Origin of the sequence: Hydrogenophaga borbori, assembly GCF_003417535.1 — a bacterium.
GTDB lineage: Bacteria > Pseudomonadota > Gammaproteobacteria > Burkholderiales > Burkholderiaceae_C > Hydrogenophaga > Hydrogenophaga borbori.
Map to the genome: position 1 here is coordinate 1 of NZ_QVLS01000008.1, position 56191 is coordinate 56191.

Annotated in this window: 48 protein-coding genes and 1 pseudogene (1 of these 49 cut by a window edge); 18 read left to right on the plus strand and 31 right to left on the minus strand. The window is 70.0% G+C overall.

What is annotated here, in order from left to right; genetic code table 11:
* Positions 1 to 268: 268 nt before the first annotated feature.
* Together DY262_RS13775 and DY262_RS13780 are read right to left on the minus strand one after the other, a co-directional pair.
* On the minus strand, positions 269 to 2041 hold the full coding sequence (locus DY262_RS13775; RefSeq protein WP_116959632.1) for a hypothetical protein: 1773 nt from the start codon (positions 2039 to 2041) through the stop codon (positions 269 to 271).
* 9 nt (positions 2042 to 2050) lie between these two features.
* A complete protein-coding gene (locus tag DY262_RS13780) occupies positions 2051 to 2968 on the minus strand; it encodes a DMT family transporter (protein ID WP_181936502.1) in 918 nt (305 codons plus the stop codon).
* 109 nt (positions 2969 to 3077) lie between these two features.
* Here DY262_RS13780 and DY262_RS21630 point away from each other — a divergent pair, with 109 nt between their 5' ends.
* The gene (locus DY262_RS21630; protein WP_147326237.1) at positions 3078 to 3323 is read left to right on the plus strand and encodes a hypothetical protein; all 246 of its coding nucleotides are present in this window, start codon (positions 3078 to 3080) and stop codon (positions 3321 to 3323) included.
* Positions 3324 to 3345: 22 nt separating this feature from the next.
* Entirely contained in the window at positions 3346 to 4131 is a 786-nt protein-coding gene (locus tag DY262_RS13785; RefSeq protein WP_116959634.1) for a hypothetical protein, read from the plus strand.
* A 13-nt stretch (positions 4132 to 4144) separates the two neighbouring features.
* Here the strand turns inward: DY262_RS13785 and DY262_RS13790 are convergent, their stop codons facing one another.
* From DY262_RS13790 to DY262_RS13800, 3 genes are read right to left on the minus strand one after another with little or no spacing between them, the layout of a single operon-like run.
* The gene (locus tag DY262_RS13790) at positions 4145 to 5038 is read right to left on the minus strand and encodes an NAD(P)-dependent oxidoreductase (protein WP_181936503.1); all 894 of its coding nucleotides are present in this window, start codon (positions 5036 to 5038) and stop codon (positions 4145 to 4147) included.
* A 55-nt stretch (positions 5039 to 5093) separates the two neighbouring features.
* Positions 5094 to 6230: a PilT/PilU family type 4a pilus ATPase gene (locus DY262_RS13795; RefSeq protein ID WP_116959636.1), complete on the minus strand. Its 1137-nt coding sequence runs from the start codon at positions 6228 to 6230 to the stop codon at positions 5094 to 5096.
* A 25-nt stretch (positions 6231 to 6255) separates the two neighbouring features.
* Complete coding sequence (locus tag DY262_RS13800) at positions 6256 to 7299, minus strand: type IV pilus twitching motility protein PilT (RefSeq protein ID WP_116959637.1); 1044 nt, start codon at positions 7297 to 7299, stop codon at positions 6256 to 6258.
* 41 nt (positions 7300 to 7340) lie between these two features.
* On the opposite strand from DY262_RS13800, the gene DY262_RS13805 reads away from it, so the two are divergent.
* Positions 7341 to 8063, plus strand: coding sequence for a YggS family pyridoxal phosphate-dependent enzyme (locus DY262_RS13805; RefSeq protein ID WP_116959638.1), 723 nt, complete (start codon positions 7341 to 7343; stop codon positions 8061 to 8063).
* A gap of 122 nt (positions 8064 to 8185) precedes the next feature.
* On the opposite strand, the gene DY262_RS13810 is transcribed toward DY262_RS13805, so the two are convergent.
* Positions 8186 to 8656: an Lrp/AsnC ligand binding domain-containing protein gene (locus DY262_RS13810; RefSeq protein ID WP_116959639.1), complete on the minus strand. Its 471-nt coding sequence runs from the start codon at positions 8654 to 8656 to the stop codon at positions 8186 to 8188.
* 98 nt (positions 8657 to 8754) lie between these two features.
* Between DY262_RS13810 and DY262_RS13815 the strand changes: the two genes are divergently transcribed.
* The 3 genes from DY262_RS13815 to DY262_RS13825 are packed head-to-tail and all read left to right on the plus strand — an operon-like array spanning position 8755 to position 14226.
* The gene (locus tag DY262_RS13815; RefSeq protein ID WP_245981016.1) at positions 8755 to 11751 is read left to right on the plus strand and encodes an L-glutamate gamma-semialdehyde dehydrogenase; all 2997 of its coding nucleotides are present in this window, start codon (positions 8755 to 8757) and stop codon (positions 11749 to 11751) included.
* A 47-nt stretch (positions 11752 to 11798) separates the two neighbouring features.
* A complete protein-coding gene (locus tag DY262_RS13820) occupies positions 11799 to 12857 on the plus strand; it encodes a cupin-like domain-containing protein (protein WP_116959640.1) in 1059 nt (352 codons plus the stop codon).
* Between the two features lie 28 nt (positions 12858 to 12885).
* Positions 12886 to 14226, plus strand: coding sequence for a glutamine synthetase family protein (locus DY262_RS13825; protein WP_116959641.1), 1341 nt, complete (start codon positions 12886 to 12888; stop codon positions 14224 to 14226).
* A 15-nt stretch (positions 14227 to 14241) separates the two neighbouring features.
* Here the strand turns inward: DY262_RS13825 and DY262_RS13830 are convergent, their stop codons facing one another.
* On the minus strand, positions 14242 to 17178 hold the full coding sequence (locus DY262_RS13830; RefSeq protein ID WP_116959642.1) for a sensor domain-containing protein: 2937 nt from the start codon (positions 17176 to 17178) through the stop codon (positions 14242 to 14244).
* A 245-nt stretch (positions 17179 to 17423) separates the two neighbouring features.
* Between DY262_RS13830 and DY262_RS13835 the strand changes: the two genes are divergently transcribed.
* Positions 17424 to 17729, plus strand: a complete 306-nt coding sequence (locus DY262_RS13835) for an RNA recognition motif domain-containing protein (protein WP_239478184.1) — start codon at positions 17424 to 17426, stop codon at positions 17727 to 17729.
* A gap of 41 nt (positions 17730 to 17770) precedes the next feature.
* Positions 17771 to 19585, plus strand: a pseudogene (locus tag DY262_RS13840) (carboxyl transferase domain-containing protein); the annotation flags it as partial.
* A 7-nt stretch (positions 19586 to 19592) separates the two neighbouring features.
* On the opposite strand, the gene DY262_RS13845 reads toward DY262_RS13840, so the two are convergent.
* Genes DY262_RS13845 through DY262_RS13855 form a run of 3 tightly spaced genes read right to left on the minus strand, consistent with a single transcriptional unit; the run spans position 19593 to position 25496 of the window.
* A complete protein-coding gene (locus tag DY262_RS13845; RefSeq protein WP_070399425.1) occupies positions 19593 to 20078 on the minus strand; it encodes a response regulator in 486 nt (161 codons plus the stop codon).
* Complete coding sequence (locus DY262_RS13850) at positions 20075 to 23944, minus strand: PAS domain-containing sensor histidine kinase (RefSeq protein WP_116959644.1); 3870 nt, start codon at positions 23942 to 23944, stop codon at positions 20075 to 20077. The genes DY262_RS13845 and DY262_RS13850 overlap by 4 nt, the downstream gene beginning before the upstream one ends.
* A gap of 49 nt (positions 23945 to 23993) precedes the next feature.
* Entirely contained in the window at positions 23994 to 25496 is a 1503-nt protein-coding gene (locus DY262_RS13855) for an FAD-linked oxidase C-terminal domain-containing protein (RefSeq protein WP_116959645.1), read from the minus strand.
* 185 nt (positions 25497 to 25681) lie between these two features.
* On the opposite strand from DY262_RS13855, the gene DY262_RS13860 reads away from it, so the two are divergent.
* Positions 25682 to 26104, plus strand: coding sequence for an Hsp20/alpha crystallin family protein (locus tag DY262_RS13860; protein ID WP_070399428.1), 423 nt, complete (start codon positions 25682 to 25684; stop codon positions 26102 to 26104).
* A 31-nt stretch (positions 26105 to 26135) separates the two neighbouring features.
* Here the strand turns inward: DY262_RS13860 and DY262_RS13865 are convergent, their stop codons facing one another.
* The 6 genes from DY262_RS13865 to purU all read right to left on the minus strand — a co-directional run bounded on the left by DY262_RS13865 (position 26136) and on the right by purU (position 31089).
* A complete protein-coding gene (locus DY262_RS13865; RefSeq protein ID WP_425459297.1) occupies positions 26136 to 26882 on the minus strand; it encodes a hypothetical protein in 747 nt (248 codons plus the stop codon).
* Positions 26768 to 27331 carry a S1 family peptidase gene (locus tag DY262_RS22215; protein ID WP_425459298.1) on the minus strand — a complete coding sequence of 188 codons (564 nt, stop codon included), beginning with the start codon at positions 27329 to 27331 and terminating at the stop codon, positions 26768 to 26770. Before DY262_RS22215 ends, DY262_RS13865 begins: the two co-directional genes overlap by 115 nt.
* A 17-nt stretch (positions 27332 to 27348) precedes the next feature.
* On the minus strand, positions 27349 to 28587 hold the full coding sequence (locus DY262_RS13870) for a S1C family serine protease (protein WP_116959646.1): 1239 nt from the start codon (positions 28585 to 28587) through the stop codon (positions 27349 to 27351).
* A gap of 11 nt (positions 28588 to 28598) precedes the next feature.
* The gene (locus tag DY262_RS13875) at positions 28599 to 29171 is read right to left on the minus strand and encodes a hypothetical protein (protein WP_220377566.1); all 573 of its coding nucleotides are present in this window, start codon (positions 29169 to 29171) and stop codon (positions 28599 to 28601) included.
* A 93-nt stretch (positions 29172 to 29264) separates the two neighbouring features.
* Entirely contained in the window at positions 29265 to 30134 is an 870-nt protein-coding gene (locus DY262_RS13880; protein WP_116959647.1) for a LysR substrate-binding domain-containing protein, read from the minus strand.
* A gap of 106 nt (positions 30135 to 30240) precedes the next feature.
* Positions 30241 to 31089: a formyltetrahydrofolate deformylase gene (purU, locus tag DY262_RS13885; protein WP_116959648.1), complete on the minus strand. Its 849-nt coding sequence runs from the start codon at positions 31087 to 31089 to the stop codon at positions 30241 to 30243.
* Between the two features lie 119 nt (positions 31090 to 31208).
* Here purU and aptA point away from each other — a divergent pair, with 119 nt between their 5' ends.
* Positions 31209 to 32552 carry an omega-aminotransferase AptA gene (aptA, locus tag DY262_RS13890; protein ID WP_116959649.1) on the plus strand — a complete coding sequence of 448 codons (1344 nt, stop codon included), beginning with the start codon at positions 31209 to 31211 and terminating at the stop codon, positions 32550 to 32552.
* On the opposite strand, the gene DY262_RS13895 is transcribed toward aptA, so the two are convergent.
* The gene (locus tag DY262_RS13895; RefSeq protein WP_116959650.1) at positions 32553 to 33350 is read right to left on the minus strand and encodes a ChaN family lipoprotein; all 798 of its coding nucleotides are present in this window, start codon (positions 33348 to 33350) and stop codon (positions 32553 to 32555) included. It lies immediately after the preceding gene.
* 21 nt (positions 33351 to 33371) lie between these two features.
* On the opposite strand from DY262_RS13895, the gene DY262_RS13900 reads away from it, so the two are divergent.
* Positions 33372 to 34499 (plus strand): AbrB family transcriptional regulator, encoded by a 1128-nt coding sequence (locus DY262_RS13900; protein WP_416186974.1) that lies wholly within the window; start codon positions 33372 to 33374, stop codon positions 34497 to 34499.
* A 32-nt stretch (positions 34500 to 34531) separates the two neighbouring features.
* On the opposite strand, the gene DY262_RS13905 is transcribed toward DY262_RS13900, so the two are convergent.
* The 3 genes from DY262_RS13905 to DY262_RS13915 form a co-directional block, all read right to left on the minus strand.
* Positions 34532 to 34816, minus strand: a complete 285-nt coding sequence (locus DY262_RS13905) for a BTH_I0359 family protein (RefSeq protein ID WP_116959652.1) — start codon at positions 34814 to 34816, stop codon at positions 34532 to 34534.
* 162 nt (positions 34817 to 34978) lie between these two features.
* Positions 34979 to 35746, minus strand: coding sequence for a DUF3108 domain-containing protein (locus DY262_RS13910; RefSeq protein WP_181936504.1), 768 nt, complete (start codon positions 35744 to 35746; stop codon positions 34979 to 34981).
* A gap of 17 nt (positions 35747 to 35763) precedes the next feature.
* Positions 35764 to 36648, minus strand: coding sequence for an IclR family transcriptional regulator (locus DY262_RS13915; protein WP_116959654.1), 885 nt, complete (start codon positions 36646 to 36648; stop codon positions 35764 to 35766).
* An 83-nt stretch (positions 36649 to 36731) separates the two neighbouring features.
* On the opposite strand from DY262_RS13915, the gene DY262_RS13920 reads away from it, so the two are divergent.
* Entirely contained in the window at positions 36732 to 37745 is a 1014-nt protein-coding gene (locus DY262_RS13920; RefSeq protein WP_116959655.1) for a fumarylacetoacetate hydrolase family protein, read from the plus strand.
* 29 nt (positions 37746 to 37774) lie between these two features.
* Here DY262_RS13920 and DY262_RS13925 read toward each other — a convergent pair whose 3' ends face one another.
* Positions 37775 to 38134, minus strand: coding sequence for a TraR/DksA family transcriptional regulator (locus DY262_RS13925; RefSeq protein ID WP_116959656.1), 360 nt, complete (start codon positions 38132 to 38134; stop codon positions 37775 to 37777).
* Positions 38135 to 38243: 109 nt separating this feature from the next.
* Between DY262_RS13925 and DY262_RS13930 the strand changes: the two genes are divergently transcribed.
* From DY262_RS13930 to DY262_RS13940, 3 genes are read left to right on the plus strand one after another with little or no spacing between them, the layout of a single operon-like run.
* Positions 38244 to 39086: an enoyl-CoA hydratase/isomerase family protein gene (locus DY262_RS13930; protein ID WP_175442845.1), complete on the plus strand. Its 843-nt coding sequence runs from the start codon at positions 38244 to 38246 to the stop codon at positions 39084 to 39086.
* A 29-nt stretch (positions 39087 to 39115) separates the two neighbouring features.
* The gene (locus DY262_RS13935) at positions 39116 to 39943 is read left to right on the plus strand and encodes a PhaM family polyhydroxyalkanoate granule multifunctional regulatory protein (protein WP_116959657.1); all 828 of its coding nucleotides are present in this window, start codon (positions 39116 to 39118) and stop codon (positions 39941 to 39943) included.
* A gap of 31 nt (positions 39944 to 39974) precedes the next feature.
* Positions 39975 to 41267: an FIST signal transduction protein gene (locus DY262_RS13940; RefSeq protein ID WP_116959658.1), complete on the plus strand. Its 1293-nt coding sequence runs from the start codon at positions 39975 to 39977 to the stop codon at positions 41265 to 41267.
* A 4-nt stretch (positions 41268 to 41271) separates the two neighbouring features.
* Here the strand turns inward: DY262_RS13940 and DY262_RS13945 are convergent, their stop codons facing one another.
* Positions 41272 to 41922, minus strand: coding sequence for a ProQ/FINO family protein (locus DY262_RS13945; protein ID WP_116959659.1), 651 nt, complete (start codon positions 41920 to 41922; stop codon positions 41272 to 41274).
* A gap of 53 nt (positions 41923 to 41975) precedes the next feature.
* Positions 41976 to 42707 carry a helix-turn-helix domain-containing protein gene (locus DY262_RS13950; protein WP_116959660.1) on the minus strand — a complete coding sequence of 244 codons (732 nt, stop codon included), beginning with the start codon at positions 42705 to 42707 and terminating at the stop codon, positions 41976 to 41978.
* 135 nt (positions 42708 to 42842) lie between these two features.
* Between DY262_RS13950 and DY262_RS13955 the strand changes: the two genes are divergently transcribed.
* Positions 42843 to 44792 carry an MFS transporter gene (locus DY262_RS13955; protein ID WP_116959661.1) on the plus strand — a complete coding sequence of 650 codons (1950 nt, stop codon included), beginning with the start codon at positions 42843 to 42845 and terminating at the stop codon, positions 44790 to 44792.
* A 3-nt stretch (positions 44793 to 44795) separates the two neighbouring features.
* Here DY262_RS13955 and DY262_RS13960 read toward each other — a convergent pair whose 3' ends face one another.
* Positions 44796 to 47114, minus strand: coding sequence for a PAS domain-containing hybrid sensor histidine kinase/response regulator (locus tag DY262_RS13960; RefSeq protein ID WP_116959662.1), 2319 nt, complete (start codon positions 47112 to 47114; stop codon positions 44796 to 44798).
* Between the two features lie 116 nt (positions 47115 to 47230).
* On the opposite strand from DY262_RS13960, the gene DY262_RS13965 reads away from it, so the two are divergent.
* Positions 47231 to 48010: a hypothetical protein gene (locus DY262_RS13965; protein WP_147326238.1), complete on the plus strand. Its 780-nt coding sequence runs from the start codon at positions 47231 to 47233 to the stop codon at positions 48008 to 48010.
* Positions 48011 to 48090: 80 nt separating this feature from the next.
* Here DY262_RS13965 and DY262_RS13970 read toward each other — a convergent pair whose 3' ends face one another.
* The 3 genes from DY262_RS13970 to ssb all read right to left on the minus strand — a co-directional run bounded on the left by DY262_RS13970 (position 48091) and on the right by ssb (position 50043).
* Positions 48091 to 48510, minus strand: a complete 420-nt coding sequence (locus tag DY262_RS13970) for a hypothetical protein (RefSeq protein WP_147326239.1) — start codon at positions 48508 to 48510, stop codon at positions 48091 to 48093.
* Positions 48511 to 48718: 208 nt separating this feature from the next.
* Positions 48719 to 49378, minus strand: a complete 660-nt coding sequence (locus DY262_RS13975; protein WP_070399446.1) for a response regulator — start codon at positions 49376 to 49378, stop codon at positions 48719 to 48721.
* A 167-nt stretch (positions 49379 to 49545) separates the two neighbouring features.
* Entirely contained in the window at positions 49546 to 50043 is a 498-nt protein-coding gene (ssb, locus tag DY262_RS13980; protein ID WP_116959665.1) for a single-stranded DNA-binding protein, read from the minus strand.
* Between the two features lie 116 nt (positions 50044 to 50159).
* On the opposite strand from ssb, the gene DY262_RS13985 reads away from it, so the two are divergent.
* The gene (locus tag DY262_RS13985; RefSeq protein WP_116959666.1) at positions 50160 to 51629 is read left to right on the plus strand and encodes a chloride channel protein; all 1470 of its coding nucleotides are present in this window, start codon (positions 50160 to 50162) and stop codon (positions 51627 to 51629) included.
* Here DY262_RS13985 and DY262_RS13990 read toward each other — a convergent pair whose 3' ends face one another.
* The 4 genes from DY262_RS13990 to DY262_RS14005 all read right to left on the minus strand — a co-directional run.
* On the minus strand, positions 51630 to 52799 hold the full coding sequence (locus DY262_RS13990) for an MFS transporter (RefSeq protein ID WP_116959667.1): 1170 nt from the start codon (positions 52797 to 52799) through the stop codon (positions 51630 to 51632).
* Between the two features lie 155 nt (positions 52800 to 52954).
* A complete protein-coding gene (locus DY262_RS13995) occupies positions 52955 to 54322 on the minus strand; it encodes a CoA-binding protein (RefSeq protein ID WP_116959668.1) in 1368 nt (455 codons plus the stop codon).
* The gene (locus DY262_RS14000; protein WP_245980994.1) at positions 54303 to 55391 is read right to left on the minus strand and encodes an NAD(P)H-dependent flavin oxidoreductase; all 1089 of its coding nucleotides are present in this window, start codon (positions 55389 to 55391) and stop codon (positions 54303 to 54305) included. The genes DY262_RS13995 and DY262_RS14000 overlap by 20 nt, the downstream gene beginning before the upstream one ends.
* Positions 55391 to 56191, minus strand: the 3' portion of a protein-coding gene (locus DY262_RS14005; RefSeq protein WP_116959670.1) for a tripartite tricarboxylate transporter substrate binding protein. Its footprint extends 180 nt past the window's final position; only the last 801 of its 981 coding nucleotides appear in the window; the start codon falls outside the window, past its right edge; it ends in the stop codon at positions 55391 to 55393. The genes DY262_RS14000 and DY262_RS14005 overlap by 1 nt, the downstream gene beginning before the upstream one ends.

Genomic DNA, 56191 nt, shown 5'->3' on the forward strand with positions numbered 1-56191 from the left:
CGCGGCCGATCGCATCGAGAACCGCAGCGCGCGCATCGAAGCCCTGGGGGAGCTGGACGTCAAGGCCCGCGTGCTCATCAACGCCAACGAGCAATGCTTCTCCGCCCGCTGCGCTCCGACTGAGCTTGGCAATGTTGATCGCCAGTAGCGGGCGCTCTACCAATCCATGGTGTGAAATGGGGGTGTCGGCAGTTTGCAAGTTGGGGTCGGCGACGCGAACGGCCTGCAAAGAGAGGGCGTGGTCAATGGGGCTCAGGTGCTCAAGTACTCAGGTCTCGGGAAGGCCCAGTTGCCGCATGGCATTGGCGATGCGCTGGCGCATGGGGCTTTCTGCGCTGCCTATGGCGAGATACGAGGACACAGTCAGTTCCGGTGCCTCGGCTCGCAACTGGTTCAGGATGGCCTTGCCTTCGTCGAACTGCCCCAGTTCCGCATGAGCCGTCAGCAGCAAACGCAGCGTGGGAACGTGGTGCTTGTGGGCCCGCAATGACAGGCGTCCGCAGGCGACTGCTTGATCCAACTGGCGGTCAGCCAGCAAGGCATTGCCCGTGAGCAGGTCAAAGAAGTATCGCAAGGGGTCGACGGGCGAAAGGGACCGCGCGACGTACGCCTCGGTCACCGACAGGGAACTGGAGCCCCAGCCAGCGGAATACAGGCTTTTGAATAGCCACGCCATGGGCTCGCTGGGGTTGGCTTCAACGGCCGACGCCAGATAGCGGTTCGCCTGCTGAGGATCGCTCAGCAACTGGCATTGGATATAGCCTTCCACCGCGAGGGCCATCGCATTCTTGGGTTCGACGTCCAGCGCATGCTGCGTCTGCTCGCGGGCCTGCCTGATATCGCGGGCCACGTTGCCACTTGTTCCCTTGACCACATTCAAGGCGTGCCACATGGCCAACCACGCACGGGGCAGTGCGTGTTCGGGGTGCCGCATGGTCAACTCGTTCAAGGTTGCGCGCCCACGATCGAAGGCCTTGCTGGAATGGCTGTGCACCATCGAAATTCCGGCCAGCATCAGAAAGCTGCTGTCCAGGCTCGGCAGCGGACGCGTCAAAGCCTGGCTCACCTGCGCCTTGTCCAGCGCCTGCGCCACCGTGCGCGCCAACTCGTGCAGCAGTTCGCTTTGTTCCTGCAGCAGATCGCGCAGCGCGTGCTGCAATTGACCGGTCCACAGAAGGGTGTGGCTGCGCGCTTCGGCCAGTTCGGCCGTCACCACGAGCTTGTCGTTGCGTATGCTGTAACTGCCCGACAGGATGAAGGTCGCGCCCAGATGTCGTTCGATCTCGGCGAGTTCGCCACTGCCGCGCAGGGCAGACGTGGATTGCCGCGCGATCACCCGCAGGCCGATGCTGTGGGACAAGCGCGCGATCACCCCATCGGCGATCAACTCGCCGAGCACCCAGTGCTTGACTTCTGGTGCGTTGGCCTGAAAGGGAATAACGGCCAAGGCCGGGCGGAGGTCCTGATCCTCTGCGGTAAGGCGGTCCGAAATGGCCCCGTGGGTTGGATGGGCCCGGAATAGGCGCACGGGTTGGACGAACGACTCCACCCAATGGCCCAGGTCTTCGAAGTCGGCGTCGAGACCGTTGGCCAGCCGATCGCGCAGTTCGGCGGTGACCAGGACTTCGCCGGGCGCGGCCAATGCCGTCAACTCCGAGGTCAGTTGCACGTCGCGATCGACGGGCTCAAGCTGGCCGTGGCCATAGCTGGCCAGATGCGCACCCGCGCGCAACTGCAAATGCTTCGAGGCATCTGTCCGCCCATTCAAGGCATCCGCCAGCTGATTCAGCGCAAAGGCCGCCTGCACACAGTGGCGAGCGTCGGCAAATTCCATCATCAGGCCGTGGTTCGTTTGCCTGACGATGTGCCCCTTGTGGTGCGACAGCAACTGCCAATACGCATCGCCCGCCCACTGCTGAAGTCGGTCCATGAGCGGATCGGTTCCGCCCCAGGTACCTGTCGTGTTGTCGGCGATGTCCATCGCCATCAGTGGGCGTTCTTCGATCCGGGAACTGGGGAAGGTGGTGTCGGCGGCACTCATGGCGTGATCTCAGGACTGAATGCGGTTGTTCCTTGAAAAGGGAGCGGATTTCGCAGGGTCGATGCCGGCGAGCACACTGGCGATGAGGATGCCCGAACTGACCAGCACTACCGCCATGGCCTCATGGGGATGGATGCCGTCGCCGACGATAGCCCGGCCAAGGAACATGGACAACACGGGGATGGCAGCGAAGAAGACGGCAACGCGTTGGCTGCCGAGTTGGCGCGTGGCGTAGCTGGCCAACAGAACAGCGCAGGCCCCCATGCCGAGGCCCTGGAAGATTGCCTGAGCCAGCACCTCCGAAGCGGGCGCCGTCCAGAGTGCGGACGACGCAGGCGATGCCAGCAGCAACAGTCCCCCAACGATGCCCGAATACACCGCCACCAATGCCGCGGCCTGCATGGGGTCCACCTCATGTTGTTGGACATACACGAGGTAGGCCGCCGCCAGTGCCGACGACAGCAGAAAGAACAGGTCGCCAATCCATATCCGGTTTTCGAAGGACGTCCACGACGAGTAGCCCAGCAGCATTAGCGCGCCCATGGCGATCAAGGCAAGACCCAGGGTTTGTCGCCAATCTGGCGCTGCCCCGTACCCCAGCCGGCGCCACAGCATGACCCAGACCGGGAGAAAGCCCGGCCCCAAGGCGGACGCATGACTGGCGGGGGAGAACTGAAGGCCGGCGATCGCTGTCAGGTGCATTCCCCAGCCGTGCAGAAAGGCGAGCGCCAAGCCGGTCACCGCCAGTTTCCTCGGCAACTGCCGCCAATGGATCAGCAGGAATGGCAGAAACACCAGCCCGCCGATGCCGCAGCGCAGCAGGACCAGGTCCAGAGGGCCCAGATGGTGCGTGAGGGACAGTCGCGTGACCGCTGGCGCGCTGGACGCCAGAAGCACCACAGCCACTGTGGCTCCGTAGGCGTTCAAGCGACGGTTGGATGGCGCGAATTGCACGGTACTCCCCCTGGTGGTCTGATCGACCCGGCTCGCGAGCGGGCCAGTCTAGTCCTTTCTTTGAAACTTTCAGGAGATTCTGATGAACATCACTCAAAGCTCATCTTCGAACCGTGCCACCGAGAAAAAGGCCGTCATTGGTGGGGGGTGGATCACCGCGCCAGCCGTGGCGGCGCATGTGCGCCGGCATCTGGCCGATGCGGAATATCGGGTACCGCAACAGCCTGCGGGCGGTGATAGAAAGGCGCTCATCGGTGGCGGCTGGATCACAGCGCCTGTTGTCGCTGCGCATTTGCGGCAGAAAATGCGGACCACGCCCCAGCGCTGATCCTTTCAGAGAGCCCCGCACCATGCCCCAGCAGCCGGATAGGCAACCGCAACCCACCATCAAGTTCCACCGCATCTATCCGGCTGCCATCTCGCCCATGCGGGCCGACAAATCCGCGCTGGGCCTGATGCCCACGATGGCTTACCGCCATTGCGAGGCCATGCGAGTGGCCTCTTCTTTCGGTTGGTATGCCTTTCCGGCGGAGGAGGTCCACCTCCGCTGGAACGGCGCCGACGTTTTCGTCAGGGAAGGTGGCGGCCAGTGGCAGCCACTGGTGCGGTCCGAGTTGCCAGGGTTCGCGGACCACTGGAACGAACACGCGCCCGCCGACCTGGTGGACCTGGCCCCGCCCTTTCTGACACGCCTGCCCATGCCCGGCCTGGTGCAGGTCTGGACCGGCCTGCTCTGCAGCACCGCCCCCGGCTGGAGCGTGCTGGTGCGCCCGCCGAGCAATATGCGCGGCAGTTTTCTCTATTCCGCGTTCGAAGGAATCATCGAGACCGACCGCTACCGGCCGTGTCCCCTGTTCATGAACATCCAGCTCCTGGCCACCGACGTGGACATCATGTTGCCCAAGACGGTGCCGCTGCTGCAGGTGCAACCGCTCTTGCGCGAGACCTACGACGAGCGCGCGCATGCGTCGCAGGAAGTGGATGGCCTGGGCGCGCAGGACGACGGCGCGCCGGCCCTGAGTCCGCAGGAGTGGCAGGCCTACCGGCGCACCATCCGCGTCGAAACCGAGGGCCTGCCGCCCGAGTCAGGTCACTACGCCGCCGACACGAGAAAGCGGGACAAGTCCGGCGACTGAGGCCGGACGCCGCTCACTTCAGCCGCTTGATCAGGCTGGACGTGTCGTAGCGCTGGCCGCCCATGGCCTGCACGTCGGCGTAGAACTGGTCCACCAGCGCCGTGACGGGCAGGCGCGCGCCGTTGCGCTTGGCCTCGTCGAGCACCAGGCCCAGGTCCTTGCGCATCCAGTCCACCGCGAAGCCAAAGTTGAACTCGCCGGCCACCATGGTCTTGCCGCGGTTGTCCATCTGCCAGCTTTGGGCCGCGCCTTTGCCGATGACCTCGAGCACGAGGTTCATGTCCAGCCCTGCCTTCTGGCCGAAGGCGATGGCCTCCGACAGGCCCTGCACCAGGCCGGCGATGCAGATCTGGTTGACCATCTTGGTGAGCTGGCCCGCGCCCGGCGCGCCCATGAGCGTGAAGGCGCGCGAGAAGGCCATGGCCACCGGCTTGACCGCATCGAAGGCCGGTTGATCGCCGCCACACATGACGGTGAGCAAGCCGTTCTCAGCGCCCGCCTGGCCGCCGGAGACGGGCGCGTCCACGAAGGCGATGCCCAGGGCCTTGGCGGCGGCGTACAGCTCGCGTGCCACGTTGGCCGAGGCGGTGGTGTGGTCCACGAGGATGGCGCCGGGCGCCATGCCGGCGAGGGCGCCGTCGGCGCCCAGGGTCACCGAGCGAAGGTCATCGTCGTTGCCCACGCAGCAGAAGACGATGTCGGCGCCCGCCGCGGCTTCGCGCGGCGTGGCCTTGAAGGCACCGCCGTGCTGCCGGGCCCAGGCCTCGGCCTTGGCGGTGGTGCGGTTGTAGACGGTGACCTGGTGGCCGGCCGCTTTCAGGTGGCCTGCCATGGGACTGCCCATGACCCCCAGTCCGAGGAAGGCGACGCGGCGCGAGGGAGTGGCTTCGTAGGTCTTGGGGTTCAAGGCGGGTCTCCTGGGTTGGCTGTGGTGCAACCCGCAATGGTACCCAGACCCCAGGTCAGACGATGGTCAGGTGCTCGGTGCCGGCCGCCAGGTCCAGGGTCTTGGCGCGTTGGCTGTTGAGCTTGATCTGCAGGCGCAGGTCGTTGAGCGAGTCGGCGTTGCGCAGCGCGTCCTCGTAGGTGATGAGGTTGGACTCGAAGGCGTCGAACAGGGCCTGGTCGAAGGTCTGCATGCCCATCTGGGTGCTCTTCTTCATCACTTCCTTGATCTCGGCCACTTCGCCCTTGAAGATCAGGTCGGAGATGAGGGGCGAGTTGAGCAGGATCTCGACCGCGGCGTAGCGGCCCTTGTTGTCCTGCCGCGGCACCAGCCGCTGCGAGATCAGCGAGCGCAGGTTGAGCGACAGGTCCATCAGCAGTTGGGCGCGGCGCTCTTCGGGGAAGAAGTTGATGATGCGGTCCAGCGCCTGGTTGGCGCTGTTGGCGTGCAGCGTGGCCAGGCACAGGTGGCCGGTCTCGGCGAACTGGATCGCGTGCTCCATGGTCTCGCGGTCGCGGATTTCTCCCATGAGGATCACGTCGGGCGCCTGGCGCAGGGTGTTCTTGAGCGCCGCCGCCCAGCTTTCGGTGTCCAGTCCGACCTCGCGCTGCGTCACCACGCAGTTCTTGTGCGGGTGCACGAACTCGATCGGGTCTTCCACCGTCACGATATGGCCGTAGGAATGCTCGTTGCGCCAGTCGACCATGGCCGCGAGCGAGGTGGACTTGCCCGAGCCGGTGGCTCCCACCAGGATGCACAGGCCACGCTTGGACATGGCCACGTCTTTGAGCACCTGTGGCAGGCCCAGCTTGTCGATCGTGGGCAGCACGGCGGGAATGGTCCGCAGCACCAGGCCGACCTTGCCCTGCTGGATGAAGGCATTGCAGCGAAAGCGCCCGATGGCGGGCGGCGAGATCGCGAAGTTGCACTCCTTGGTGCGCTCGAACTCGGCGGCCTGCTTGTCGTTCATGATGGCGCGCGCCAGCGCCAGCGTGTGGCCCGCCGTCAGCGGCTGAGGCGAGACCTTGGTGACCGCGCCATCGACCTTGATCGCGGGCGGGAAGTCGGCCGTGATGAACAGGTCGCTGCCGCCGCGGCTGAGCATGAGCCGCAGCAGGTCGTTGATGAATTTGGATGCCTGATCGCGTTCCATCTGGTGCCCCTTGCCCCGTGTGGGATCAGCCCGGGAAGTTCTCGGGAATCTTGGCCTTGCTGCGCGCCTCGGCCGGGCTGATGATGTTGCGGCGCACCAGATCGGTGAGGTTCTGGTCCAGCGTCTGCATGCCCGCGCTGTTGCCGGTCTGGATGGCCGAGTACATCTGCGCCACCTTGGCCTCGCGGATGAGGTTGCGAATGGCGCTGGTGCCCAGCATGATTTCGTGCGCGGCCACGCGGCCGCTGCCGTCCTTGAGCTTGCACAGCGTCTGCGAGATGACGGCCACCAGCGACTCGGACAGCATGGCGCGCACCATCTCTTTTTCCTCGGCGGGGAAGACGTCGATGATGCGGTCGATGGTCTTGGCGGCGCTGGAGGTGTGCAGGGTGCCGAACACCAGGTGGCCTGTTTCGGCCGCCGTCATGGCCAGGCGGATGGTCTCCAGGTCGCGCATCTCGCCCACAAGGATGGCGTCCGGGTCTTCGCGCAGGGCCGAGCGCAGGGCGTTGGAGAAGCTCAGGGTGTGCGGGCCCACCTCGCGCTGGTTGACCAGGCACTTCTTGGATTCGTGCACGAACTCCACCGGGTCTTCCACTGTGAGGATGTGGCCGTACTCGGTCTCATTGAGGTGGTTGATCATGCCGGCCAGGGTGGTCGACTTGCCCGAGCCCGTGGGCCCGGTCACCAGCACCAGGCCGCGCGGACGCAGCGCCAGGTCGGCGAAGATCTTGGGCGCGTTGAGCTGCTCCAGCGTGAGGATCTTGCTCGGGATGGTTCGGAACACGGCGCCGGCGCCGCGGTTCTGGTTGAAGGCGTTGACGCGAAAGCGCGCCAGGCCCTCGATCTCGAACGAGAAGTCGCATTCCATGAACTCCTCGTACTGCTTGCGCTGGCTGTCGTTCATGATGTCGTACACCATCGAATGAACGGCCTTGTGGTCCAGCGCGTCGACGTTGATGCGTCGCACATCGCCATGCACCCGTATCATGGGCGGCAACCCGGCGGACAAATGAAGATCGGAAGCTTTGTTCTTGACGCTGAAAGCCAGCAGTTGGGTGATGTCCATCCCGGGTTTTTCCGTGTGATGAGGGGCAGTTGCAAACGATTATGACGACGATCGCAGGCAATCTCCAGCAAGTGAAGGAGCGCCTGTGGCGCGCTTGCGATGGGGCTTCGCGAGGCAGCGCAGAGGTTACGCTGCTCGCGGTTTCAAAGACCTTCGGGCCGGATGCCGTCCGTCAGGCCCATGCCGCCGGCCAGACGGCTTTCGGCGAAAACTATGTGCAGGAAGGCGTCGAGAAGATCGCGCTGGTGGCCGAGTCGCTGCCGCGCGCGGCCATCGAATGGCACTGCATCGGACCGGTGCAGAGCAACAAGACGCGGCTCGTTGCCGCGCAATTCGATTGGGTGCAATCGGTCGATCGCCTGAAGATCGCGCAGCGCCTGAGCGAGCAGCGCCCGCCCGAGTTGCCGCCGCTCAACGTGTGCCTGCAGGTCAACGTGGACGGCGGACCGAACAAGGCCGGCGTGCCGCCGGCCGAGTTGCCCGCGCTGGCCGAGGCGGTGGCCGCGCTGCCGCGCCTGCGCCTGCGCGGCCTGATGTGCATTCCCGAACCAGCGCCCGACTTCGAGTCGCAGCGCGCGCTGTTCGCGCTGGCGCGCGCGGCCTACGACGACCTGCGCGCGCGGGGCCACACGCTGGACACCTTGTCGATGGGCATGAGCGAGGACCTGGAGGCCGCGGTGGCGGCGGGCGCCACGATGGTGCGCGTGGGCCGGGCGGTGTTCGGCGCCCGGGCGCCGAAGCCGGTGGCTTCGCCCGCGGCCTGATCGCGCCGCAGGCGCTGGCGATCCCCCGGCCCTGGCCGCGGGCCGCGGGCCGCTGGCGAGGTCATGCCCTGCCCGGCGCAGCCTCTGCAAGCGCCGTGTTCATGCGCGCATGCGCTGCGGCATCACAGCGGCAGGCGCGTGCTGGTCTTCACTTCCTCCATCACGGCGTAGGTGCGCGTCTCGCGCACGCCGGGCATCTGCCACAGCACCTGGCCGGCAAAGGCTCGGTAGGCCGCCATGTCGGCCATGCGGGTCTTGAGCAGGTAGTCGAAGCCGCCGGCCACCATGTGGCATTCCAGGATGTCGTCGTGCACCTGCACGGCGGCGCGGAACTGGTCGAAGACATTGGGCGTGGTGCGGTCAAGCAGCACCTCCACGAAAACCAGCAGGCCGCGCCCGAGCTTGTGCGGGTCCAGTCGCGCCTCGTAACCCTGGATGACGCCTTCGCGCTGCAGGCGCTGGGTGCGCGCCAGCACGGCCGTGGCCGACAGGCCCACGGCCTCGGCGAGCTTGAGGTTGGGCAGGCGGCCATCGGCCTGCAGCAGGCGCAGGATCTTGAGATCGATGCGGTCGAGGTCGGGAGGGGGATGCATGCCGAATTATTCACTTTCATTGGTCAAAAATCAGAGAAAAATTCAGCCAAATGGCGATCACGATGCGGGAATTCACCATCCTGCAGACCCCAGCCGCCATGCTCCATCCCATCCCCCAGGCCCCGCTCCCGCGCACCGACCGCCTGCCCGACCCCTACCGCGCCGAGGCCGGCGTGCTCGCCGACCGCCTGGCCGCGCTGGATGGCGCGCTCGACTGGGCGGCGGTGAAGGCCCAGGCCGGGCCCTGGGTGCGCGCGGTGCGCGAGAACCCGCCTGCCTTCTGGGCCCTGGAGCGCCTGCTCACCGAATACCCCATCAGCAGCGACGAAGGCCTGGCCCTGATGCGCCTGGCCGAGGCCCTGCTGCGCGTGCCCGATGCCGAGACCGCCATCGCGCTCACCGCCGACCAGCTGGGCCGGGCGGATTTCGACGGGGCGTCCGACGCGGCGATGGCGCGGCTGTCCTCGGCCGCCATCGCGCTGAGCAAGCGGTGGTTGCCCGCCGAGGGTGAGGCCCCCGGCCTGGTGGCACGCGTGGGCGCGCGCTCGGTGGTCGCGGCCACGCTGCGCGCGGTGCAACTGCTGGGGCGCCAGTTCGTGCTGGGCGAGGGCATCGAGGACGCGCTGCGCCGCGCCGAGGCCGGGCGGCGTGCGCAGCCCAGGCTGCGCCACAGCTTCGACATGCTGGGCGAGGGCGCGCGCACCGAGGCCGACGCCGAGCGTTACCTGGACAGCTACCGCCACGCGCTGGAGGCCATCGCGCGCCGCGCCGACCCCGCGCGCCATCCCTCGCTCAACGACGGCCTATCGATCAAGCTCAGTGCCTTGCACCCGCGCTACGAACCGGCCCAGCACGAGCGCGTGATGCGCGAGCTGGTGCCGCGCGTGTGGACCCTGTGCGAACGCGCCGCGCAGGCCTCGCTCAACCTCACCATCGACGCGGAAGAGGTGGAGCGGCTGGAGCTGTCGCTCGATGTCTTCGAGGCCCTGGTCGCTCGCGTGGGGCGCGAATGCCCGCGCTGGGAGGGCCTGGGTCTGGCGCTGCAGTCCTACCAGACGCGAGCGGTCGAGCTCGTTGCCGAGGTGGCCGCGATCGCTCGCCGCCACGGGGTGCGGCTGATGTGCCGGCTGGTGAAGGGCGCTTACTGGGACAGCGAGATCAAGCGCGCGCAGGAGCTGGGGCTGGCCGGCTACCCGGTGTTCACGCGCAAGCACCGCAGCGACGTGAGCTACCTGGCCTGCGCAAGCGCCCTGTTCGACGCCGACGATGCGGTCTTTGCGCAGTTCGCCACGCACAACGCCGGCACCATCGCCGCCGTGCAGCAGATGGCGCGTCGGCGCGGCACGGCGCGTTTCGAGCTGCAGCGCTTGCACGGCATGGGCGAAGGCGTGTACCGCGAGGTGCTGCGCGAGGGGTCGGTGGGCTGTCGCGTGTACGCCCCCGTCGGCGCGCACCGCGACCTGCTGGCCTACCTGGTGCGCCGCCTGCTGGAGAACGGTGCCAACTCGTCCTTCGTGCACCAGCTCGCCGACGAATCGGTGGCGCTGGACACGCTGCTCGAATCGCCTTTGGCGCGTTGCGCCGGCGAGGGTGGCGGGCCTGCCTTCGCCCCGCCCCCGCGCCTGTACGGCGTGGCGCGCCCCAACAGCGAAGGCCTGGACCCGGCGGTGGCCGCGCACCGCGAGGCACTGGCCGCCGCCTGGCGCCAGACGACCGTGCCCCCGGTGCCGGAGGCACGGCCCGACGAGATCGCGCCGGCCGTGCGGCGCGCCGTCGAGGCCTTCGAGGCCTGGAACCAGCGCCCCGTGGCCGAGCGCGCCGCCGCGCTGCGCCGCGCCGCCGACGCGATGCAGGCGCAGCTGCCGCCGCTGTGCGCCCTGCTGGTGGCCGAGGCGCGCAAGACCTGGCCCGACGCCATCGCCGAGGTGCGCGAGGCGATCGACTTCCTGCGCTACTACGCGGCCGAGGCCGAGCGCCTGCTGGCACCGCAGGAGCTGCCCGGCCCGACCGGCGAGCGCAACACCCTGCGCCTGCACGGGCGTGGCGCCTGGGTTTGCATCAGTCCCTGGAACTTCCCGCTGGCCATCTTCACCGGCCAGGTGGCGGCCGCGCTGGTCACGGGCAACACCGTGCTGGCCAAGCCGGCGGAGCAGACGCCCGCGATCGCCCGCGAGGCCGTGCGCCTGCTGCACGCGGCGGGCGTGCCGGCCGCGGCGCTGCAGCTGCTGCACGGGCCGGGTGACACCGTGGGCGCCGCCCTGGTGGCCGATGCCGCCGTGGCCGGCGTGGCCTTCACCGGCTCCACGCCGGTGGCCAAGGCCATCCAGCGCGCGCTCGCGGCCCAGGACGGACCCATCGTGCCCCTGATCGCCGAGACCGGGGGCGTGAACGCCATGCTGGTGGACAGCAGCGCCCTGCCCGAGCAGGTGACCGACGCCGTGGTGCAGAGCGCCTTTCGCAGCGCGGGGCAGCGCTGCTCGGCGCTGCGCCTGCTGTGCGTGCACGAATCCATTGCCGACGGCGTGATCGAGATGGTGCGGGGCGCGGCCCGCGCGCTGGTGGTGGGCGACCCTTCTGATCTGGCCACCGACGTCGGCCCGCTGATCGACGCCGAGGCCTTCGCCGGCGTGGCGCGGCACCTGGCGCGCCTGCGCGCCACGGCGGTGGCGCTGCTGCCCGAGGGGGAGGACGCGGCCACGCACACCGTGGCGCCGCAGCTGTTCGAAATCCGCGAGGTCGCCGAGGCCTCGCAGGAAATCTTCGGCCCGGTGCTGCAGGTGCTGCGCTGGCGCGGTGACCCGAAAGCCGTGATCGCCCAGGTCAATGCCCTGGGCTATGGCCTCACGCTGGGCCTGCAGACCCGCATCGACAGCCGTGCGCTGGCGCTGGCCGCGCAGGCGCGCGCGGGCAATGTCTACGTCAACCGCAACACCATCGGGGCGGTGGTGGGGGTGCAGCCCTTCGGCGGCGAAGGCCTGTCGGGCACCGGTCCCAAGGCCGGCGGGCCGCACTACCTGCCGCGCTTCTGCGCCGAGCAGACGCTCACCATCAACACCACGGCCGCGGGCGGCAACGTGGCGCTGTTCGTGGCCTGAAAAGCGGCCCTGTCGGCGGCGAAGGCGGTGCCATACTGACGCCCCGCATGAGTACCCCGCCCGTCGCCTCTCCCGCACCGCGCCCGCGCGAGGCCGGCTTCCGCGCATTGGACGCCGGCTGGCGCCAGTGGATCGCCGAAAACCGGCTGCGCCGCTGCACCCCGGAGTCCATGCTGGCGACCATGGTGCAGGCGGGGCTCGATCCGGCCGAATGTGAGCCGGCGATCCGCGCCATGGACAGCGACCCGGTCTTTCTGGCCGCGCGCCAGTTCCAGCAACTGCAGGACAAGCTGGCCTCGGTGATGGCCAACCAGCAGCGCCTGCTCGAGCTCGACCCGCTGTACGGCCACGTGGAGAAGCGCAGCCAGGTGTCGCCTGGCGAATTCCTGGACAAGTACATCGTGGGCAGCCGCCCCGTGGTGCTGACCGACGTGGCGCGCGACTGGCCCGCCATGGGCCGCTGGTCGCCGCAGGACCTGCGCGAGCGCTTCGGCCACCTGGACGTGCAGGTCCAGGCCGAGCGCAGCGCCGACCCGAACTACGAGCGCAACAAGCTCGACCACCAGCGCCACACCCGCCTGGCCGACTTCGTGGACCGTGTGCTGGCCGGCGGCGCCACCAACGACTACTACCTCACCGCCAACAACGAGCTGCTGAGTCAGCCAGGCTTCGCGCCCCTGCTGGACGACATCGGCAGCCTGCCGGTGTTCTGCGACCGTTCCGAGCTGGCGCGCCGCGCCTCGTTCTGGTTCGGGCCGGCCGGCACGGTCACGCCCCTGCACCACGACACCCTCATGCTCTGCCACACGCAGATCGTGGGGCGCAAGCGCTGGCGCTTCATCTCGCCGCTGCAGACACCGCTGCTCTACAACCACTTCGAGGTCTACAGCCCGGTGGACCTGGACCGGCCCGACCTGGCGCGCTACCCGCTCTTTGCCCAGGCCAAGGTGCTGGAGGTGGTGGTCGAGCCCGGCGAGACCGTGTTCCTGCCGCTGGGCTGGTGGCACCAGGTCACGTCGCTGGACGTGAGCCTGTCCTTCTCCTACTCCAACATCGCGGTGCCCAACGAGTACCGGTTCGACAACCCCCGCATCACCAACTGGTAGCCCCGGCATTCCCGGGGGAGACGATCGCATGACAGACGCCCAGCGCATCCAGCAGTGGCTCGACGAGCACCGCATCACCGAGGTCGAGTGCCTGATCCCCGACATGGCGGGCCAGGCGCGCGGCAAGATCGTGCCGCGCCACAAGTACGACCCGGCCGTGGGCCTGCGCCTGCCCGAGGCCGTGCTCACCATGACCGTGACCGGCGACTACCCCGAGAAGGACTACACCTCGGTCGCCGACCCCGACATGCAGCTGCGCCCCGACCCGGCCACGCTGCGCCCCGTGCCCTGGGCCAAGGAGCCGACGGCTCAGATCATCCACGACTGCTTCTCCTTCGATGGCAAGGCGGTGGACCTGTCGCCGCGCAACGTGTTGCGCCGCGTGCTCAAGCTGTACGAGAACGAGGGCTGGAAGCCCATCGTGGCGCCCGAGATGGAGTTCTACCTGGTGCAGGTCGAGCCCGACGAGGACATCCCGCTCAAGGCCCCGGTGGGGCGCACGCGCCGCAGCGAGGCGGGCATGCAGAGCTTCTCGATGGACGCCATCAACGAGTACGACGACATCTTCGACGTCATGTACGACTGGTGCGAGGCCGAGGGCATCCAGCTCGACACCCTCATCCACGAGATGGGCACGGCGCAGATGGAGATCAACCTGGACCACGGCGACCCGCTGCCGCTGGCCGATCAGGTCTTTCTGTTCAAGCGCACCATCCGCGAGGTGGCGATCCGCCACCAGATGTACGCCACCTTCATGGCCAAGCCCATGCAGGGCCAGCCGGGCAGCGCCATGCACATCCACCAGAGCGTGGTGGGGCTGGCCGATGGCCAGAACATCTTCAGCCGCGCCGACGGCGAGGCCTCCGAGCGCTTCTTCCATTTCATCGGCGGCCTGCAGACCTACCTGCCGGCGGCCATCGCCTTCTTCGCGCCCTATGTGAACTCGTACCGGCGCCTGTCGCGCTACACCTCGGCGCCGATCAACCTGAGCTGGGGCTACGACAACCGCACCTGCGGGCTGCGCGTGCCGCATTCGGCGCCGCAGGCGCGGCGGGTGGAAAACCGGCTGGCGGGGGTGGATGTGAACCCTTACCTGGCGCTGGCGGCCAGCCTGGCCTGCGGCTACCTGGGCATGAAGCAGGGCATCAAGCCCACCGAGCCCCTGTCGGGCAGCGCCTACGAGCAGCCGCACCAGCTGCCGCGCCACCTGGACGACGCGGTCGAGAACCTCATGCGCTGCGCGCCGCTGGTGGAGCTGTTCGGCGAGCACTTCATCCAGACCTACGCGGCGATCAAAGACACGGAGTACCGCGAGTACTTCGACGTGGTCAGTCCCTGGGAGCGGCGCTTCCTGCTGCTCAACGTCTGAGGCGGGCGGGCGCGCTCAGCCCACCACCACCATGCCCGACACGGGGTTGGACAGCAGCGCGTCCAGCGCCTCGACGGGCAGGGGCTTGGCGAACAGGTGGCCCTGGAACTGGTCGCAGCCCTGGTAAGCCAGGAAGTCGCGCTGCTCGATCGTCTCCACGCCCTCGGCCACCACCTGCAGGCTCAGCGACTGCGCCAGCGCGATGATGGCGCGCGAGATCGCCGCGTCGTTCGGGTCGGTCAGCACGTCGGCCACGAAGGCGCGGTCGATCTTCAGCTGGTCCAGGGGCAGCCGCTTGAGCAGCGACAGCGAGGAGTAGCCCATGCCGAAGTCGTCCAGCGAAAGCGTCACGCCGAGCGACTTCAGCATGCCCATCTTCTCGATGGTGATCTCCATGCGGTCGGCCAGCAGGCTCTCGGTGAGCTCGAGCTTCAGCCGCTGCGGCCGGATGCCACTGGCGCGGATGCAGGCCATCACCGAGTCCACGAAGTCCGGGTGGCGGAACTGGCGCACGCTCACGTTGACGGCGATGCTGAGGTTGGCCGTCTCCGGCCGCTTGGACCAGGCCGCCAACTGACCGCAGGCCGTCTCCAGCGCCCACAGGCCCAGCGGCAGGATCAGGCCGGTGTCCTCGGCCACGGGAATGAACGCCGCCGGCGAGAGCAGGCCGCGCTCCGGGTGGTTCCAGCGCAGCAGGGCCTCTACGCCGATGATCATGCCGGCCTTGTCCACCTGCGGCTGGTAGTGCACCACGAACTCGCGCCGGCGCAGGCCGTCGCGCAGGTCGGACGCGGTGCGCGCGTTGTCGCTCATCTCGGCCTGCATCGCCGGGTCGAAGAAGGACAGCGTGTTGCGGCCCATGGACTTGGCCTGGTACATCGCCAGGTCGGCCTGCTTGAGCAGATCGCCCACGTCGGCCTGCGTGCCGTGGAAGATGGTGACGCCGATGCTGGGCGTGGCGAAGTGCTGGTGGCCAGTGAGCGCGAAGGGCTCGCGCAGGGTCTGCAGCACCTTGTTGGCCAGCACGCGCGCCTTGTGCGCCGCCGCCACCGGGCTGGGACTGAGGTCGTCGGCCATCACCACGAACTCGTCGCCGCCCAGGCGCGCCACCAGGTCGGTCTTGCGCACGCTGGAGGTCAGGCGCTGCGCGACCTTCTTGAGCAGCTGGTCCCCCATCTGGTGGCCCAGGGTGTCGTTGAGGATCTTGAAGTTGTCCAGGTCGATGAACAGCAGCGCGCCGTGCTGGCCGCTGCGCGCGCTGCTGGCCAGGGCCTGCTGCAGCCGGTCGAGCAGCAGCTGGCGGTTGGGCAGGTCGGTCAGCGGGTCGTAGAAGGCCAGGTGGCGGATCATGTCCTCGGCCGTCTTGCGCTGCGTGATGTCGCGTCCCACCGCCACCCAGTGCGTCACCTCGTCCGCGCTGGGCTGCACCGACACCACCTCCAGCTCGACCCAGAACAGCGCGCCGTTCTTGCGCCGCACCATCAGCTCGGTGCGGGCCTTCTGCGTGTCGCGCAGGCCGCGCGAGATCTCGCGCAGCTTGGACACCGCCGGGTCCAGGTCGAGCAGCATGCCGGGCGACTGGCCCAGCACCTCGGCGCGCGAGTAGCCCGTGTGCAGCTCGAAGGCGTCGTTGACGAAGACGATCTTGGGCTCGTTGCGCAGCTCCTGCGCGCCGGTTTCGGCGATCAGCACGATGTCGTTGAGCCGCGCGACGCTGGTCTCCAGCAGCATCAGCTGCTCCTGCGAGCGGCGGCGTTCGGTCACGTCGCGGAAGTACACGGCCAGGCCTTCGGCGAAGGGATAGGCCCGCACCTCCAGCCATTTGCCCAGGGTGGCGAACCAGTCCTCCAGTTCCACGCGCCGGTTGGTCTGCAATGCGCGGCCCAGGTGTTCCTTCAGGCGCTGCGCGACGCTGGGCGCGAAGCCGTGCCAGACCTCCACGCCCAGCAGGTCGGCCGTGGTTTTTTGCAGCAGGCGTTCGCTTTCCTGGTTGAGGTAGGTGAAGCAGCACTGGCGGTCCAGCGTGACGAAGGCCTCGGTGATGCTGGCCAGCGTGGTCGTCAGGCGCATGGCCAGGCGCAGGGTTTCCTGCTGGGCCTGCTTGGTGGCCGAGATGTCGTGCACGGTCACCTGCACGCGCATGGGGTTGCCGTTGTCGTCCAGCACCGCCGCGCCCACGACGCGCACCCACTTGGGCCCGCTCGTCTCGATCAGCACCTGCACCTCTTCGTCGAAGGGGTCGGCGCTGGCGGCGCAGCGCTCCAGCCGCTGGCGCAGGCCCTGGCGCCACTCGGGCGCATGGTGTTCCAGCAGGTCCTCCAGGGTGCGCGGCTGCGCCTCGGGGCCGATGCCCAGCAGGCTCAGCAGGCCGGCCGAGCAGTCCACGCGCTCGCCCGAGGTCTCCACCGACCAGCTGCCCAGGCCCGCGGTGCGCTCCACCAGCTCGATCTGGCCCTGGTGGCGGCGCTGCATCGCCACCTGCGTGGCCAGCAGCTCGCGCTGGTGGCGCTGGGTCAGCACCAGGTCGGCCGCGGTTTCGCTCATCAGGCCGATGCCGATTTCGTTGCGGCGCTCTTCCCGCGGGTGGTGGTCGAGCAGCAGCAGGAAAGCGCCCGGCGCGCGGGCCAGCGGCAACCAGTGCAGGTGATGGACCGCGCGTCGGCCACGGCCCAGGTCGAGCGGCACCCAGCGCGATTCGCGGTGGGTGTCGCCCACCCAGGTTTCCTGCGTTCCCAGGGTCCGGGCGATGTCCAGCGCCAGCTCTTCCATCGGCGCGTCCAGCCCGAAGCGGCCGAGCACGCGAACACCTGTATCCGAGCGTTCGAGCAGCAGGGCGGCCGCGGCGCGGCCTTCGCGCGCGGCCAGATGGGCGGCGCGGTCGAAGGCCTCGCGCGGCTCGGGGAACCGAGTGGCGTCGGACGTCGGCACATTTGAGGGACGGGCGGTGCGCATGGTGGCCTTAGGATAGCGAGGCTGGCGCGGTCCGCGCCGGGGGAACGGTCCGGGTACGCGTCCACCGTTCGTGAACTACCGCACGTCGCGCCGCGTCGCGACGGATTTTTGTAACAGACTTGTGACTTTTTGTAGCCTCTGCCCTAGCATCCGACCCATTGTCATTGGTGCACCGCGATTCAAGGACACACTCCATGCAAGCCATGTCCACCACTGACATCCGAACCGATGGGGGAGCCCGCAAGGTGAGCGCACTCGCAGAACTCCGGCAGCACAACGATGTGTCGAGCCTGAAATCGGCCCTGCACCAGCTGTGCAGCGAATTCGGCCGCATTTCGCGTCTGGACATCCTCACGGCCATGCACGAAGGCACCAAGCAGGCCATCTGCTTCCTGCGCATGGAACGCCCCGAGCAGGAGCAGCAGCTCATGAAGACCCTGGGCGTGGGCCGTTTCGGCGGCGAGGTGGTGTTCGTGCTCAACCTCAACGTGCCGAGCAAGCAGAACGATTTCGGCCCCTCGTCGCAGTGGTGCGACTCCGACATCTACTGAGCGGCCCCGGGGCGCGCTCCCACCTCCCCTAGACCTTGCGCTCGCCGCTCCAGGCCCAGGTCGTTCAATGGCTGGTGCAGCCGGGCGATCCGGTTCGCCTGGGCCAGCCGCTGCTGGTGGTCGAGGCCATGAAGATGGAGCATGAACTCCCGGCCGAGCGCGACGGCCGCCTGGCCGACCACCTGGTGGCCCCGGGCGAGACCGTGAACGCGGGCGATCCGCTCTGGCGCATCGAGCCGCTCGAGCCGCTGGGGGGGCCGGCACCGCCCCCCGCCGCCCAGCCTCCATCGCCCGCCGCTCCCGCCGCCGACAGCGAAGCGCTGCAGCGGCTGCGCGCCCGGCTGGCCTTCGTGGAGGACGCCGCGCGCCCCGAAGCCGTGGCGCGGCGCCATGCGCTGGGCCTGCGGACCGCGCGCGAGAACGTCGCCGACCTGTGCGACCCGGACAGCTTCATCGAATACGGCGCGCTCGCCGTGGCCGCCCAGGCCGCGCGCCGCGGCGAGGCCGAACTGATCGCGCAGACGCCGGCCGACGGCCTGGTCACCGGCATCGGCGCGGTCAATGGCGCGCTGTTCGGCGCCGAGCGCTCGCGCACGGCCGTGCTGGCCTACGACGCCACGGTGCTTGCCGGCACGCAGGGCATGCGCAACCACCAGAAGACCGACCGCCTGCTGGGCATCGCGCTGGACCAGCGCCTGCCCGTGGTGCTGTTCGCCGAAGGCGGTGGGGGCCGGCCGGGCGACACCGACATGCCCATCGTGGCGGGCCTGCACGTGGGCACCTTCGCGGCCATGGCGCGCCTGTCGGGGCGGGTGCCGACCATCGGCGTCGCGGCCGGCCGCTGCTTTGCGGGCAACGCGGCCCTGCTGGGCTGCTGCGACCTGGTCATCGCCACGCGCGGCAGCAACATCGGCATGGGCGGCCCGGCCATGGTCGAGGGCGGTGGCCTGGGCCGCTTCCCGCCCGAGGCGATCGGCCCGGCGCAGGTGCAGCACGCCAATGGCGTGATCGACCTGCTGGTGGACGACGAGGCGCAGGCCGTGGCCGCGGCGCGCCGCGCCCTGGCCTTCTTTCAAGGGCGTGTGGCGCCGCTGCCCTCGCCGCCGCCCGAGCGGCTGCGCGAGGCCTTGCCCGCCAGCCGCTCGCGCAGCTACGACAGCCGCGCGGTGTTGCATGGCCTGGCCGACGGCGGCAGCGCGCTCTGGCTGCGCGAAGGCTTCGGCCTGGGCATCCACACCGCGCTGGCGCGCTTCGACGGCCGCGCGGTGGGCGTGCTGGTGAACAACCCGCGGCACCTGGGTGGCGCCATCGATCCCGACGCCGCCGACAAGGCCGCGCGGTTCATGCGCTGGTGCGATGCCCATGGCCTGCCGCTGCTGAGTCTGGTCGACACGCCGGGTTTCATGGTCGGCCCCGAGGTCGAGGCGCGCGCCCAGGTGCGGCACGCGAGTCGCCTGTTCGTGGCGGCGGCGGCCTTGCGCGTGCCGTTCTTCAGCGTGGTGTTGCGCAAAGGCTTTGGCCTGGGCGCCATGGGGATGACGGCCGGCGGCTTCCATGCGCCGGGCTTCACCGTGGCCTGGCCGGGCGCCGAGTTCGGTGCCATGGGCCTGGAAGGGGCGGTGCGCCTGGGTTACCGCAAGGAACTGGAGGCGGTGCCCGAGGGGCCGCAGCGCCAGGCGCTGTTCGATGAACTGCTGGCGCGGCAGATGGCCCAGGGCGCGGCGATTCCCATGGCCACCACGCTGGAGATCGACGCCGTCATCGACCCGGCGGACACGCGGGCCTGGCTGTTGCGGGGGCTGGAAGGCGCCAAGCTGCGCGACGGGCCGGCCGTGCGCACGGTGGACCCGTGGTGAGGCGCCGCTAGAGCAGCTCGCCGAAACCGGTGCTGCGCACGCCCGCGGTGGCCAGCGGCGGCGCAGTCTGGTTGATGTTCACCCAGAACTCGCACACGTGTTTCATGGCGCTGAGGAACTGCGAGAACTCGGTCGGCTTGGCGATGTAGGCGTTGGTGCCGGCGTCGTAAGCGCGCAGCAGGTCGCTCGGCTCGGTGGACGAGGTGAGCACCACCACGGGAATGTTGTGCAGGATGTCCGAGCTCTTGATCTCGCGCAGCACGCCGATGCCATCGAGCAGCGGCATCTTCAGGTCCAGCAGCACCAGCACCGGGTTGCTGCCCGGGCGGTTGGCGAACTGGTTGCGCCGGAACAGGTAGTCCAGGGCCTGCATGCCGTCGGAGACGTGCGTCACGCGACCGTCCAGACCGTGGCGCGAGAGCGCGAGCTTGGTGAGTTCGGCGTCGTCGGGGTTGTCCTCGACGAGAAGGATGGCATCGGCGGTCTTGTTCATGGTTCCAGGGGTGCCGGCATGGAATCGGTGGGATCGGGTGCTCGGGGGCCGTCGATGGGAAGGGCGAAATGGAAGACGCTGCCTTCACCCAGGCGGCTTTCCGCCCAGATGCTGCCGCCATGGCGCTCCACGATACGACGGGTCAGGGCAAGGCCGATGCCCGTGCCCTCGAATTCCGACGCGCGGTGCAGGCGCTGGAACACGCCGAAGAGTTTCTGCGCGTACTTGGTGTCGAAGCCGACGCCGTTGTCGCGCACGGAGAAGGTGTAGCCGCGCACCGGGTCCAGGTGCCAGCTGACCCCGATGACGGCGCGCTCGCGTGGCCGCGTGTACTTGAAGGCGTTGCCCAGCAGGTTGGCCCACACCTCGCGCAGCAGCAGGGCGTCGCCGTGCACGATGGGCAGGTCGGAGGCGATCTGCCAGTCCACCACGCGCCCATCGGTGTCGTGCGCGAGCTGCGAGACCACGGCGCTGACGAGGTGGTTGAAGTCGACCGGCGCAATGTTCACCGCCGCGCGGCCCAGGCGCGAGAAGGCCAGCAGGCCATCGATGAGCTGGCTCATGTGGCGCGCCGAGTTGCCGATGGTGGCGAGGTAGCGCGTGGTGGTTTCGTCGCGCTGCAGGCCCAGGTGCTCTTCCAGCAGGCTCACGAAGCTGGAGATGTGGCGCAGCGGCGAGCGCAGGTCGTGCGAGACCGAGTAGGAGAAGGACTCGAGGTCCCGGTTGGCGGCCAGCAGCTGCTCGGTGCGCTCGACGACGCGCTTTTCCAGCTCGTCGTTGATGTTGCGCATGAGGTCGTCGAGCTGCTTCGCGTCCGTCATGTCGCGGTTGATCTTGGCGAAGCCCTTGAGGTCGCCGCGCTGGTCGCGCAGCGCGATCAGCACCGAGTGCGACCAGTAGCGCGAGCCGTCCTTGCGCAGCTGCCAGCTTTGCACGTCGTGCTGCCCGCGCGAGGCGGCCAGGCGCAGCATGCGCTCGGCGTCGGCGCGGCCGGCGGCTTCGTCCACCGGATCGAACAGCACGCCGTAGTGGCGGCCCAGCATCTGCACGGGCGAGTAGCCGTCCATGCGCTGGGCGCTGTCGGTCCAGTCGGTGATGAAGCCGTTGGCGTCGAGGAAGAAGATGCAGTAGTCGCGCAGGTTGTCCACCATCAGGCGGAAGCGCTGCTCGCTTTCCAGCAACTCGGCCGAGCGTTCCTGGATGCGTTGCTCGAGCTCCTCGTTCAGGTGGTTGACGCGTTCCTCGACGCGCTTGCGCTCGGTAATGTCGATGATCTGCACGAACACGCCGCGGACCTTGCCGTCCGGCCCCGGGTCGGGCAGGTAGTTCGCGCTCATGAAGATCGGCGTGCCGTCGGGCATGCGGCGCCAGGCCTCGAAATGCTGCGAGGTGCCGGCCAGCGCGCCGCGCATGCGCGGCTCGATGTCGGCCCAGATGTCGGGGGCCACGCAGCGGCTCAGGTGCTGGCCCACGATGCGCTGCGGGTCCATGCCGTAGACCCGCAGGTGCTCGGCGTTGGCGAAGCGGAAGTGCAGGTCCGCGTCGAGGTAGGCGATGAGGCCCGGCACGCGGTCGGTGATGGACTGCAGGAAGTGCTGCTGGCGGCGCAGCGCGTCCTCGGCCGCCCGGCGGCGGGTGATGTCGACCACCGTGGTGTTGCTGCGCAGGAAACGGCCCTGCGGATCGCGCACCGTGGTGGACGAGACCAGCGCGTAGAAGCGTGTGCCGTCGCGGCGCAGCATCTCGTACTCCACGCCGTCGAGCGCGTCGTCCTGCAGCATGCGGTGCATGTGCGAATCCAGCAGCGGCACCTGGTGCGGCGGGATCACGTCGCGGAAGTTGAGCTTGCCCACCACCTCGTCGCGCGTGTAGCCCAGCCACTCCAGCTCGGTGTCGTTGATGGAGACGAAGATGCCGTCGATGTCGAGCGAGTGGTAGCCGCAGGGCGCGCGGTTGTACAGGGCGTTGGCCTGCTCGAGCGCGCGCGCGAGCCGCTGGTTGGCCTGCGAGACGCGGTCTTCCGAGGCCTTGCGCTCGGTGATGTCGATCATCTGGATGATCAGGCCCTGCACCTGGCCATCCATCTGGAAGGGGATGTATTCGATGCTGGCGTAGTACGGCTCGCCGCCCGGGAAACGGCGTTCGCCCTCGAAGCGCTGAGGCTCGCCCGCGAGCGCGGCGCTCAGGCGGTCGCGCACGGACTCGTAGACCTTGCGGTCGGCGATCTCACTGAGGTGCAGGCCGACCACCGAGTCGTGCGAGCGGTCCTCCCGCCAGCGGGTGTAGCTGGCGTTGGCGAAGCGGCAGATGAGGTCGCGGTCGAAGAAGGCGATCTGCACCGGCGCGTTGTCGCTGATGGTCTGCATGAACCGGCTCTGCGCGGCCAGCGCCTGCTGCGCCGCCTTCAGGGCGGTGATGTCGATCAGTGTGTTGTTGGAGCGCAGGAAGCGCCCCTTGCTGTCGTGCACGGCCGTGCTGCTGACGAGCGCCGAGAAGGTGCTGCCGTCGCGGCGGCGCACCACGGTCTCGATCGGGTCGAGCTTCTCGCCGGCGACCAGGCGGTTCAGGCGCTCCAGCACCAGTTCCTGGTTGCCGTCACCGGGTGGCACCATGTCGCGCACGTTGAGCTTGCCGATCACCTCGTGGCGCTCGTAGCCGAGCCAGTCGAGTTCGGTGCGGTTGATGAGCACCAGGGTCCCGTTGGCATCGAACGAGTGGTAGCCGCAGGGGGCCTGGTTGTAGAGCGCCTGCGCCTCGGCCAGCGCCATGCTCACGCGCTCCTTGGCTTCGGCCAGTTCCTCGGTGCGTTCCTTGACGCGCTTTTCGAGCTCGGCATTGAAGCGGCGGATCTCGTCCTGCTGCTGGTGCAGTTCGGTGATGTCGCGCGAGACCGCCAGCAGCATGACGGGCTGGCCCTGGGCGTCGCAGATCGGCGTGAGCGCGGTGTCCCACCACTTGGGCGTGCCCTTGAAGGTGTTGCCGAAGGCGACGAAGCGCGAGCCCTTGCCCTGGCGCGCGGCGGCGACGGCGTCGCGCGCGAGCGTGCCACCTTCCTCGGGCCACCAGGTGGTCCAGTCGCTCAGGCGCACTTCCTCGAAATCGTCCACCTCGACCAGCCGGCAGCCCTGCTCGGTCATCTGCACCACGCGCCCTTCCAGGTCGAGCACCTTGGTGCAGTCGGGGCTGCTGGCGATGATCTGGCGGTTGAGTTCGTCCTTGATGCGGGCCTCGGCCTCGAGCACGCGCATCGGGGTGATGTCCTGCACGAAGCCGAGCTGGCTGACGACACGGCCGCTGGCGTCGCGCAGCGGTGCGTTGCGCGTCAGCACGTACACGGTCTCGTTGCCCGGCTTGACGATGCGGAACTCGACGTTGAGGCTTTCGCCGCGCGAGATGCCACGCACCCAGGCGGCCTGCACGCGCTCCAGGTCTTCGGGGTGCACGCGGGCGAGCCAGCCGAAGTTGGGAAAGTCCTCGCGCTGCAGGCCGAAGATCTGCTGCAGCTGGCTGTCGATGTGGGTCAGCAGCCCGCCCTCGTCGGTGCGGAACACGCCGATGGGGAACACGCTCGCCAGCGCGGCGAACAGGGCCTCGAACTCGAGTTTGGCCTGGGCGGGACGGCCGTCGCGGTCGGCGTCCAGGGCCGAGGCCAGTGACAGCGGCAGGTCGGCGCGCAGCCCCGGCTGGCTCGCGTCGGCGGCCGGGTTCAGGCCGCTGAGCTGCTGGGCGTAGCGCTGGCGCAGGTACTCGTTCTCGGCGCGCAGCGTGCGCAGCTCCAGCTGCATGGCCCGCTCGCGTTCGCTGACGCCGGCCTCGCCGTCGCGGCGGGCCAGGGGCGCATCGGTGGGCGAAAGGCGGGCGCTCATTGGAGGCAATGTACCCCAGCCCAGGGGGCCTGCCGCGTGGAACAGCGCCCTAAAACCGGGGGAGATCCGGGTGCGGCAACCGCCCGCCGCGCACCAGCAACCGCCCGTACTCCGCACAACGTTGCAAGGTCGGGATCACTTTGCCGGGATTGAGTAATTCTTTGGCATCAAAAGCGCGCTTGATGCCGAACATCTGATCGTTCTCTTCCGCGCTGAACTGCACACACATGCTGTTGAGCTTTTCCACACCGACGCCGTGCTCGCCGGTGACGGTGCCGCCCATGGCGACGCTGGTCTCCAGGATGTCGGCGCCGAAGCGCTCGCAGCGCTGGAGCTGGTCGGGGTCGTTGGCGTCGAACAGGATCAGCGGGTGCAGGTTGCCGTCGCCCGCGTGGAAGACGTTGGCGCAGCGCAGGCCGTAGGTGGTCTCCATGGCCTGGATGGCCAGCAGGATGTCGGCCAGGCGCTTGCGCGGGATGGTCGAGTCCATGCACATGTAGTCGGGGCTGATGCGCCCGCTTGCCGGGAAGGCGTTCTTGCGGCCGCTCCAGAAGCGCAGGCGCTCGGCCTCGTCGCGGCTGACGGTGATGGCGGTGGCGCCGCAGCCGCGCAGCACGGCACTCATGCGGTCGATTTCCTCGGCCACCTCCTCGGGTGTGCCGTCGCTTTCGCACAGCAGGATGGCCTCGGCGGACAGGTCGTAGCCGGCGTGCACGAAGTCCTCGACGGCGGCCGTCATGGGCTTGTCCATCATTTCCAGTCCGGCCGGGATGATGCCGGCGGCGATCACCGACGCGACCGCGTCGCCCGCCTTTCGCACGTCGTCGAAGCTGGCCATGATGCAGCGCGCCAGCTGCGGCCTGGGCACCAGCTTGACCACCACCTCCACGGTGATCGCCAGCATGCCCTCGCTGCCGACCACCAGGGGCAGCAGATCGAGGCCGGGCGTGTCCAGGGCCTCGCCGCCGAAGGTGACGGGCTCGCCTTCGATGGTGAAGCCGCGCACCTGCAGCACGTTGTGGATGGTCAGGCCGTACTTGAGGCAGTGCACGCCGCCCGAGTTCTCGGCCACGTTGCCGCCGATGGTGCAGGCGATCTGGCTGCTGGGGTCGGGGGCGTAGTACAGGCCATGCGGCGCGGCGGCCTCGCTGATGGCCAGGTTGCGCACGCCGGCCTGCACGGTGGCGGTGCGCGAGCGCGGGTCGATGCGCAGGATGCGGTTGAACTTGGCCAGGGACAGCACCACGCCCAGGGCATGCGGCATGGCGCCGCCGGACAGGCCGGTGCCGGCGCCGCGCGCCACCACGGGCACGTCCAGCGCGTGGCAGGCCTTGAGCACGGCGGCCACCTGGGCCTCGGTCTCGGGCAGGGCCACCACCATCGGGCGCTCGCGGTAGGCGGTGAGGCCGTCGCATTCGTAGGGGATGGTGTCCTCGGGCTGCCACAGCAGCGCGTGGGCGGGCAGCAGGGGCGCCAGGGCGCGCACCACGGCGGCCTGGCGCTCGGCGCGGGCCAGGCGCTGGGCCTGGTCGGGGTGGGGTGGGGCGTTCATGGCGGGGGCGTGGGTGGCGGACCAGTGTAGGCGCGCCGGGCCCGGCGGGGGTTGAAAAATCCTGCAGCGGCTGTTGACGAGCGGCGGGGGCGCGGGGTCTTGAAATGTTCCGGGGGCGACTTCAGTTGGGAGGCTCACCGGTGCCGCGGTGGTCGCGGCGCCCTCGAATCTGGAGGACTTTCACCATGACCGGACTCATTGCCCGCAACAGCCTGTTCGATGACCTGTTCCGCGACGTCGCGCCCGGCTTCTTCGTCAAGCCGCTGCACGGCGACGCCCTGCCCGCGCAGATCAAGGTGGACGTGAAGGAAACGCCCGTGGCCTACACCGTGGACGCCGAACTGCCGGGCGTGGCCAAGGACGACATCCAGGTCACCATCGAGGACGACGTGGTTACCCTGCGCGCCGAGGTCAAGCAGCAGGACGAGCAGCGCGACGGCCAGCGCGTGCTGCGCAGCGAGCGCTACTACGGCGCCGTCTCGCGCGCCTTTCAGCTGCCGCAGCGCGTGGACAAGGACGCGTCCAAGGCGCGCTTTGACAACGGCGTGCTGCGGCTGACGCTGCCGAAGAAGGCCGCCACCTCGGCCCAGCGCCTGGCGATCGACTGAACGGAAAGCGGGTGGGCGCCGGTCGCGGCGCTCATTCGCCGCGGATATCGACGAGTTCCAGTACCTCGTCGATGCGCACGAACGATGACGAGCCTTGACGCAGTGGCGAATCCACCTCGAATCGCACCACGCGCTGGAGTTCCGGTGCATACCAGGCGGTGGCGGCGTAAGCCCCCGAAGCTTCCATGGATGGCAGCAGGCGGCGCGTGTAGCCCGTGAAGCTCACACGCACCGCCGCGTACTCGCGCTCAGCGATGCGCACCGTGGTGGCGTCCGTCGCCCGCGCGCGCAACTGCATGCCCACAGTGACTTCCCCCCGTTTGACGGTGTAGTCCAGGCGCCAGGAGGCGCCGACCTCGGGGGGCGTGGCGATCCATCCACCCGGCGGCATGGCCAGGTCGAATTCGCCCGCTTCCGGCGCCACTGTGCCGTTCTCGCCCTTCAGCGGCTTGACGATGGAGCGCTGCTGGCCAGTGAGTCGGTCGCGCAGTCGGTACACCAGCACACGTTCGCTGGTCGCGGGAGCGGCGGCGACCGTGACCTTGGGCATTCCCCTCATGGCCAGCGCGGCCTGGGCACGCGCGGGTATCTCGGCGATCCAGTCCGCTGGCAGCGCGAAGTTCAGGTTCTGTGAGTCGCGCAGGCCGGCGCTGGTGATGCCGATCAGCCGGCCCTGCTCATCGAACAGGCCGCGGCCGCTGGAGCCGGGCGAGATGGGTACCGAGATCTGCAGCGCCTCGATGGCACCGCTGGCGCCGCGCCGGATGCCCGAGAGCAGGCCGTCGCTGATGGTGGTTTCCAGCCCGCGCGGCGCGCCGATGGCGTAGACGGCGCCCCCGCGCGCAGGCTCTCGGCGGGGGCAATGGCCACGGCGGGCGCAGTGAAATTGGCGACCTTGAGCTGGCACAGGTCGCGTTCGGTGTCGGGATGCTCCAGCGTGGCGCCGAAGCTCATGTTGTCGCGCCCGACCGACACCGAGCGGGCGCGCCGCAGCACATGGCAGTTGGTGATCAGCCGCCCCGGGCCGATGACGACGGCACTGCCCTGCATCAGCGGGCGCCGCTCGCCATCCAGCGTGTGCACCACCCAGACGCTGGGGGCGAGCCGCTCGAACAGGGCCTCGGGGGTGAGCGAGGGCTGGGCTTGGGCGGCGGCCGACAGGCTCAGCGCGATGAGAGCGGCGGCGCCACGGCGGTCGAGGAAGAGCGGCCGTCGTGAATGAGGCATGGGGATCCAGGGGATGTTCACTCGCTGCGGATGTCGACGAGTTCAATGAGCTCGTCGATGTTGAAGAAGGCACCGCCGTTGCCGCCTTGTCCGCGGGCCTCGAAGCGCACGATGCGCCCCAGGCCAGGGGCATACCAGGCCTGGGCCATGTAGGGACCACGCACGAAACCGGTCATGGCGGGGCGGCTGGTGAAGCCCTGGAATTCGATGCGGATGGCTTCGACATCGCGCTGACCCACGCGCACGGTGGTCGAGCCGAGGACACGGGCGCGCAAATCCATGCGCAGGCTGGTGCCTCCGCGCCTTGCTTCATAGTTCAGACGCCAGGCAGAGCCCATCTCGGGGGGCGCGCTGATCCAGCCTCCCGGCGGCATGGCGAGGTCGAACTCGCCGCCGATGGGGCTCTTCATCGACACCACGCCACCACCGGCACGCTCCACGCGCTCGCCCTGGTTGAAGATGCGTTCTTCGCCATTCACTCGGTCGAGGCGGTAGACCACCGGCTGGGCGATGCCGGTGAGGCGGTCGCGCAGGCGGTACTCGAAGACACGGTCGCCCTTGGGCGCGCTGGAGGCGCTCGCCGTGGCCGTGCCTGTGGCTGGGGTCGCCGGCTTTGCCGCGAGCGCGGCCTGCGCGCGCGCGGGCACATCGGCGATCCATTCCGCCGGCAGCGCGAAGTTCAGGTTCTGCGAATCGCGCAGCCCAGCGGTGGTAATGCCGATCAGGCGGCCCTGCTCGTCGAACAGCCCGCCGCCGCTGGAGCCGGGCGAGATCGGCACCGAGATTTGCAGCGCCTCGATGGCACCGCTGGCGCCGCGCCGGATGCCCGAGAGCAGGCCGTCGCTGATGGTGGTTTCCAGGCCGCGCGGCGAGCCGATGGCATAGACCCTGGCGCCGGTCAGCAGTGCGTCGGGCGGGGCCATGGCCGCCGGTGGGGCGGTGAAGTTGGCCACCTTGAGCTGGCACAGGTCACGTTCCGTGTCGGGATGCTCCAGGGTGGCGCCGTAGCTCACGTTTTCGCGGCTCACGGCCAGGGACTTGGCCTGTCGCAGCACGTGGCAGTTGGTGATGAGGCGTCCGGGACCGACGACCACCGCGCTGCCCTGGGCCAGCGGGCGCCCGGCCGCGTCCTGCGTACGAACCGTCCAGACGCTGGGCGCGAGTTGCTGGAACAACGCTGCGGGCGGCAATGCGTTCTGGGCGCTGGCGATGGCGGCCACCCAGGACAGGGTCAGTGCAACGAGGGAGCGGTGCATGGTATCGGCGCTTATCGCTGGGCGGGCAGCAGGCCGCTCAGGTCGTCCAGGGTCACGGGCCGGTTCGCGTTCGCGGCGGTGTTGGCTGGCGCGCCGGGCTGCGCGTCGCTGCCCGCGGTCGAGGTGGTGATGGCGCCGGCCACCTCGCCGGCCACCGGTCCGCCGTCTTTCTCGCTGTTGCGGTCGAACACCATGACCTTGCCGAACACCAGCTGAATCCAGGTGGGGTAGGTGTACGCCGTGCCCTTGTTGTGGTCGATGATCGCGCCGATGGCGCCGCCCACGATGATGTTGCCGAACATGCCCGAGTTGGCCCGCGACACCGCCCGGGCGCTGGCGTCCGGGTTGCCTGGGTGGGAACAGACGATGTCCAGGTCGCTGGCCGAGCGGCGCACTTCGGCGGTGCCGCCCGATTTGACGGAGACGTTCTCGCGGTCGTTGGTCAGCTTGCAATGGGCCCCTGCGACCAGTTCGCCCGCGGCTGTCTTGGTTTCGATCTTGACCGGCTGAATGGACTCATTGACCACGGTGGCGCAACCCGTTGCGGCCAGGCACGCCGCGACGATCGTGATTCGCTGGAACATCAGGCTCCCTCCCCATCTGTTGGAACCATGAATGTAACGGCGTCGTTACACGAGGGCCGTGTCGCCCGTCACGGCTGCGCTACAGCCTCGGGTTTACCCCATGGCCTGCTGCAGCCAGCGCGCGAACGCCGCGCACTCCCAGCGCTCCATGGTGCCGGTGCGCCAGCACAGGTAGTGCGCGTGCGGGCTGGGCACGCGGCGCGGGTACAGGGGCACCAGGGCGCCGCTGTCCAGCCAGGGCGCGGCCAGCTTGTAGCGCAGCAGGCCCACGCCCATGCCGGCCGCGGCGGCGTCGCACATCAGGCCGATGTCGTTGAACTGCGAGCCCTCGGCGGGTTCGGGCCAGTCCAGTTCGTGCGCGGCGAACCAGGTGCGCCAGGGCTCCAGCGGGCTGCGCAGCAGGGGCAGGCCTTCCAGGTCCTCGGGCGCCTCGAAGGGGCCGTGCTCGCGCGCGAAGGCGGGCGAGGCCATGGGCGAGACCTCGTCCTTGGCCAGCAGCAGGTACTCCACGTCGGCGTAGCGGCCGGTGCCGTAGCGCACCATCAGGTCGGCGTCCTCGGCCACCACGTCCAGCAGCGGGATGCTGACCTGCAGCGTGAGGTCGATCTCGGGGTAGGTGTCGCTGAACTGCTTGAGGCGCGGCAGCACCACCGAGCGCGCGAAGGTGGGCGTGATGGCCAGGCGCAGCTTGCGCCGCCCGGGCGCGGCCTTCTGGCTGGGGAAGCGCTGCAGGGCGCCCAGGCCGTCGCGCACGTGGGTGAGGTACTCGATGCCGTCGGTGGTGAGCGAAAAGTCCGCGCGGCCGAACAGCTTGGTGCCCAGGATCTCTTCCAGCTGGCGGATGCGGTGGCTCACCGCGCTGGGCGTGACGTTGAGCTCGTCGGCCGTCTGCGTGACGCTGCGCAGCCGCGCCAGGGCCTCGAAAGCCAGCAGGCACTGGATGGGCGGGATGCGCGCCGTCATCACGCCCCCACGCTCCGCCGCTGGCGCGGGTCGCTGCCCCCCGCGGGGGCTGGCCCGCCTTGGGGCGGCCCGGCGGCGGTCCGTTCGGCGTTGATGAGGTCTTGCATCACTTGAAGACGACGGTCTTGTGCCCGTTGAGCAGCACGCGGTGCTCGCCGTGCCACTTCACGGCGCGCGCCAGCACCTGGCTTTCGGTGTCGCGGCCGAGGGCGGTGAGGCCTTCCACCGTGTCGGTGTGGTCCACGCGGGCCACGTCCTGCTCGATGATGGGCCCCTCGTCGAGGTCGGCCGTCACGTAGTGGGCGGTGGCGCCGATCAGCTTTACACCGCGGTCGTGCGCTTGGTAGTAGGGCTTGGCGCCCTTGAAGCTGGGCAGGAAGCTGTGGTGGATGTTGATGGCGCGGCCGGCGAGTTCGCGGCACAGCTCGTTGGACAGGATCTGCATGTAGCGCGCCAGCACCACCAGCTCGGCCTGTTCGGCGCGGATGATCTCCAGCTGCTTCGCCTCGGCCTGGGCCTTGGTGGCGGCCGTCACCGGGATGTGGTGGAAGGGCACGTTGTAGCTGGCCGCCAACTGGTAGAAGTCGCGGTGGTTGCTGACGATGGCGCGGATGTCCAGCGGCAGCAGGCCGCTCTTCCAGCGGAACAGCAGGTCGTTGAGGCAGTGGCCTTCGCGGCTCACGAAGAGCACGGTGCGCAGCGGTTGCGCCAGCGGGTGCAGGCCCCAGCGCATGCCGAAGGGTTCGGCGAAGGCACCCAGGCGCTCGCGCAGCTCGGCCTGGCTCAGTTGCGCGCAAGCGAATTGCACGCGCATGAAGAACAGCCCGGTGTCGTGATCGTTGTACTGGGCCGCCTCTTCGATGTTGCCGCCGTGCTGGAACAGAAAGCCCGAGACGGCGTGCACGATGCCGGGGCGGTCCTGGCAGGACAGGGTGAGGACGTAGGTGTTTTCCATGGCGGCGCGATTGTCGCAGGGTGGCCGCCAGTGGGCCTGGCGCGGGGTCGGGCAGTGGCGCCCCCGGCGCGCGGGGGCGGTGCCAGAATGCCCGGATCACCGCTCGCAGGAGACGCCGCATGGCCTACAACGACTTCAACATGGACAACCAGTGGTTGCCCTTCACGCCCAACCGCAGCTTCGCCAAGGACCCGCGCATCTTCGTCGCCGCCGACGGCATGCACTTCACCACGCACGACGGCCGCCAGGTCATCGACGGCATTTCCAGCCTGTGGTGCGTGGGTGCGGGCCACAACCGCCAGCCCATCAACGAGGCCATCAAGCGGCAGCTGGACACGCTGGACTACGCCACCGCCTTCAGCGTGAGCAACGACAAGGCCTTCCGAGCCGCCGAGATGATCGCGGCCCTGGCGCCCGGCGACCTGAACAAGGTGCTGTTCTGCAACTCAGGCAGCGAAGCGGCCGACACCTCCATGAAAGTGGCCCTGGCCTATCACCGCGCGCGCGGCGAGGGCCAGCGCAACCTTTTCATCGGCCGCGAGCGTGGCTACCACGGCGTGGGCTTTGGCGGCATGTCGGTGGGGGGCATCCCGGCCAACCGCAAGGTCTACGGCACCAGCCTGCTGCCGCGCGTGGACCACCTGCGCTTCATCCACGACCCGGTGAAGCACGCCTTCGTGCAGCACCAGGAGCCGGTGTGGGAAGAGGACATCTTGCTCGAGCTGGAGAACCGCATCCTGCCGCTGCACGACCCGAGCAACGTGGCGGCGGTGATCGTGGAGCCGGTGGCCGGCAGCGCGGGCTGGTACGTGCCGCCCAAGGGTTACCTCAAGCGCCTGCGCGAGATCTGCGACAAGCACGGCATCCTGCTGATCTTCGACGAGGTCATCACCGGCTTCGGCCGCCTGGGCACGGCCTTCGGCGCCGACTGGTACGGCGTGCAGCCCGACATGCTGAACTTCGCCAAATGCGTCACCAACGGCGTCATCCCCATGGGCGGCGTGGTCTGCAGCCAGCGCATCTACGACGCCATGATGGGCGCGCACGGCAACGCGCCCGACCACGCCATCGAGTTTTTCCACGGCTACACCTACTCGGGCCACCCGGTGGCCTGCGCGGCGGCCATCGCCACGCTGGAACTGATGCAGAAGGAGCAGCTGTTCGCGCGCGCCGGCCAGATGGGCCAGGTGCTGAGCGACGCCATGTTCAGCGCCATCAAGGGCCTGCCGCACGTCATTGGCATCCGCAGCCTGGGCCTGGCCTGCGCGGTGGAACTGGCGCCGCTGGCGGGCATGCCCGGCAAGCGCGCCTTCGACGTCTTCCTGGATTGCTTCCACCGCGGCGTGCTGGTGCGCAACGCGGGCGACAACCTGGTGTTCGCGCCGCCCTACATCGTGGAGCGCGAGCACATCGAGACCATGGTCTCGGTGCTGGCCGACGCGATCCAGCGCCTGAAGGACTGATCAGCGCTTGAAGCGCTCGCGCAGCCCGGCGCAGTGGTCGCGCTCGGGCAGCGCGGGCGTGGGCCAGACGACGTCACCCGACGCGTCGGCGCCGGCCGAGCCCGCGCGCGCCACCACCACGCGGCGGGCCTGGCCGGCGGGCAGGTGCAAGGGCACCCCGATGTCCGTGCGCACATGGCCGTTGCCGGCGATCAGCAACACCGTGCGGCCCGGCGCCAGGGCCTGGAGCGCGGTGTCTGCCAACGAACGGTCGCGCGCGAGCTGGATGCGCGTCATCGGCGCGATCTGGCTGTCGGGCAGCAGATCGCAGTGGCCTTCGCGCACGGCGGTGCGCTGGCGGTCCAGCACCGAGGCGTCCACCGACCGGTCCAGCGCGGTGTCGGCCATGGCCTCGCGCATCCGCGCGCGCGGCAGGTTGCCGCCGAGCACGGGCACGCCCGCGCGCACGGCGGCCATCACCACCGGCCCGTAGACCGGCCAGGGCCAGGTGGCGCCCTGGTCCCAGGCCAGGGCCTGGCGCACGGCGTCTTCGCTGGCGTCGCGCGGCAGCTGGCGCGTGTCGCGGCCGGCCTCGGCCATCTCCATCACCACGGCCGCGAGTTCGCCGCGTGTGGCCAGGGCCTGCACCAGTTCGCGCTGCAGCTGCTGGTGCTCGGGCGCGTCGTGCTGCTCGCCCACCAGCAGCAAGGGCGTGGGCGAGGTGCGCGCGAGCAGGGTGGGCAAGTCCCTGGCGGGTGTCTGGGCGCAGGCGGCGAGCCACAGCGCGGCCAGGCCGGTGGCGGCAAGGGAAGGCTTCATGCACCGATACTACGGTCCCGTATGGCGCCCTCTGCGCCGCCCGAGATTTCCCGAGTGCCTTTCCCTGTGTCGCGCTTCGGGCCGGCGTCCTGGACGCGCACGGCCCTGACCCTCCTGCTCGCCTACGCCGCCGCCCGCCTGTGCGTCTGGCTGGGCACGCCCATTCCCTGGATGATCGGACCGCTGCTGGCCAGTGCCCTGGTGTCGGTGCTGGGCGCGCCCACCGAAAGCTGGACACCGCTGCGCAACGCCGGGCAGTGGGTGATCGGTGCGGCCCTGGGCCTGTACTTCACCCCGGAGGTGGGTGCCCTGGTCGCCGGGCTGTGGTGGGCGATCGTCCTGGGCGTGGCCTGGGCGCTGCTGCTGGGCCTGGGCTTCGCGGCCTGGCTGCGGCGCCAGCACGCGGCGCGCCTGCGGCTGCCGCCCGCGCAGCTGATCGCCACCACCTATTTTTCGGGCGCCATCGGCGGCGCGTCCGAGATGACCTTGCTGGCCGAGCGCCAGGGCGCGCGCACCGACCTCGTGGCCGCCGCCCACACCCTGCGCGTGCTGCTGGTCACGGTCACCATTCCCTTCGCCCTGCAGGCCGCGGGCGTGCATGGGCTGGACACGCTGCCGCCCGCCATCCGCGAGGTGCACGCGGGCGGGCTGGCCCTGCTGGGGCTGATCACGCTGGCCGGTGCCCTGGGCATGCAGCGCCTGGGCCGCGCCAACCCCTGGTTCATGGGCGCGCTGGTGGTGACCATGGCGATCACGCTGGCGGGCGTGCAGCTCTCGGCCCTGCCGCTGGCCTTCACCAACGCGGCCCAGCTCTTCATCGGCGTGAGCCTGGGGGTGCGATTCACGCCGGCCTTCGCGCACACGGCGCCGCGCTGGCTGGGTTCGGTGGCGCTGGCCACCTTCGCCATGATGGCCCTGTGCGCCGGCTTCGGCTGGGTGGTGGCGCGGCTCACGGGCCTGCACCCGGTGACCATGCTGCTGGGCACCTCGCCAGGGGGCATTGCCGAAATGGCCATCACCGCCAAGGTGCTGCAGCTGGGCGTGCCCGTGGTCACGGCCTTCCAGGTCTGCCGCCTGGTGGCGGTCTTGGTCCTGGCCGAGCCGGTGTACCGCTGGCGCTATGCGCGGGCACAAAAAAGCCTGGCGTAGCCAGGCTGGGGGGGCGGGGCGCGGTGGCGCGCTCAGTGCATCACGACCGGGTTCTGGGCCAGCGAGGCGTAGCCCTCCAGCGTGTTCTCCACCTCTTCCTGCGAGGGGCTGTTGCGCTGCCATTCCACGATCTGGGCTTGGAACATCTCGGCCCAGGAACCGTCGAGGTAGACCTCCTTGCCCGAGCGCTTGTCCACGATTTCGAAGCCATGGCGCGGGATCTGCGGCCCGGTGTCGGCGGGCGCCTCACCTTCGGCAGGCGCGTTGGCCAGGATGTGGACCACCGCGAACGCTTCCGAGTCGTACAGCATGTGCATGGACTTGATTTCCTTTCCGCCAATCGCTTTCGGCGCTGATGCCGTTATATCGGCAAATCGCACTCCCACTGGAGCAGGGGTATGCCCCAGTTGGGGACCCGCCGGCTTTTTTCAATCGGCTTGTGGCGTTTGAGCCGAAACCGGTTCCGGGGTGCCCAGCGGCTAGGGCAAACGGGCGAGCCGTTGATCGGCCACATCGCCATTGGGCTGGGCGATGCGCAGGCGCACCGGCAGGTGGCCCAGGGAAGGTGCCAGCCAGACCTCGACCGTGCTGTCGTGGGGCTTGCGCGGGGTGCGTTTCAGCAGCCGGGCCTCGATGTTGCCGGCCGGCAGGCGCAGGGTTTCCAGCGCGCCCACCTCGAACTGCCAGATCTCGGCATCGCCCAGGCCGGCCACCTGGAAGCTCAAGACGTCGCCGGTCTGGCGCGGCTGGGCCCGCAGCAGGCCGGCGAGCTGCAGGAACAGGCTCAGGCGGTCCTGCGCGCCCGGCAGCCACTCGGCCTCGGGCGCGTTGTTGCTGAAGCGGATGCGCTTGGCCTCGGGCTCGAACTGCACGGCGCGCTCGCTGCTGCGCTTGTCGGCGAACCGCGTGGGCCGCAGGCCGTCGGGGCCCACGCTGCCCTGGCTGGTCTGCACGCGCTTGCCGAGCAGGGGCATGGCGAGTTCCAGGCGGGCCTCGTAGTTCGGGCCCTCGCGGCGCCAGGAGAGGCTGCCGGTGGCGCGGTAGTCGAAGCCCTTGGCCTGGCCGAACACTTCGTAACTCAGTTCGCTCGCTGGGGGAGGGTCGCTTCGCGGGGCGGTGGCGCTGGCGGCGGGCGCCGGTGGCGCGGCGGCGAACGCGGGGCCACTCCCCTGGGGCCCGAGCGCCGCGGCGAAAGCCGCCAGCACGCCGGCGCCCAGCGACAGCCACGGGCGGGGTCTCGGGGCCACGGCTTGCTTGTGTGGATTCATGGCTGGTCGGACCGAGGCGCCGCTTCGCGGTGCCCGAGATCGGCGCTCAGCCGACGGGCGGCGTCGCGCAGCGCGGTCGCCGGGCCGCCGTCCCAGTCGGTGTCCAGGGTGGCCACCGAACCCAGCACCACCATGGCCAGCACCATGCGGCCCTGCACGTCGAACACCGGGGCGCCAAAGCCGGCCACGCTGGCCTGCAGGCTGTGCACCACGCGCGCCACGCCACGGCGGCGCACCTCGTCGAGCATTTCCTGCACCTCGGTCATGGAGGTGGGCAGGTCCAGTGGCAAGGGGCCGTTGCGCGGCAGCTTCTTCAGGCGCGCGAGTTCCTCGCGGATCATGGGGCCGACGCGCTGGGCGTCGTGGCCCTCGTCGCCCATGAAGGCGGCAAAGCAGCGGCCGGTGGCGGACGACAGCAGGGGCATCACGTCGCCCAGGCGCAGCGCCACGGGCACGGCCTGGGGCGCCTCGGTCCAATGCACCATGGTGGGCCCCTGGTTGCCCCAGACGGCGATGGCCAGGGTGTGGCCCGTGAGCGGCAGCAGGGCGTCGATGCGCTCGCGCGCCAGGCGCACGGCGTCGATGCGCGACAGGCTGGCCAGGCCCAGGCGCAGCGCGGCCGGGCCCAGGTCGTAGCGGGTGCTGGCGCTGTCCTGCGTGACCAGGCCCAGGCGCTGGAAGCTCACCAGGTAGCGGTGGGCCTTGGCCGCGCTCATGCCCGCGGCGGCGGCCAGGTCGCGCAGCATCAGTGCGCCGCTGGCCCTCGACAGGGCGTTCAACAGTTCAAAGCCGACCTCGACCGATTGGATGCCCGCGCGCTGGGGTTCGCTGTCGTCGCTCTCGTTGGCGGGGCTTTGGTCTAGAATCTCGCTCTTACGCATAGGTTAATCGATTTCACTATCCGTAATTATCGCCCCAAAGCCCCCGGGGCACCCATCCACTCAAGAGGCAGCAGGAGATACGCATGAAACTCGCCACCTACAAGGACGGCTCGCGCGACGGACAACTGGTGGTGGTCTCGCGTGACCTGAGCACGGCCCATTATGCGACCGGCATCGCGAACACCCTGCAGCAGGCCCTGGACGACTGGAACTTCATCAGCCCGCAGTTGCAGGACCTGTACGTGACCCTGAACCAGGGCAAGGCGCGCCACGCCTTCCCCTTCGATCCGGCCATGTGCATGGCGCCGCTGCCGCGCGCCTACCAGTGGGCCGACGGCTCGGCTTACCTGAACCACGTGGAGCTGGTGCGCGCCGCGCGCAACTCCGAGGTGCCGGCCAGCTTCTACGAAGACCCGCTGATGTACCAGGGCGGCAGCGACGACTTCATCGGCCCGATGGACGACGTGGTGGTGCCCAGCGAGGACTACGGCATCGACTTCGAGGCCGAGATCACCGTCATCACCGGCGACGTGCCCATGTGCGCGACGCCCGAGCAGGCGCTCGAGGGCATCCGCCTGGTGATGCTGGCCAACGACGTGTCGCTGCGCAACCTGATCCCCGCCGAACTGGCCAAGGGCTTTGGTTTCTTCCAGAGCAAGCCCGCCACCGCCTTCAGCCCCGTGGCCGTGACGCCCGACGAGCTGGGCGACGCCTGGCAGGGCGGGCGCCTGCACCTCACGTTGCAGAGCACCTGGAACGGCCGCAAGGTCGGCATGTGCGAGGCCGGCCCCGAGATGACGTTCCACTTCGGCCAGCTCATCGCCCACATCGGCAAGACGCGCAACGTGCGCGCCGGCTCCATCGTCGGCAGCGGCACGGTGAGCAACAAGGGCGTGGAAGTCGATGGCCGCAAGGACTGGCCCAAGGGCTACAGCTGCATCGCCGAGAAGCGCGCGATCGAGACCATCCTCGACGGCAAGCCCTCCACCGCCTTCATGAAGTACGGCGACACCATCCGCATCGAGATGAAGGGCAAGGACGGCCAGTCCATCTTCGGCGCGATCGACCAGAAGATCGCGCCGCTGGCCAAGGCCTGAATCCGGCCCAGGGCGCGGACCGCGCCCGATCAGCGCTCGGCGCGCGTTTGGCAGTCCAGGCAGCGGTCGGCCGTTGGCTGCGCGTGCAGGCGCGCGGCGGGTATTTGCACACCGCAGTCCAAACACAGGCCGTAGCTGCCGTCGGCGATGCGCGCGAGCGCGGCGTCGATGGCGGCCAGTTCGCCCGCTTCGCGCTCGCCCAACACCGAGCCGAGGTCGAAGGCCGGGTCCGCGACGGCGTCGTTGTCGTCCGCCGCCCGGGCGCGCTTGTCGGCCGCCACCTCGGCGCGGCTGCGGACACCGCCGCGCTGGGCGTACAGGCGCTCCAGCAGCGCCTGGCGCGCGGCTCGCAACTGGATCTCGAAGGTGTCGGAAATGAACGTGGTCATGGGGGCCTCCTGCGTGCCCGCCATCTTGGGCCCGGGCGGCACCGTGGCGCTTGATGCAGGTCAAGCACAATCGATCGGTTCAGGACCAGACGACCATCAGGAGACCACCATGAGCCCGACCATCGACTACAGCCGCTACCAGACCCTGGAGATCAGCCGCCGCGGCCCGCTGGTGAATGGCACGCCCAGCGTGCTCGACATCCGCATGCGCGCCGACGGCCCCGGCGGCAACGGCAAGCTGCCCACCGCCGGCCATGAAGGCCACTGGGAGCTCAGCGAGATCTGGCGCGACGTGGGCCGCGACGACAGCGTGCGCGCGGCCGTGCTGCGCGGCAGCGGCATGGGCTTTTCCGGCGGCGGCGACCTGGCCCTCGTGCAGGACATGGCGACCGATTTCGAGGTGCGCTCGCGCGTCTGGAAGGAAGCGCGCGACCTGGTCTACAACGTCATCAACTGCGACAAGCCCATCGTCAGCGCCATGCACGGCCCGGCCGTGGGCGCGGGCCTGGTGGCCGGCCTGCTGGCCGACATCTCCATCGCCGCGCGCAGCGCCAAGATCGTCGACGGCCACACGCGCCTGGGCGTGGCCGCGGGCGACCACGCGGCCATCGTCTGGCCGCTGTTGTGCGGCATGGCCAAGGCCAAGTACTACCTCATGCTGTGCGACGCGGTGAGCGGCGAAGAGGCCGAGCGCATCGGCCTGGTCTCGCTGGTGGTTGACGACGACCAACTGCTCGACAAGGCCTACGAGGTGGCCGATCGCCTGGCCGGCGGCAGCGCCAGCGCGATCCGCTGGACCAAGTATTCGCTCAACAACTGGCTGCGCCAGGCGGGCCCGAGTTTCGACACCTCGCTCGCGCTGGAATTCATGGGTTTTGCCGGGCCCGACGTGCGCGAAGGTGTGGCATCCTTGCGCGAGCGCCGCGCGCCGCGCTACGGCGTCGACGGCTGATCCCCGGTCCTTTCATCGAGGAGTTCGCCATGAGCGATGCGTCCGCCAGCGGCTTCGGCAAGTTCGTGCCGGGTTTCGATTTCCTGCAGAACCTGGCCACGCAGGCCGCCGGCGGCATCGCTCAGGGCATCGGGCAGAACATCCCGCAACTGCCCAACCTCAGCCACTGGGTGGCGCCCACCTTCAACGTCGAGGAACTCGAGAAGCGCATCGAGGAGCTCAAGGCCGTGCACTACTGGCTGGACCAGAACGCCAAGGCCCTGGGCGCCACCATCCAGGCGCTGGAGGTGCAGAAGATGACCCTGTCCACGCTGAAGTCCATGAACTTCAGCATGGGCGACGTGGCCAATGCGCTCAAGCTCAAGACGGCCGAGGTTGCCGCCAAGGCCAACCCCTTCCCGGGCCTGGAGGTGCCGCCGCGCACCTACGGCACCACCGAAGCGGCCAAACCCGCGCCCGCGCCCGCGCGGCGCAAGCCGGCGGCGAAGAAAGTGGCGGCCAAGGCCGACAAGGCCGCGTCGGCCGCTCCGGCGGGCGGCGTGGTCGACCCACTGCAGTGGTGGGGCGCGCTGTCCCAGCAGTTCCAGCAGATCGCGACCAACGCCCTGAAGGACGCGGCCAAGCAAGGCGCGCTGGACACCACGCGCCAGGTCGCCACCGACCTCACGGACGCCGCCGTGAAAACCGCCACCGGCCTGGCGGGCCAGGCCGCGCGCAGCGCCGCCGGCACCGTGGGCCGCGGCATGGGGGCGGCGGCGGGCGTGGGCCGCGCGGCGGCGCGTGCCGTCTCGTCCGGCGCCCGGGCGGCACCCGCCAAGAAGGCGGCGCCCCGCAAGGCGCGCGGCAAACGCGCTTGAACCCGCGGGCCCAACGAGGCTCGAACACCGCATGAAACGTTTCCCCCAGGCGCACGCCACCCACCCGCAATGGCGCATGGCCGCTGCCATGGTGGTGGCGCAGCTGCGCGCGCAGATGGCCCTGCCCGACCACGCCAGCCAGCCCTCGCTGGGCCTGCTCTACATCACCGACCACTACGCTGGCGAGGCCGAGGCCCTGCTGGAGTGGATGAGCGCCGAGCTGCCCGAGGTGACCGACTGGGCCGGCACCGTGGGCGTGGGTGTCTCGGCCAGCAACGTGGAGTACTTCGACGAGCCGGCCCTGTCGGTGATGCTGTGCGACCTCAGCCCCGACCAGTACCGTGTGTTCAGTGGCGTGGCCCCGCTGTCGGCCAGCGGACGCGCGGACGGCGGCGAGGGCTTCGTCGCCCACACGGCGCTGGTGCACGCGGACGCCGGCACGCCCGAGGTGGGGGAGCTGATCGCCGAAATGGCCGAGCGCACCGGCAGCGGCTACCTGTTTGGCGGCCTGGCGGGCAGCCGCGGTCCCACCCTGCAGTTCGCGCTGGGCAGCGCGGGCACCCTCAGCGGCCACGGCGCGGCCAGCGGTGTGTTCCACGGTGGGCTCAGCGGCGTGGCCTTCGGGCGCGGTGTGGGCATCGTCTCGCGCGTCACGCAGGGCGCGCAGCCGATCGCGGCGACCCATGTGGTCACCGAATCCGACGGTCACCTGGTGGTCCGCCTGGACGGCGAGCCCGCCCTGGACGTGCTGCTGCGCGAACTGGAGATCTCGCTCGATCACCCCGAGCACGCCATGCGGCGGCTGCGCCACACCCTGGTGGGCGTGACCCGTCCTGGCCCAGACGGCGCCCCGCTCGCGCCGAGCGAGGCCTCGCACCGGCGCGGCGCCTTCGGGCACGAGGTGATCGTGCGCCACATCATCGGCCTGGACCCGGTGCGCCGGGGCGTGGCCATCGCCGAGCTGGCGCCCGAGGGCTCGCGGCTGGCCTTCTGCGAGCGCCATGTGCAGGCGGCGCGCGCCGACCTCATGCGCGTGTGCGCCGAGGTGCGCGAGGAGCTGGAGCCGGAGGAACTGCTGTTCGGCGCGGGCGCGGCCGAGGTGGAGGCCGCGCCGCGGCCGGCGCGCTCCATCGCGGGCGCGGTGTACGTGAGCTGCGCGGGCCGCGGCGGGCCGCACTTCGGCGGGCCGAGCGCCGAGCTGCAGATCGTGCGCCACGCGCTAGGCGACGTGCCGCTGGTGGGTTTCTTCGCCGGTGGCGAGATCGCGCACCACCGGCTCTACGGTTACACCGGCGTGCTGACGGTCTTCGTGCGCGAGGGCTGAGCCGTCAGCGGCGCTGGCGCGCGCGCTCCAGGGCGCGCTGCGCGTCGTCCGGCGTCATGCCATAGCCGTCGGCGAAGGCCGCCACGCTCAGGCCGCTCGATTCGAACGCCCGCAGCAGCGCGGCCTCGCGCGCGATGCGCGCGCTGGCTTCGTCCAGCGCGGCCTCGGTGGCTGCGTTGATCGCCTCGTCGCGCCCGCGCACCAGCGTGGCATAGGCCTCGCGGCCCAGACCGCTGGCCTCGAAGGCGCGCGCGATGCGCTGGCGCAGCTGCGGCGCCAGGTCCTCGGGGCTGCGCGACTGGCGGCGGCGGTACACCTCCACGATGGCGTGGTGGCGCTGCTCGGGGGCGACCACCTCCACCGCCTGGCCCTGCAGGTCGCGGCGCGGCTGGCCCGAGCCCACGGCGTTGAGGTAGCGCGTGCTGCGCGTGTGCAGGCCCAGGGCGGCCTTCAGGGCCTCGGCTTCCAGCGCGTCGCCGTGCGCGGCGATCAGGTCTTCGAAGATGCCGCGCTTGAGCGGGCGCGGCTCGTCGCCGAACAGGGCGGGGTGCCATTCGGCCAGCTGCGCCAGCAGCGGGTGGCGCGGCGCGGACGGGGCCTTGGGCGTCTTGGGGCCCTGGCGCGGGCGCCGGGGCGGGGGTCGGGTCTCGTTCATGCAGGGGTCGGTTCGACAGGCAAGCCCGCGATCATGCCAGCGCTGCGGCCGGTTCAGCGGCGCAGGTGGGTGAAGGCCTCGAATTCCCAGCTGCGCATGGCCAGCACCAGGGTGTAGCCCTCGCGGTCCTTCTCGGCCAGTTTCTGGTCGGTCTGGTGCTGCTGCGCGAAGTCCTGCGCCACGCGCTGCAGGCGCTCCAGGAACAGCGGCGCCAGCGTGCGGCTCACCGAGCCGTGCACCAGCATCAGGCCCTCGCCGGGGCCGTCGAAGCCGCCCGCGAAGTAGTCGAGCAAGGCGTGTTCGCGGAAGAAGTTCATCACCGCGCCGTGCGGCCGCCAGCGGAAGGTCTTGGCGAGCTTGAGGCGGTAGCGGTTGAGCGGACGCAGCTCGATGATGCCGATGCGGTCGAGCTGGGCCAGGAACTTCACGCAGTCGGCCTCGCTGAGCCGGTAGGTGCCGGTGATCTGCTCCACCGTCCATTGGCTCAGCACGCAGATGGCCACCAGCAGCAGCTTTTTGTCGGCCACCACGGCCCGCTCCTGCGCGGGCGTGAGCTCGGTCACCAGCGGCTGCGCGTCCGCCACGCGGCGCGCGAGCTCGGCGAAGTCGAGCTTGAGCGCGCGGCAGATGGCGTCGATGCGCGAGAGCGACATGTCGCCCTTGGCCAGCATGCGCTTGACGCTGGACTCGGCCATGCCCATGGCGCGCGCCAGGTCGGCGTAGGTCATGTGCGCGGATTTGAGTTCCCGCTTCAGGGCGGTGACGAGGTCGGCGGTGGTGCTCATGGGCGTTGAGAGTATCGAAATCCGGTACCGTGCATGATGCCAGCCGATCCCGTATCGAAATCCGCCCGGTGGGTGGTGTGGGCGGGCAGAATCCGCCGCGCGCCTTTCCGGCGCCCACCCAGAGGAGCAGACGCCATGACCACCGCCACGCTGTCCCCGGACACCGGCGCCGCGCCCGGGGCCCCGGGCCACAACCAGTTCGCCCTGCTCAAGCAGCGCCGCTTCGCGCCCTTCTTCTGGACGCAGTTCCTCGGCGCCGCGAACGACAACCTCTTCAAGTTCGCCTTCACGGTGCTGGTCACCTACCAGCTGCAGATCGGCTGGCTGCCCGCCAGCCTGGCGGGCCTGGTGATCGGCGCGCTCTTCATCCTGCCCTTCCTGCTGTTCTCGGCCACCAGCGGCCAGCTCGCCGACAAGCTGGACAAGCGCTCGCTCATGGTCTTCGTCAAGCGGCTGGAGATCGGCATCATGGCGCTGGCCGCCTGGGGCTTCTTCGGCCAGCACATCGCCGTGCTGCTGGCCTGCACCTTCCTCATGGGCCTGCATTCCACCCTGTTCGGGCCCGTGAAGTTCGCCTACCTGCCGCAGCACCTGAGCGAGCGCGAGCTCACCGGTGGCAACGGCATGGTGGAGATGGGCACCTTCGTCGCCATCCTGCTGGGCAACGTGGCGGGCGGCCTGATCATCGCCGTGCCCGAGATCGGCGCGCACCATGTGGGCTTCGCCTGTGTGGGCCTGGCGCTGCTGGGGCGCTTCGCCTCGCACCACGTGCCGCCCACGCCGGCCACCGACCCGGCGCTGGTCATCAACTGGAACCCGGTGAGCGAGACCTGGCGCAACCTCAAGCTGGCCCAGGGCAACACGGTGGTGTTCCGCTCGGTGCTGGGCATCAGCTGGATGTGGTTCTTCGGCGCCGTCTTCCTCAGCCTGTTCCCCGCCTTCGCGCGCGACGTGCTGCACGGCAACGAGCAGGTGGCCTCGCTGCTGCTGGTGGTGTTCTCGGTCGGCATTGGCGTCGGCTCGCTGCTGTGCGAGGCGCTGTCGCGCCGGCACGTGGAGATCGGCCTGGTGCCACTGGGTGCCATCGGCATGAGCGTGTTCGCCATCGACCTGTACTTCGCCACGCGCGGCCTGCCGTCGGTCGAGGTGATGGCGCTGGGGGCCTTCCTGTCGCAGCCGGCGCACGCGCGCGTGCTGATCGACCTGGCGCTGCTGAGCCTGTTCGCCGGCCTGTACAGCGTGCCCATGTACGCGCTGATCCAGATGCGCTGCCGGCCCACGCACCGCGCGCGCATCATCGCCGCCAACAACATCCTCAACGCGCTGTTCATGATCGCCAGCGCGCTGGTGGCCGGCGCGCTGCTGCAGATGGGGTTCACCATCCCGCAGATGTTCCTGGTGGTGGGTCTGGCGAACGCGGCGGTGGCGTTCTACATCTTCATGCTGGTGCCCGAGTACCTGCTGCGTTTCGTGGCCTGGGTGGCCTCGCGCCTGGTCTACCGCTTCCGGGTGAGCGGCGACGAGAGCATCCCCACCGACGGCCCGGCGGTGCTGGTGTGCAACCACGTGAGCTTCGTCGACGCGGTGCTGATCATGGCCGCGAGCCCGCGCCCGATCCGCTTCCTCATGGACCACCGCATCTTCCGCCAGCCGCTGCTGGGCGGGCTGTTCCGCCTGGCCAAGGCGATCCCCGTCGCGCCGCAGAGCGAAGACCCTGGCGCCTACGACGCCGCGTTCGAGCGCGCCGCCCAGGCGCTGCGCGAGGGCGAACTGGTGGCCATCTTCCCCGAAGGCGGCATCACGCGCGACGGCCAGCTGCAGGCTTTCCGGGGCGGCGTGATCAAGATCCTGGAGCGCGCCCGCGCGGATGGCCTGGAGGTGCCCGTGATCCCCATGGGCCTGACCAACCTGTGGGGGTCCTTCTTCAGCCGCATCGAAGAGCGCCGGGGCGAACGCGTGGCCATGGTGAGGCCCTTGCGCCGTGGCCTGTTCAACCGGGTGGGCCTGAACGTGGGCGCGCCACTGGCCGCGCCGGGCCTCACGCCCGACGGGCTGCGCGAGCGGGTGGCGGCGCTGCTCGTCTGAGGTTCAGGCCTCCAGCGCGGCGAGCAGGGCGTCGGGCTCGACGGGTTTGTGCAGGAGTGGGAAGCCGAGTTCGGAGGCTTCCTGTATGCGCTGTGGGGAGGTGTCGCCGGTGAGGATGTAGGTGGGCACGGGAGCGGGCAGGCAGGCGTGCACGGCGGCGATGGCCTGCACGGCGGTCATGTTGCCGCCGAGGCGGTAGTCGGAGAGCAGCAGGTCGATCTCGTGGGCGTGAGCGATGGCCAGCACGACGGCCTCGTCGGCGGAGCTGGCGCACCAGACCTGGTGGCCCCAGACCTGCAGCAGCTGCTGCATGCCCATGAGGACCTGTTCCTCGTCGTCGATGACGAGCACGCGGCGCGCGCCCGGGGCTGGCGCGGCGGTGGACCGCTCGCTGCGCTGGGCGGGTTCGGTGGGGGAGGGCGCGTGGGCGTGGGGGTGTGTGTGCGTATGCGCGTGCGTGGGTGAGTGCGTGGGTGTGAGCGAGGGTGTGTTCGTGTGCGCGGGTGCGCGTGGCACGCTGATGCAAAAGAGCGAGCCGCGCCCGGGGGTGGAGCACACGCGCAGCGGCGCGTCGATCAGGCGGGCCGATCGCTTGACGATGGACAGGCCCAGCCCGAGGCCATGGGACTGGCTGCGCCGCGAGTGGGCGGCGTCGATTTGGTAGAACTCCTCGAAGATGGCCTCCAGTTGCTCGGGGGCGATGCCGATGCCCTGGTCCCAGACCTGAATCTCCAGGCGATCGCCGCGCGATCGGGCGCCCAGCAGGATGCGCCCGCGCGGGGAGTAGCGGATGGCGTTGGCCATGAGGTTGGAGAGGATGCGGCGCAACACGGTGGCGTCGGTGCGCACCCAGGCCGAGGAGCTGGCGACGTGCAGGCGCAGGCCCTTCTCGTGGGCGAGGTCGGCGAACTCCTGGTCGAGTTCGGCGAAGAGCTGGGCCAGGGGCAGGGCGGCGAGCTCGACCTGCACGGCGTTGGCGTCGAGGCGGGAGACGTCGAGCAGCATGTTGAGCAGCTGGCCCAGGCCGTCCAGGGAGGACTGCATGCGCCGGCAGATCTGGGCGAGCTCGGTGCTGGGCACGCAGGTGGACTGGGCCATGGCGCGCAGGGCGGTGAGGAACAGGCCCAGGGCGTGGATGGGCTGGCGCAGGTCGTGGCTGGCGGCGGCCAGGAAGACGGACTTGGCGCGGTCGGCGGCCTCGGCGCGGTCCTTCTGCGAGCGCAGGTCCTCGATGAGGGTGTGGATGCGCGCCTGCGCCTGGCGCCGGTCGCGGATGTCGCGGATGACCGTCATGCGCAGCCGCTCGCCCTTGATTTCCATGGTGCGGCCGATCAGCTCGACCGGGATCGTCTCGCCGTTTGCGTGGTGGATCTCCGACTCGAAGTAGGCGTCCGCCCCGCTGCCGATGGCCACGCGCGAGCGGTCTCGGTGGCGCCTTGGGGTCATCGACACCACCGTGCGCCCGACGAGTTCGGCGTGAGGGTGGCCCGAGAGCTGGCAGGCGGCCGGGTTGGCGTCGGTGATGGTGCCGTCGCGGTGGAACAGCACTCCCTCCGCGCTGACCTCGAGAAAGCGCGACAAGCGTTCGCGCGAGGCGCGCAGGGCCCTCTCGGCGCGGTGGCGTTCGGTCACGTCGGTCATCAGCACGAAGGTGCCGCGCAGCCGGCCATCGGGCCAGCGGTCGGCGCAGAGGGAGACCTCGAGGACCTCTTCATCGTCCGCGCGGCGGCGCCGGTGCAGGAAGGTCAGGTCCTGGCCACTGCGGGCGTACGACCTGCCCGCCCTGCGCAGCCGAAGGCGTTCGTCGGGCGTGAGCAGATCGGCCACGGTGCGGCCCAGGATCGAGGTGTCGTCGTGGCCCATCGCGCGCGCGAACCGGTTGTTGGCGAACAGGCAGCGCACCTTGGGCGGGGCGCTGAAGTACGCCAGCTGCATGGGCAGCTGCTCGAACAGCCGGCGGATCCAGCCGGTGAGCGCGTCGTGCGCCTGCCGCTCCACTTCCTGGTCCGTGACCTCGACCAGGTAGCAGCCGTGCGCGCGCTGCACCGGGTCCCACCATCCCGCGCAGCGGTAGTGGGCGACGCCCTGTGCGGGGCGCCACAAGCGCAGGGTGAGGGTGAAGTCGCGCGCGCGTGACAGGGCCTGCAGCAGGTGCAGCCGGCTGTCGTGATCGAGGCCGTTGCGCCAGTCACCGCCCCAAGGCGCTTCTTGCATGCACGATTGCCAGTCGGGCGACGCCGCCAGCACCTCGCCCACCGCCGACAGCAGCGCGCCGATGCCGGGCACCAACGCCCAGCTGGCGGCGGCGCTGTCGGGTGGCATGGGGGTGGCAACAGGCGGCAAGGTGCTGAAGCCGGTCAATATAGTTCCCGCGCATTATTGAATCGGGTCGCTCGCGCGCCAAGACTCAAGGGGTCTGATCTGCAAGGAGGATGAGCGTGCACGCAGCCGGTTCCACCCCGCGTTTTTCCCCACCGTCCGGCACGCCACCGCGGGTGGCCGTCTCGCCAGGCGCGCTGCCGGTCGGCGCCGTCCTGAACCACGTGGCCCGCCTGGCCGCCGATGCGGCCGACGCACGCCAGCGCACGATCGCGGCGGTCGATGCCTGCGCCCGCTTGATCGCGGCGCGACAGCGCCTGACCCTCGCGCTCGACGGTCAGCAACGCATCGAGCAACTCATGCAATTGGCCGATGGACGCGAGCGGGCGCGCCGCCTGCGACCGGATGAGCGCGAGGCCCTCCAACCGCACCTCGAGGCGGTGTGGGCCCGGGCGGCCCAGGCCTTGGGCGAGTGGCGCGACGCGGGCCACCACTTCACCAGCGTGACCCATCTGTTGCCCACTCAGCTGTCGCACGCCGTGGCACAGGCGCCCGCATTGACCCCGCTCGCTGGACAGGTGCTCATGCAGGCCCAGGTGCGCGAGGCGGGGGGCGGCCCTTCCGACGAGGTCGACGTGGCCTCGTGTCGGTACATGGCCGCGCACCGGCGCTGCCAAGAGGCCGAGGCACGGGCCCGCGCCGCGCGCGTGGCGCGGGGCCAGGCCGAGTCCGGTTGGCGCATGGGTCGAGGCAGCCTGTCGGGCGTGGCCGGCGCCTGCCTGGCCGAAATGGCGAGCATGGACGCCTGGCTCGCGGCCGAGGCGCGGCGGGCCGCCGCGCGTGGCGCCTTGTGCGCGCTGACGGGCGGCCTGATGTGGCAGCTGCCGCTCGAGCGCTGAGGAAAAAGTGGGGAGGGGCATAAAAAAAGCCGTTCACGCCCGAAGGCATGAACGGCTCGGTGCATGGGCCGCCGGCCGATTCAATGCACCGCGGTGGCAAACCCTTCAACCGTCGCGGGCGTGCGGAACCACAGGCCCGCGAAACCGCTGTAGCGCGTCAGGTTGCTGAGCCGGATGCGCTTGTCGACCTTCTTCTCGAAGTACGGCAGGCGGTTCAGCATCTGGATCACGTTCGGCTCCCAGCGCAGCACCTTGATGAAGGCGGCGTAGATCTCCACGCCTGCGGGGCTGAAGCCCACGGGCCGTACGCTGACGCGCACGACCTCGGCTGTCAGCCCCAGGACCTGGAAGCACTCGTTGATGAGGGTCTCGTAGTCGGCGGCGATGGTGGTGGGCATGATTTCCGAGTCAATGTCCGAGTCCATCGGTTCGTCGTTCATTCGGGTCGTGCTCCGGATGCCGAGTCGCTGCATCACGCCGTTGGCCAGTGCTTGTCTCATGGTTCCACCTCGTTGGTGAGTGAGCGTTCGTGCGTTTGTCGGGGGGTGGCTGCACGCGCGTTCAACATGGACTTCAGTATCCGGACGCGGGGCGTCGGTCTCAATAATGCGCGAGCACTATTTTGATTTTTCGCTCGTTCACACGGGTCCCGGCGACCCGGTTGTCCCTCTGAAAACGCGGGCGCGGATGCAACGCGGGCGCGGATGCTCAGAGGTTGGAGCCGACGTCGGGGGCTTCCATGAGCCCCGACTGCATCGCGTAGGCCGCGATCTCCGCGCCGTTGTGCAGGCCCAGCTTGAGCATCACGTTCTGCCGGTGCTTGCGCGCCGTGAGCACGCTGATGTGCAGCGCGTCGGCGATTTCCTGGTTGGTGCCGCCGCGCGCGATCATGCGCACGATCTGCTGCTCGCGCTGCGTGAGGGTTTGCGGCAGGCCCTGGGCGTTGGGCCGCTTGTTGGCGGAGCTGTCCAGGCCCTTGGCCACCTGCGGGCTGATGTAGCGCCGACCCTCCATGACGGCGCGGATCGCGTCGAGCAGTTCGGCGCCCTGTTCGTGCTTCAGCACGAAGCCGTTGACCCCGGCTCCGAAGGCATTGGCCACCGATCCCGGGTAGACGTTGCCCGTGACGACCAGGATGCGCAGGTTGGGGGCCACGCGCCGCACGCGTCGCGCCACCTCGACGCCCGAGCTGTCCGACAAGGCCAGGTCGAGCAGCAGCAGGTCGGGCTTGTGGAACTGCACCAGCAGCTCGACATCGCTGCCCTTGGCCGTTTCGGCCACCAGATCAAAGTCGCCAGCGGACTGCAGCAGCATGCCGATGCCTTGGCGAACGAGTGCGTGGTCTTCAGCAACAACAACCCGGACCATGAGAACCTCTTGAGATGAACGGTTAAAACCCCGCCGAGAATAATCAATTGGTCAACAGATTTCAGATATTTTTACTTCATAAGAATCAATTTTTTCGAGCCGTCGGGGCCGTGCGGCCAAAAAAAACCCACCGTTGCGGTGGGTCAGATTACGCGGTTTGCGCGAATTCAGAAAGGGATGTCGTCGTCCATGTCGTCGAAGCCCGTGGGCTGGCGCGCCGGTGCGGGGGCGGGGCGCGGCGACGGGGCCGGGCGGCTGGTGGGCGCCGCCGCTCGGGGCGCGGCGGCGGCGCGCGGCGGGGCGCCGCCGTCGTCGCCACCGCCCATGCCTTCACGGCCGCCGAGCAATTGCATCTCGGTCGCGATGATGTCCACGGTGTTGCGCTCGACGCCGCCCTGGTCGGTGTACTTGCCGTACTTCAGGCGCCCTTCGACGTACAGCGGGCGGCCCTTCTTGACGTACTCGCCCGCGATTTCGGCGAGGCGGTCGTAGAAGGTCACGCGGTGCCACTGCGTCTCTTCCACGGTCTCGCCGGTGTTGCGGTCCTTGCGGCGGCTGGAGGTGGCGATGCTCACGTTGGCCACGGCCTGGCCGGAGGGCAGGTAGCGGATCTCGGCGTCGCGGCCGCAGTTGCCCACGAGGATGACTTTGTTGACGGATGCCATGGGAATTCCTTGCGTGTCGGTTGGGGCCGCGTGTGGCACGCGGCCGGCCGGAGGATTGTGCCGCATGCACCCGGGCACGCCGGTGTGATTTGCCGCGAAGGGAATAATCGGTCTTCATGAGACAGCGCGAGCCCGACTTCTTCCAGAACCTGCAGGATGAATTTTCCGATCTGAGGGCCTGGGTCGACCGCAGCGTGGTGCTCGCCTATGCCGTGGTCGCCGGGCTGTTCGTGGTGGCCTTCACCTGGCTCAGCGAGGCGGCCTTCGAGCTGTTCAAGCACCTGCACGGGCGCGCGCCGTGGGCCGTGCTGGTGTGGACGCCCTGCCTCACGGCCCTGATCGTGTGGTGCACGCGCCGCTTCGCGCCGGGCGCGGGCGGGTCGGGCATCCCGCAGGTCATGGCGGCCCTGGACCCCGGCATCACGCCCGGCATGCGCGCGGGCCTGGTGTCGCTGAGGCTGACCTTCGCCAAGATCGTGCTGGGTGTCGCGGGGCTGCTGGCGGGCCTGTCGGCGGGGCGGGAAGGGCCTTCGGTGCAGGTGGCCGCCGGGGTCATGCACGATGCGCGCCGGTGGCTGCGTCCCGGGTCGGCGATGGGAGAGCACGCCTTGCTGGTGGCTGGCGGCGCCGCCGGCATGGCCGCGGCATTCAACGCGCCGCTGGCCGGCGTCGTCTTCGCGATCGAAGAGCTGTCGAAGAAGATGGAGTCGCGCAACAACGGGCTCATCATCGCCGCCATCGTGGTGGCGGGTCTGGTGGCGATCTCGGTGTTCGGCAACCTCACCTACTTCGGCTCGATCGAGGTGCCGCGCCTGAGCTGGCAGGCCTTCTGGCCGGGCCTGCTGGTGGCGCTGGTGTGCGGCGTGCTCGGCGGCCTGTTCAGCCGCTTGCTGGCAGCGTCGCTGCAAGGCCTGCCCGACCGCGTCAGCGCCTACCGACGGCGCTATCCGGTGCGATTCGCCGCGGTGGCCGGCATGGGGGTGGCGGTGATCGGCCTCGTCACCGGCGGCGCCACGTTCGGCGCGGGCGCGGAACAGGTTCGACTCATGCTCGCCGGCGAGGCCGAGACCTCACCCTTGTACGTGCTGCTCAAGCTGGTCGCCACCTGGCTGACCTCGTGGAGCGGCGTGCCCGGCGGCATCTTCGCGCCCTCCCTGTCGATCGGCGGCGGCATCGGCCACGACATCGCCATGCTGCTGGGCGGCGACAACGCCCGCCTGCTGGCACCCAGCCTGATCGCGCTGGGCATGGCGGGCTTTCTGGCCGCCACCACGCAGGCCCCGCTCACGTCCTTCATCATCGTGATGGAGATGATCAACGGCCGCTCCATGGTGCTGAGCCTGATGGCGTCGGCCATGCTCGCCAGTCTGGTCGCGCGCCTGATCAGCCGGCCGCTGTACTCCGCGCTGGCCGGGATGATGGTGCGCAAGCTGCGCCCGCGCGCGGCGCCCGCCGCGGTGCCGGACTCGGATCTGTCCAGCGAGCCGGCCACGCAGCCGAACCCCGACGCGCAGCGGCCAGGCGGTGCCCCGCCCGACGGGGAGCCCCCCAGCGAGCCCGGCCCCTTGCCCGAGCCGCCGCGCTGATCAGCGCGCGGCCGCGCTGGGGCGCATCCCCCAGGCGATCAGCAGCCAGAGGGCGAGGACCGCGGCGCTGGCGCCAAAAACGCCCGGCGCGCCCCAGGCGCGCGACACCAGGCCCCCCAGCGAGCCGCCGACAAAGATGCCGAGCGACATCAGCGTGTTGAAGACCCCCAGCGCGGTGCCTCGCTGATGGGGCGCGGCCAGCCGGGAGGCCAGGCTGGGTTGGCTGGCCTCCTGGGTGTTGAAGCCCACGAAGTACAGGCACAGCAGCACCCCCAGCAGCGGCAGGCTGGGCTGGTGGAATTGCGCGAGAAACCCCAGCTGCACCAGCCCGAGCAAGGCGATGGTGCCGAGGTAGACGGCGCGGAAATGGCCGCGCCGCTCCAGTCGGAACAGGAAGCCGCCCACGATCAGCAGCGAGACCACCAGCGCCGGCAGATAGGCCTGCCAATGCCGCGCCGGGTCCAGCCCGGCCTGCACCAGCAGGGCCGGCACGGACAGCCAGGTCATGATCTGCGCCGCGTGCAGCGCGAACACCCCGGCATTCACGCGCAGCAGGTCGCGTTGGCCCAGGACCTCGCGCAGGCTGGCGCGCGGCGCGTGCGCCTGCCGGGCCGGCTCGGGCGGCACCACCCAGGCCACCACCGCCATGGCCGCCAGGCTCAGCGCCAGCGTCATCAGGAACAGGCCCGACAGGCCGACATGCGGCACCAGCGCCGGCGCGGCCACCAGGGACAGCGCGAACATCAGCGCGATGCTGATGCCCACCAGGGCCATGGCCTTGGTGCGCACGGTGTCGCGCGTGAGGTCGGCCAGCAGGGCGGTGACGGCCGCCGAAATGGCGCCCGCGCCTTGCAGCGCGCGGGCCGCCAGCAGCCACTGCACCGACGGCGCCCAGGCCGCGAGCGCGCTGCCGGCGGCAAAGACCGCCAGCCCCAGCAGGATCACCGGCTTGCGGCCGAAGCGGTCCGAGGCCATGCCCAGCGGCACCTGAAGGAAGGCCTGGGTGAGGCCGTACATGCCCATGGCCAGGCCGATCAGGGCCGGGTCGTCGCCGCCGGGGTAGCGCCGCGCTTCCAGTGCGAACACCGGCAGCACGATGAACAGGCCCAGCATGCGCAGGGCGTAGATGGCGGCCAGCGCCGCGCTCGCGCGGCGTTCGCCGGACGTCATGCGGTGCTGATCGACAGGCGGGGCGGAAGGGGAGGGGGCGGTGCGCGAAGCGGTCAAGGCGGACAGGGGGGTCGACAGGCCAACCCTGCATTGTCCGTGATCGGCGCTGGCGGGCCGGCGGCGGGCCGGATTCGGCCCCGCGCGCCGGCGCCGGTTCAGGCCGCCGCCGCTTCCACGGCCCGGGCGGGTTCGTCGAACACCTCACAGCCCTGCGCGCGCAGCCAGGCCTGCTGATCGGCGCCGAGGATGCCGCTGAGGACGAGCCGCGCCGCCGCCGGCTCGGCGCGCAGCCGCGCGATGCCTGCCTGCAGCAGCGGCCACACGCCCGGCGCCTGGGCCGCGGCCGCGAGGAACACGGCGAGCGCGCGGTACTGGCCGCAGGTGGCCGCGTCGTGCAGCGACCGCACCAGCACGGCCGGCTGCGCGAAGACCTGCCCCGTCACGTCGATCGGGTTCAGGGTGGACGCGAAGGGGATGGCCTGCTTCAGCCGCTGCGCCGCGGCGTCGGGCAGCGGCGGCAGGCGCAGGCCCAGCTCTTCGGCGCGGTCCGCCATCATGATGCCCACCCCGCCAGAGACGCTGAACAGGGCAATGGCCTGGCCGCTTGCGGGGGAGGCCGCCGGGCCGGGTCGGGCCGCGTCGCCGAACAGCTCGCCGATGCGCGAGACCTGGCGCGCGCCGCAGGCCTCGAACAGGTCCCGGTAGACCTCGGCATCGCCGGTGTCGCTGCCCGTGTGCAGCCGGGCGGCGCGGGCGCCGGCCGGCGTGTGGCCCACCTTGACCACCGTCACCGGCTTGCCCGCCGCGCGCGCGGCCAGCAGGGCCTCGCGCAGGCGGCCCAGGTCGCGCGCGCCTTCCAGGTACACCAGGATGGCGCCGCAGCGCGGCTCGCGCACCAGCCAGTCGATCGCGTCGGCCACCTGCACACCGGCTTCGTTGCCGGTGGTGATCCAGTGGCCGATGTCCACGCCGGCCCGCCGCGCGAGCGTGTAGGCGTAGCCGCCGAAGGCGCCGCTCTGGCTGACCAGGGCCACGTTGCCGCCGGCGGGCGCGTCGGCCAGCACGACGGGCGAGAAGGTCGCGAACAGGCGCTCGTGGAAATTCATGGCCCCCAGGCAGTTGGGGCCCAGCAGGGCGATGCCCGCCTCGCGCGCCCGCTCGCCCAGGCGCTGCTGCAGGCGCGCCCCGTCCGCCGACACCTCGGCGAAGCCGGAGCTGAAGACGATCGCCGCGCGCGCGCCCGTGCGCACCAGCTGGTCCATGGCGTCGTCGCAGGCGGCGGCGGGCACCGCGACGAGGGCCAGGTCCACCGGCGCGCCGATCGCATCGAGCGAGGCGAAGGCGCGTTGGCCCTGGATCTGCGGGGCCGTGCGGTGCACCGGGTAGATCGCGCCCGTATAGCCGTGCCGCAGCAGCAGCCGGATCGGCATGCCGCCGACCTTGTTGGGCTCGGTGGAGGCGCCGATGACGGCGACGGAGCGCGGCGCCAGCAGCGCGCGCAGATCAGGCCGCGAGGCGCTCAAGGCGGCTCCAGGCCCGCTCCATGCCCTCCACCAGGCCGGCCATCTGCTCGGCCACCGTGGTCTCGCCCTGGATGGCGAACACGCTTTGGCCGGCGGCCTCGTAGATCAGGCGCGGATCGCCGTGCTCGTGCATGGAGGCGAACACGTCGCCGGTCAGCACCTGCTGCAGCGGCATGTCCAGCGGCCGCGGCGCGCCGGCTTGCTGCCAGGCGTCGATCCATTCGCTGCGCACCACGCGGCAGGGCTTGCCGCTGTGCGCGCGCGTGATCAGGGTGTCCTCGCTCGCGCTGTCCACGAGCCGCTGCAGCAGCGCCGCCGGCGTGTGGTTCTCGCGCGCCGCCATCCACAGCGTGCCCAGCCAGGCGCCCTGCGCGCCCATGGCGATGGTGCCCAGCACCTGCTCGCCGGTGCCGATACCGCCAGCGGCCAGCACCGGCCGGTCCTCGGCCACGGCGATGACCTGCGGCAGCAGCGACAGCGTGCCGACCGGGCCGGTGTGGCCGCCGGCGTCGTAGCCCTGAGCCACCAGCACCTCGACGCCCATCTCCATGGCCTTGCGCGCGTGGCGCACCGAACCCACCAGCGAGAAGGTGAGCTTGCCGCGCGCCTTGGCCCGTTCGATGAGATCGGCGCGCAAGCCGATGGCGGTGGCCACGCCGCGGCAGTTGGACGCCAGCACGGCCTCGATCTGTTCGTTGAACAGCGCCTCGGATCGCACCTGCGTGGTGAAGAAGCTGGGCTTCACCGGCGGCTTCACGTCGAAGCGTTCGCGCAGCCCCTGCACGAAGTCCCGGTGCTCGGCCGGCAGCGCCTCGCGCAGCTCGTCGATGCTGGCGGCCTGCGGCACGCGGCTGGGCAGCATGAGGTCGATGCCGTAGGGCATGTCGCCCATGCGCCGCTGCACCTCTTGCAGGATGTGCGGGATCTCGTGCGGCAGCTCGCGCGCCAGGCCGAGCACCGGGAAACCCCCGGCCTGGGCGATGGCCACCACGACGTCGACGGAGTGCGAGAAGCCGAAGATCGGGTGGCGAACGCCCAGGCGCTCGCAGATCGGGGTGCGCAGCGCCATCACTGGGGTTCGATGCCGGCTTGCTTGATGACGCGGCCCCAGCGGGTGAATTCGCTGCTCACGAGGGCGTCGAAGTCGGCGCCGCTCTGCGGCGCGAACTCCATGCCCATGCCCTCGAACTTGGCCTTCATGTCGGGCGTGGCCAGCACGGCCGCCACGTCGGCGGACAGCTTGCGCATGACGGGCTCGGGCACCTTGGCCGGGGCCACCAGGCCGAACCAGGTGCCGACGTCGTAGTTGGGCAGCTTGGCGGCCTCGGCCACGGTGGGCAGGTCGGGCGCGGCGCTGGCGTGTTTCGCGGTGGTCACCGCCAGGGCGCGCAGCTTGCCTGCCTTCACGTGCTGCATGGCCAGCGCCGCCGTCAGCGGCATCATGCTCACGCGGCCCGCGAGCAGGTCGTTCAGGGCGTCGGGCTGGCCCTTGTACGGCACATGCGTCAGCTTGATGCCGGCTTCCTGCGCGAGCAGCTCGCCGGCCAGGTGGTTGGAGGTGCCGATGCCGGCGGTGGCATAGGTCACCGGCGCGCTGCTCTTCTTGGCCAGGTCGATCAGTTCCGGCAAGGTGTTCGCCGCCACGCTCGGGTGCACCACGATGACGTTGGGCACCACCCCGATACCGGCCACGGAGCGGAAGTCGCGCACCGGGTTCCATGTGACGTTCTTCTGCAGGCTGGGGATCACGGCGTAGCCCGGGCTGACCAGCAGCAGGGTGTAGCCGTCCGGGTTCGACTTGGCCACGAAGTCGGTGCCGATGGAGCCGCCCGCGCCGGTCTTGTTCTCCACGATCACGGGCTGCGGGTA

Coding starts and splice junctions, on each gene's coding strand:
- DY262_RS13775 (WP_116959632.1), bottom strand. CDS start 2,041: ATGAGTGCCGCCGACACCACCTTCCCCAGTTCCCGGATCGAAGAACGC.
- DY262_RS21630 (WP_147326237.1), top strand. CDS start 3,078: ATGAACATCACTCAAAGCTCATCTTCGAACCGTGCCACCGAGAAAAAG.
- DY262_RS13785 (WP_116959634.1), top strand. CDS start 3,346: ATGCCCCAGCAGCCGGATAGGCAACCGCAACCCACCATCAAGTTCCAC.
- DY262_RS13795 (WP_116959636.1), bottom strand. CDS start 6,230: ATGGAACGCGATCAGGCATCCAAATTCATCAACGACCTGCTGCGGCTC.
- DY262_RS13800 (WP_116959637.1), bottom strand. CDS start 7,299: ATGGACATCACCCAACTGCTGGCTTTCAGCGTCAAGAACAAAGCTTCC.
- DY262_RS13805 (WP_116959638.1), top strand. CDS start 7,341: ATGACGACGATCGCAGGCAATCTCCAGCAAGTGAAGGAGCGCCTGTGG.
- DY262_RS13810 (WP_116959639.1), bottom strand. CDS start 8,656: ATGCATCCCCCTCCCGACCTCGACCGCATCGATCTCAAGATCCTGCGC.
- DY262_RS13815 (WP_245981016.1), top strand. CDS start 8,755: ATGCTCCATCCCATCCCCCAGGCCCCGCTCCCGCGCACCGACCGCCTG.
- DY262_RS13820 (WP_116959640.1), top strand. CDS start 11,799: ATGAGTACCCCGCCCGTCGCCTCTCCCGCACCGCGCCCGCGCGAGGCC.
- DY262_RS13825 (WP_116959641.1), top strand. CDS start 12,886: ATGACAGACGCCCAGCGCATCCAGCAGTGGCTCGACGAGCACCGCATC.
- DY262_RS13830 (WP_116959642.1), bottom strand. CDS start 17,178: ATGCGCACCGCCCGTCCCTCAAATGTGCCGACGTCCGACGCCACTCGG.
- DY262_RS13845 (WP_070399425.1), bottom strand. CDS start 20,078: ATGAACAAGACCGCCGATGCCATCCTTCTCGTCGAGGACAACCCCGAC.
- DY262_RS13850 (WP_116959644.1), bottom strand. CDS start 23,944: ATGAGCGCCCGCCTTTCGCCCACCGATGCGCCCCTGGCCCGCCGCGAC.
- DY262_RS13855 (WP_116959645.1), bottom strand. CDS start 25,496: ATGAACGCCCCACCCCACCCCGACCAGGCCCAGCGCCTGGCCCGCGCC.
- DY262_RS13860 (WP_070399428.1), top strand. CDS start 25,682: ATGACCGGACTCATTGCCCGCAACAGCCTGTTCGATGACCTGTTCCGC.
- DY262_RS22215 (WP_425459298.1), bottom strand. CDS start 27,331: ATGCCTCATTCACGACGGCCGCTCTTCCTCGACCGCCGTGGCGCCGCC.
- DY262_RS13870 (WP_116959646.1), bottom strand. CDS start 28,587: ATGCACCGCTCCCTCGTTGCACTGACCCTGTCCTGGGTGGCCGCCATC.
- DY262_RS13875 (WP_220377566.1), bottom strand. CDS start 29,171: ATGTTCCAGCGAATCACGATCGTCGCGGCGTGCCTGGCCGCAACGGGT.
- DY262_RS13880 (WP_116959647.1), bottom strand. CDS start 30,134: ATGACGGCGCGCATCCCGCCCATCCAGTGCCTGCTGGCTTTCGAGGCC.
- purU (WP_116959648.1), bottom strand. CDS start 31,089: ATGGAAAACACCTACGTCCTCACCCTGTCCTGCCAGGACCGCCCCGGC.
- aptA (WP_116959649.1), top strand. CDS start 31,209: ATGGCCTACAACGACTTCAACATGGACAACCAGTGGTTGCCCTTCACG.
- DY262_RS13895 (WP_116959650.1), bottom strand. CDS start 33,350: ATGAAGCCTTCCCTTGCCGCCACCGGCCTGGCCGCGCTGTGGCTCGCC.
- DY262_RS13900 (WP_416186974.1), top strand. CDS start 33,372: ATGGCGCCCTCTGCGCCGCCCGAGATTTCCCGAGTGCCTTTCCCTGTG.
- DY262_RS13905 (WP_116959652.1), bottom strand. CDS start 34,816: ATGCACATGCTGTACGACTCGGAAGCGTTCGCGGTGGTCCACATCCTG.
- DY262_RS13915 (WP_116959654.1), bottom strand. CDS start 36,648: ATGCGTAAGAGCGAGATTCTAGACCAAAGCCCCGCCAACGAGAGCGAC.
- DY262_RS13920 (WP_116959655.1), top strand. CDS start 36,732: ATGAAACTCGCCACCTACAAGGACGGCTCGCGCGACGGACAACTGGTG.
- DY262_RS13925 (WP_116959656.1), bottom strand. CDS start 38,134: ATGACCACGTTCATTTCCGACACCTTCGAGATCCAGTTGCGAGCCGCG.
- DY262_RS13930 (WP_175442845.1), top strand. CDS start 38,244: ATGAGCCCGACCATCGACTACAGCCGCTACCAGACCCTGGAGATCAGC.
- DY262_RS13935 (WP_116959657.1), top strand. CDS start 39,116: ATGAGCGATGCGTCCGCCAGCGGCTTCGGCAAGTTCGTGCCGGGTTTC.
- DY262_RS13940 (WP_116959658.1), top strand. CDS start 39,975: ATGAAACGTTTCCCCCAGGCGCACGCCACCCACCCGCAATGGCGCATG.
- DY262_RS13945 (WP_116959659.1), bottom strand. CDS start 41,922: ATGAACGAGACCCGACCCCCGCCCCGGCGCCCGCGCCAGGGCCCCAAG.
- DY262_RS13950 (WP_116959660.1), bottom strand. CDS start 42,707: ATGAGCACCACCGCCGACCTCGTCACCGCCCTGAAGCGGGAACTCAAA.
- DY262_RS13955 (WP_116959661.1), top strand. CDS start 42,843: ATGACCACCGCCACGCTGTCCCCGGACACCGGCGCCGCGCCCGGGGCC.
- DY262_RS13960 (WP_116959662.1), bottom strand. CDS start 47,114: ATGCCACCCGACAGCGCCGCCGCCAGCTGGGCGTTGGTGCCCGGCATC.
- DY262_RS13970 (WP_147326239.1), bottom strand. CDS start 48,510: ATGAGACAAGCACTGGCCAACGGCGTGATGCAGCGACTCGGCATCCGG.
- DY262_RS13975 (WP_070399446.1), bottom strand. CDS start 49,378: ATGGTCCGGGTTGTTGTTGCTGAAGACCACGCACTCGTTCGCCAAGGC.
- ssb (WP_116959665.1), bottom strand. CDS start 50,043: ATGGCATCCGTCAACAAAGTCATCCTCGTGGGCAACTGCGGCCGCGAC.
- DY262_RS13985 (WP_116959666.1), top strand. CDS start 50,160: ATGAGACAGCGCGAGCCCGACTTCTTCCAGAACCTGCAGGATGAATTT.
- DY262_RS13990 (WP_116959667.1), bottom strand. CDS start 52,799: ATGACGTCCGGCGAACGCCGCGCGAGCGCGGCGCTGGCCGCCATCTAC.
- DY262_RS14000 (WP_245980994.1), bottom strand. CDS start 55,391: ATGGCGCTGCGCACCCCGATCTGCGAGCGCCTGGGCGTTCGCCACCCG.